Origin of the sequence: uncultured Brevundimonas sp., assembly GCF_937863155.1 — a bacterium.
GTDB lineage: Bacteria > Pseudomonadota > Alphaproteobacteria > Caulobacterales > Caulobacteraceae > Brevundimonas.
In genome coordinates, this window is sequence record NZ_CALMFB010000070.1 from 1 (window position 1) to 54,515 (window position 54,515).

Annotated in this window: 57 protein-coding genes, 1 tRNA gene and 1 pseudogene (1 of these 59 running past the window's edge); 22 read left to right on the forward strand and 37 right to left on the reverse strand. The window is 70.1% G+C overall.

Annotated features, from left to right (window positions below):
* The 13 genes and pseudogenes from Q0581_RS11945 to Q0581_RS12005 form a co-directional block, all read right to left on the reverse strand.
* Positions 1-501, reverse strand: a pseudogene (locus tag Q0581_RS11945) (nicotinate-nucleotide diphosphorylase (carboxylating)); the annotation flags it as partial.
* Positions 498-2,000, reverse strand: a complete 1,503-nt coding sequence (locus tag Q0581_RS11950) for an L-aspartate oxidase (RefSeq protein ID WP_298700903.1) — start codon at positions 1,998-2,000, stop codon at positions 498-500. The gene Q0581_RS11950 and the pseudogene Q0581_RS11945, both read right to left, overlap by 4 nt.
* Positions 2,001-2,005: 5 nt before the next feature.
* Positions 2,006-2,890: a peptidase M50 gene (locus tag Q0581_RS11955; protein ID WP_298700573.1), complete on the reverse strand. Its 885-nt coding sequence runs from the start codon at positions 2,888-2,890 to the stop codon at positions 2,006-2,008.
* 109 nt (positions 2,891-2,999) lie between these two features.
* Positions 3,000-4,133: a quinolinate synthase NadA gene (nadA, locus tag Q0581_RS11960; RefSeq protein ID WP_298700904.1), complete on the reverse strand. Its 1,134-nt coding sequence runs from the start codon at positions 4,131-4,133 to the stop codon at positions 3,000-3,002.
* A 64-nt stretch (positions 4,134-4,197) separates the two neighbouring features.
* On the reverse strand, positions 4,198-4,980 hold the full coding sequence (locus tag Q0581_RS11965) for a hypothetical protein (RefSeq protein ID WP_298700575.1): 783 nt from the start codon (positions 4,978-4,980) through the stop codon (positions 4,198-4,200).
* Between the two features lie 22 nt (positions 4,981-5,002).
* Entirely contained in the window at positions 5,003-5,545 is a 543-nt protein-coding gene (locus Q0581_RS11970) for a methylated-DNA--[protein]-cysteine S-methyltransferase (RefSeq protein WP_298700577.1), read from the reverse strand.
* The gene (locus tag Q0581_RS11975) at positions 5,535-6,626 is read right to left on the reverse strand and encodes an Ada metal-binding domain-containing protein (protein ID WP_298700578.1); all 1,092 of its coding nucleotides are present in this window, start codon (positions 6,624-6,626) and stop codon (positions 5,535-5,537) included. The genes Q0581_RS11970 and Q0581_RS11975 overlap by 11 nt, the downstream gene beginning before the upstream one ends.
* A gap of 64 nt (positions 6,627-6,690) precedes the next feature.
* On the reverse strand, positions 6,691-7,977 hold the full coding sequence (locus tag Q0581_RS11980) for a dicarboxylate/amino acid:cation symporter (protein WP_298700580.1): 1,287 nt from the start codon (positions 7,975-7,977) through the stop codon (positions 6,691-6,693).
* A gap of 75 nt (positions 7,978-8,052) precedes the next feature.
* Positions 8,053-8,727 carry a hypothetical protein gene (locus Q0581_RS11985; protein WP_298700582.1) on the reverse strand — a complete coding sequence of 225 codons (675 nt, stop codon included), beginning with the start codon at positions 8,725-8,727 and terminating at the stop codon, positions 8,053-8,055.
* Between the two features lie 4 nt (positions 8,728-8,731).
* Positions 8,732-8,941 carry a helix-turn-helix transcriptional regulator gene (locus Q0581_RS11990; RefSeq protein ID WP_298700584.1) on the reverse strand — a complete coding sequence of 70 codons (210 nt, stop codon included), beginning with the start codon at positions 8,939-8,941 and terminating at the stop codon, positions 8,732-8,734.
* Entirely contained in the window at positions 8,934-9,614 is a 681-nt protein-coding gene (locus tag Q0581_RS11995; protein ID WP_298700586.1) for a hypothetical protein, read from the reverse strand. The genes Q0581_RS11990 and Q0581_RS11995 overlap by 8 nt, the downstream gene beginning before the upstream one ends.
* Before the next feature lie 84 nt (positions 9,615-9,698).
* Positions 9,699-10,823, reverse strand: coding sequence for a hypothetical protein (locus Q0581_RS12000; protein ID WP_298700588.1), 1,125 nt, complete (start codon positions 10,821-10,823; stop codon positions 9,699-9,701).
* The gene (locus Q0581_RS12005; protein WP_298700905.1) at positions 10,820-11,119 is read right to left on the reverse strand and encodes a helix-turn-helix transcriptional regulator; all 300 of its coding nucleotides are present in this window, start codon (positions 11,117-11,119) and stop codon (positions 10,820-10,822) included. The genes Q0581_RS12000 and Q0581_RS12005 overlap by 4 nt, the downstream gene beginning before the upstream one ends.
* A gap of 168 nt (positions 11,120-11,287) precedes the next feature.
* Here Q0581_RS12005 and Q0581_RS12010 point away from each other — a divergent pair, with 168 nt between their 5' ends.
* Positions 11,288-12,172, forward strand: coding sequence for a hypothetical protein (locus tag Q0581_RS12010; protein WP_298700589.1), 885 nt, complete (start codon positions 11,288-11,290; stop codon positions 12,170-12,172).
* A gap of 58 nt (positions 12,173-12,230) precedes the next feature.
* Positions 12,231-14,546, forward strand: a complete 2,316-nt coding sequence (gene uvrB, locus Q0581_RS12015) for an excinuclease ABC subunit UvrB (protein ID WP_298700591.1) — start codon at positions 12,231-12,233, stop codon at positions 14,544-14,546.
* Between the two features lie 31 nt (positions 14,547-14,577).
* Here uvrB and Q0581_RS12020 read toward each other — a convergent pair.
* A tRNA-Arg gene (locus tag Q0581_RS12020) sits at positions 14,578-14,654 on the reverse strand.
* A 154-nt stretch (positions 14,655-14,808) separates the two neighbouring features.
* Between Q0581_RS12020 and Q0581_RS12025 the strand changes: the two genes are divergently transcribed.
* Together Q0581_RS12025 and Q0581_RS12030 are read left to right on the forward strand one after the other, a co-directional pair.
* The gene (locus tag Q0581_RS12025) at positions 14,809-16,092 is read left to right on the forward strand and encodes a hypothetical protein (RefSeq protein WP_298700593.1); all 1,284 of its coding nucleotides are present in this window, start codon (positions 14,809-14,811) and stop codon (positions 16,090-16,092) included.
* Positions 16,089-17,315, forward strand: coding sequence for a CoA transferase (locus Q0581_RS12030; protein WP_298700595.1), 1,227 nt, complete (start codon positions 16,089-16,091; stop codon positions 17,313-17,315). The genes Q0581_RS12025 and Q0581_RS12030 overlap by 4 nt, the downstream gene beginning before the upstream one ends.
* Here the strand turns inward: Q0581_RS12030 and Q0581_RS12035 are convergent.
* Entirely contained in the window at positions 17,312-17,695 is a 384-nt protein-coding gene (locus Q0581_RS12035; protein ID WP_298700596.1) for a hypothetical protein, read from the reverse strand. The genes Q0581_RS12030 and Q0581_RS12035 overlap by 4 nt on opposite strands.
* Positions 17,696-17,808: 113 nt before the next feature.
* Between Q0581_RS12035 and Q0581_RS12040 the strand changes: the two genes are divergently transcribed.
* The 4 genes from Q0581_RS12040 to pgsA are packed head-to-tail and all read left to right on the forward strand — an operon-like array spanning position 17,809 to position 19,798.
* The gene (locus Q0581_RS12040; protein ID WP_298700597.1) at positions 17,809-18,429 is read left to right on the forward strand and encodes a carbonic anhydrase; all 621 of its coding nucleotides are present in this window, start codon (positions 17,809-17,811) and stop codon (positions 18,427-18,429) included.
* Between the two features lie 36 nt (positions 18,430-18,465).
* Complete coding sequence (locus Q0581_RS12045) at positions 18,466-18,711, forward strand: type II toxin-antitoxin system prevent-host-death family antitoxin (protein ID WP_298700599.1); 246 nt, start codon at positions 18,466-18,468, stop codon at positions 18,709-18,711.
* Positions 18,708-19,172: a PIN domain-containing protein gene (locus Q0581_RS12050; protein WP_298700600.1), complete on the forward strand. Its 465-nt coding sequence runs from the start codon at positions 18,708-18,710 to the stop codon at positions 19,170-19,172. The genes Q0581_RS12045 and Q0581_RS12050 overlap by 4 nt, the downstream gene beginning before the upstream one ends.
* Positions 19,169-19,798, forward strand: a complete 630-nt coding sequence (pgsA, locus tag Q0581_RS12055; protein ID WP_298700602.1) for a CDP-diacylglycerol--glycerol-3-phosphate 3-phosphatidyltransferase — start codon at positions 19,169-19,171, stop codon at positions 19,796-19,798. The genes Q0581_RS12050 and pgsA overlap by 4 nt, the downstream gene beginning before the upstream one ends.
* A 31-nt stretch (positions 19,799-19,829) precedes the next feature.
* Here pgsA and Q0581_RS12060 read toward each other — a convergent pair whose 3' ends face one another.
* Positions 19,830-21,905, reverse strand: coding sequence for a S46 family peptidase (locus tag Q0581_RS12060; RefSeq protein WP_298700604.1), 2,076 nt, complete (start codon positions 21,903-21,905; stop codon positions 19,830-19,832).
* Between the two features lie 87 nt (positions 21,906-21,992).
* Positions 21,993-24,065 (reverse strand): S46 family peptidase, encoded by a 2,073-nt coding sequence (locus Q0581_RS12065; protein ID WP_298700606.1) that lies wholly within the window; start codon positions 24,063-24,065, stop codon positions 21,993-21,995.
* A 190-nt stretch (positions 24,066-24,255) separates the two neighbouring features.
* On the opposite strand from Q0581_RS12065, the gene Q0581_RS12070 reads away from it, so the two are divergent.
* From Q0581_RS12070 to Q0581_RS12080, 3 genes are read left to right on the forward strand one after another with little or no spacing between them, the layout of a single operon-like run.
* On the forward strand, positions 24,256-25,428 hold the full coding sequence (locus tag Q0581_RS12070; protein ID WP_298700607.1) for an ABC transporter permease: 1,173 nt from the start codon (positions 24,256-24,258) through the stop codon (positions 25,426-25,428).
* A complete protein-coding gene (locus Q0581_RS12075) occupies positions 25,425-26,177 on the forward strand; it encodes an ABC transporter ATP-binding protein (protein WP_298700609.1) in 753 nt (250 codons plus the stop codon). The genes Q0581_RS12070 and Q0581_RS12075 overlap by 4 nt, the downstream gene beginning before the upstream one ends.
* 20 nt (positions 26,178-26,197) lie before the next feature.
* Positions 26,198-27,214 carry an HlyD family efflux transporter periplasmic adaptor subunit gene (locus tag Q0581_RS12080; RefSeq protein WP_298700610.1) on the forward strand — a complete coding sequence of 339 codons (1,017 nt, stop codon included), beginning with the start codon at positions 26,198-26,200 and terminating at the stop codon, positions 27,212-27,214.
* Positions 27,215-27,226: 12 nt separating this feature from the next.
* Here the strand turns inward: Q0581_RS12080 and Q0581_RS12085 are convergent, their stop codons facing one another.
* Complete coding sequence (locus Q0581_RS12085) at positions 27,227-28,114, reverse strand: LysR substrate-binding domain-containing protein (protein ID WP_298700611.1); 888 nt, start codon at positions 28,112-28,114, stop codon at positions 27,227-27,229.
* A 54-nt stretch (positions 28,115-28,168) separates the two neighbouring features.
* Between Q0581_RS12085 and Q0581_RS12090 the strand changes: the two genes are divergently transcribed.
* Entirely contained in the window at positions 28,169-29,320 is a 1,152-nt protein-coding gene (locus Q0581_RS12090; protein ID WP_298700612.1) for an MFS transporter, read from the forward strand.
* Here Q0581_RS12090 and Q0581_RS12095 read toward each other — a convergent pair.
* Complete coding sequence (locus tag Q0581_RS12095; RefSeq protein WP_298700613.1) at positions 29,317-30,114, reverse strand: enoyl-CoA hydratase-related protein; 798 nt, start codon at positions 30,112-30,114, stop codon at positions 29,317-29,319. The two genes, Q0581_RS12090 and Q0581_RS12095, sit on opposite strands and share 4 nt — an antisense overlap.
* Before the next feature lie 174 nt (positions 30,115-30,288).
* Positions 30,289-30,438 carry a hypothetical protein gene (locus tag Q0581_RS12100; RefSeq protein WP_298700614.1) on the reverse strand — a complete coding sequence of 50 codons (150 nt, stop codon included), beginning with the start codon at positions 30,436-30,438 and terminating at the stop codon, positions 30,289-30,291.
* A gap of 158 nt (positions 30,439-30,596) precedes the next feature.
* Here Q0581_RS12100 and Q0581_RS12105 point away from each other — a divergent pair, with 158 nt between their 5' ends.
* On the forward strand, positions 30,597-30,806 hold the full coding sequence (locus Q0581_RS12105) for a DUF1289 domain-containing protein (RefSeq protein WP_298700906.1): 210 nt from the start codon (positions 30,597-30,599) through the stop codon (positions 30,804-30,806).
* A 96-nt stretch (positions 30,807-30,902) separates the two neighbouring features.
* Positions 30,903-31,424 (forward strand): TIGR02281 family clan AA aspartic protease, encoded by a 522-nt coding sequence (locus Q0581_RS12110; RefSeq protein ID WP_298700617.1) that lies wholly within the window; start codon positions 30,903-30,905, stop codon positions 31,422-31,424.
* Between the two features lies 1 nt (position 31,425).
* Here the strand turns inward: Q0581_RS12110 and Q0581_RS12115 are convergent, their stop codons facing one another.
* The 6 genes from Q0581_RS12115 to Q0581_RS12140 form a co-directional block, all read right to left on the reverse strand.
* Complete coding sequence (locus Q0581_RS12115) at positions 31,426-32,256, reverse strand: sulfite exporter TauE/SafE family protein (RefSeq protein WP_298700618.1); 831 nt, start codon at positions 32,254-32,256, stop codon at positions 31,426-31,428.
* 54 nt (positions 32,257-32,310) lie between these two features.
* Positions 32,311-32,670, reverse strand: a complete 360-nt coding sequence (locus Q0581_RS12120) for a hypothetical protein (protein ID WP_298700619.1) — start codon at positions 32,668-32,670, stop codon at positions 32,311-32,313.
* Positions 32,667-33,971 carry a homogentisate 1,2-dioxygenase gene (gene hmgA, locus Q0581_RS12125; RefSeq protein ID WP_298700620.1) on the reverse strand — a complete coding sequence of 435 codons (1,305 nt, stop codon included), beginning with the start codon at positions 33,969-33,971 and terminating at the stop codon, positions 32,667-32,669. The genes Q0581_RS12120 and hmgA overlap by 4 nt, the downstream gene beginning before the upstream one ends.
* Positions 33,972-34,066: 95 nt before the next feature.
* The gene (locus Q0581_RS12130) at positions 34,067-35,185 is read right to left on the reverse strand and encodes an acyl-CoA dehydrogenase family protein (protein WP_298700622.1); all 1,119 of its coding nucleotides are present in this window, start codon (positions 35,183-35,185) and stop codon (positions 34,067-34,069) included.
* A gap of 4 nt (positions 35,186-35,189) precedes the next feature.
* Positions 35,190-36,371 (reverse strand): acyl-CoA dehydrogenase family protein, encoded by a 1,182-nt coding sequence (locus Q0581_RS12135; protein ID WP_298700623.1) that lies wholly within the window; start codon positions 36,369-36,371, stop codon positions 35,190-35,192.
* A 51-nt stretch (positions 36,372-36,422) separates the two neighbouring features.
* The gene (locus Q0581_RS12140; protein WP_298700625.1) at positions 36,423-36,677 is read right to left on the reverse strand and encodes an Lrp/AsnC ligand binding domain-containing protein; all 255 of its coding nucleotides are present in this window, start codon (positions 36,675-36,677) and stop codon (positions 36,423-36,425) included.
* Positions 36,678-36,726: 49 nt separating this feature from the next.
* On the opposite strand from Q0581_RS12140, the gene Q0581_RS12145 reads away from it, so the two are divergent.
* Together Q0581_RS12145 and Q0581_RS12150 are read left to right on the forward strand one after the other, a co-directional pair.
* The gene (locus Q0581_RS12145) at positions 36,727-37,530 is read left to right on the forward strand and encodes an alpha/beta hydrolase (RefSeq protein WP_298700627.1); all 804 of its coding nucleotides are present in this window, start codon (positions 36,727-36,729) and stop codon (positions 37,528-37,530) included.
* Between the two features lie 74 nt (positions 37,531-37,604).
* A complete protein-coding gene (locus tag Q0581_RS12150; protein ID WP_298700629.1) occupies positions 37,605-38,276 on the forward strand; it encodes a bifunctional 4-hydroxy-2-oxoglutarate aldolase/2-dehydro-3-deoxy-phosphogluconate aldolase in 672 nt (223 codons plus the stop codon).
* Positions 38,277-38,318: 42 nt separating this feature from the next.
* On the opposite strand, the gene Q0581_RS12155 is transcribed toward Q0581_RS12150, so the two are convergent.
* The 7 genes from Q0581_RS12155 to Q0581_RS12185 form a co-directional block, all read right to left on the reverse strand.
* Complete coding sequence (locus tag Q0581_RS12155) at positions 38,319-41,159, reverse strand: pitrilysin family protein (RefSeq protein ID WP_298700631.1); 2,841 nt, start codon at positions 41,157-41,159, stop codon at positions 38,319-38,321.
* Positions 41,160-41,246: 87 nt separating this feature from the next.
* Positions 41,247-41,771, reverse strand: coding sequence for a periplasmic heavy metal sensor (locus tag Q0581_RS12160; protein WP_298700633.1), 525 nt, complete (start codon positions 41,769-41,771; stop codon positions 41,247-41,249).
* Positions 41,768-42,181: a hypothetical protein gene (locus Q0581_RS12165; protein WP_298700635.1), complete on the reverse strand. Its 414-nt coding sequence runs from the start codon at positions 42,179-42,181 to the stop codon at positions 41,768-41,770. The genes Q0581_RS12160 and Q0581_RS12165 overlap by 4 nt, the downstream gene beginning before the upstream one ends.
* On the reverse strand, positions 42,178-42,744 hold the full coding sequence (locus Q0581_RS12170; protein WP_298700637.1) for an RNA polymerase sigma factor: 567 nt from the start codon (positions 42,742-42,744) through the stop codon (positions 42,178-42,180). Before Q0581_RS12170 ends, Q0581_RS12165 begins: the two co-directional genes overlap by 4 nt.
* Before the next feature lie 65 nt (positions 42,745-42,809).
* A complete protein-coding gene (locus Q0581_RS12175; RefSeq protein ID WP_298700638.1) occupies positions 42,810-43,340 on the reverse strand; it encodes an EF-hand domain-containing protein in 531 nt (176 codons plus the stop codon).
* 67 nt (positions 43,341-43,407) lie between these two features.
* Positions 43,408-46,293 (reverse strand): bifunctional [glutamine synthetase] adenylyltransferase/[glutamine synthetase]-adenylyl-L-tyrosine phosphorylase, encoded by a 2,886-nt coding sequence (locus Q0581_RS12180; RefSeq protein WP_298700639.1) that lies wholly within the window; start codon positions 46,291-46,293, stop codon positions 43,408-43,410.
* A complete protein-coding gene (locus Q0581_RS12185) occupies positions 46,290-47,717 on the reverse strand; it encodes a HAMP domain-containing sensor histidine kinase (RefSeq protein WP_298700640.1) in 1,428 nt (475 codons plus the stop codon). The genes Q0581_RS12180 and Q0581_RS12185 overlap by 4 nt, the downstream gene beginning before the upstream one ends.
* A 246-nt stretch (positions 47,718-47,963) precedes the next feature.
* On the opposite strand from Q0581_RS12185, the gene fdxA reads away from it, so the two are divergent.
* Positions 47,964-48,305 carry a ferredoxin FdxA gene (gene fdxA, locus Q0581_RS12190; protein ID WP_298700641.1) on the forward strand — a complete coding sequence of 114 codons (342 nt, stop codon included), beginning with the start codon at positions 47,964-47,966 and terminating at the stop codon, positions 48,303-48,305.
* A 308-nt stretch (positions 48,306-48,613) separates the two neighbouring features.
* A complete protein-coding gene (locus Q0581_RS12195) occupies positions 48,614-49,144 on the forward strand; it encodes a CarD family transcriptional regulator (protein ID WP_298700642.1) in 531 nt (176 codons plus the stop codon).
* Between the two features lie 56 nt (positions 49,145-49,200).
* Here Q0581_RS12195 and Q0581_RS12200 read toward each other — a convergent pair whose 3' ends face one another.
* Entirely contained in the window at positions 49,201-49,584 is a 384-nt protein-coding gene (locus Q0581_RS12200; protein ID WP_298700644.1) for a cytochrome c, read from the reverse strand.
* 124 nt (positions 49,585-49,708) lie between these two features.
* Here Q0581_RS12200 and Q0581_RS12205 point away from each other — a divergent pair, with 124 nt between their 5' ends.
* Positions 49,709-50,077 (forward strand): hypothetical protein, encoded by a 369-nt coding sequence (locus tag Q0581_RS12205; protein ID WP_298700646.1) that lies wholly within the window; start codon positions 49,709-49,711, stop codon positions 50,075-50,077.
* 9 nt (positions 50,078-50,086) lie between these two features.
* Here Q0581_RS12205 and Q0581_RS12210 read toward each other — a convergent pair whose 3' ends face one another.
* Positions 50,087-50,545, reverse strand: a complete 459-nt coding sequence (locus tag Q0581_RS12210; RefSeq protein WP_298700648.1) for a DUF3617 family protein — start codon at positions 50,543-50,545, stop codon at positions 50,087-50,089.
* 216 nt (positions 50,546-50,761) lie between these two features.
* On the opposite strand from Q0581_RS12210, the gene rpmB reads away from it, so the two are divergent.
* The 3 genes from rpmB to Q0581_RS12225 all read left to right on the forward strand — a co-directional run bounded on the left by rpmB (position 50,762) and on the right by Q0581_RS12225 (position 53,289).
* Positions 50,762-51,058 (forward strand): 50S ribosomal protein L28, encoded by a 297-nt coding sequence (rpmB, locus tag Q0581_RS12215; protein ID WP_298700649.1) that lies wholly within the window; start codon positions 50,762-50,764, stop codon positions 51,056-51,058.
* A 79-nt stretch (positions 51,059-51,137) separates the two neighbouring features.
* Entirely contained in the window at positions 51,138-51,473 is a 336-nt protein-coding gene (locus Q0581_RS12220; protein ID WP_298700650.1) for an MmcQ/YjbR family DNA-binding protein, read from the forward strand.
* 79 nt (positions 51,474-51,552) lie between these two features.
* Complete coding sequence (locus Q0581_RS12225) at positions 51,553-53,289, forward strand: M1 family metallopeptidase (protein WP_298700652.1); 1,737 nt, start codon at positions 51,553-51,555, stop codon at positions 53,287-53,289.
* On the opposite strand, the gene Q0581_RS12230 is transcribed toward Q0581_RS12225, so the two are convergent.
* On the reverse strand, positions 53,286-53,861 hold the full coding sequence (locus tag Q0581_RS12230) for an HNH endonuclease (RefSeq protein ID WP_298700654.1): 576 nt from the start codon (positions 53,859-53,861) through the stop codon (positions 53,286-53,288). The two genes, Q0581_RS12225 and Q0581_RS12230, sit on opposite strands and share 4 nt — an antisense overlap.
* Positions 53,862-53,963: 102 nt before the next feature.
* Positions 53,964-54,515 carry the 3' portion of a TRIC cation channel family protein gene (locus tag Q0581_RS12235; protein WP_298700656.1) on the reverse strand. 96 nt of this gene lie beyond the right edge of the window, so the window shows 552 of its 648 coding nt (coding positions 97-648); its start codon lies off the right edge, out of view; its stop codon occupies positions 53,964-53,966.

Genomic DNA, 54,515 nt, shown 5'->3' on the forward strand with positions numbered 1-54,515 from the left:
GTTGTCCTTGATCAGGATGGCGTCATCCAGGCCGAAGCGGTGGTTCATCCCCCCGCCGCAGGCCACGGCGTGTTTCTCCAGCGCGCGCAGGCCCGGCGTGGTCTTGCGCGTGTCGGCGATGCGGGCCGACGTGCCCACGACGGCGTCGACATAGGCGCGCGTCAGGGTGGCGATCCCGCACATCCGCCCCAGGATGTTCAGCGCCGTCCGCTCGGCGGCCAGCAGGGCGCGGGCGTTCGCCTCGACCCGCACCAGGGCGGCTCCGGCCGCGAACGGCCGCCCGTCCAGGACCAGGGTCTCGACCTCGGCCTGGGGGTCCAGCATCCGCACCGCGATCCGCACCGCATCGATCCCGGCGGCGACGCCCGCCTTGCGCGCGGCGAAGACGCCGTTCATCCGCGCCTGTTCCGGCACGCAGGCCTGGGCCGTCAGGTCGCCCGCCCGGCCCAGATCCTCGGCCAGGGCCGCGCGCACCACCGGTTCGATCAACAGATCCATCATGCCGCCTTGTCCCTGGTGTTCAGCGTCAGGCGCGTATGCGCCGCCGTGTCATTCGTCTGAGGCCAGTCGGCGCGCCAGTGGCCGCCCCGGCTTTCGCGTCGCGCCAGCGCCGCCTCGGCCGCCAGTCGCGCGGTGGTCAGAACCGCCGCATCGGGATGCTGGGCCTGCAGCCTGTCGATCAGGGCGATCAGGATCGTCAGCCCCGCCGCATCGCGCACCGGTCCGGCATGGGCCGTCATGGCTGCGCGCAGCTGCATCATCTCCGCCTGGGGCAGGTCCGTGGCGATCCGGCCCGCCGCGCCCTCGTCGGCGCTCGGCGCCTGATCCGCCGCCGCCCGCCCGGCCCGTCGTCCGAAGGCGGCGGCTTCCAGCAGGCTGTTGGACGCCAGGCGATTGGCGCCGTGCACCCCCGTCGCCGCGCATTCGCCGATGGCGAAAAGACCATCTAGCGAGGTGCGTCCGTCCGCGTCGGCGGCGATCCCGCCCATGTGATAGTGCGCCGCCTCGGCCACCGGCATGGGGCTGATGCGCGGGTCCAGCCCCGCGCCCATACAGGCGGCGAACACCGCCGGGAAATGCTCGGGGAAAGCGGCGCCCACCGCCGTCGTCGCATCCAGAAAGGCGCCGCGCCCGGCCATCCGCGCCGCATGCACCACCCGCGCCACCACGTCGCGCGCCGCCAGATCGGCGTCGGCGTCCGGTCCCAGCAGGAACCGCCCCTGGCCGTCGATCAGCCGCGCCCCCTCGCCTCTCAGGGCCTCGGTCGCCAGCGGCGCGGGGTCTAGGCCCAGGTCCAGGGCCGTGGGGTGAAACTGCACGAACTCGGGGTCCAGGATTTCGGCCCCGGCCCAGGCGGCGATGGCCAGCCCCTCGCCCCGCAGCGCCGCCGGATTGGTGGTCACGGCGTAAAGCCCGCCGATCCCCCCGGTGGCCAGGATCACCGCCGGCGCCGCCACCTGCACCAACCGGCCGCCCACGCGCTCCAGCACCGCGCCGGTCACGCGGCCCTTGGCGTCCTGCATCAGGCCGCGCAGGCGGGCGTCCTCCCAGATCTCGATGTTCGGCTCGGCCCGCGCCGCCGCGACCACGGCCGACAGGATGGCGCGCCCCGCCCCGTCGCCACCGACCCGCGCCACCCGCGCCCGCCCGTGCGCGGCCTCGCGGCTTAATGCGTAGCCGCCGTCTTCGGTGCGGTCGAACGGCGCGCCCAGGGCGGCCAGCCAGTCCACCGTAGCGGCCCCCGCGCCGGTCAGAGCCAGGGTCGGCGCCGTCTCCACCAGACCCGCGCCCGCCGCCGCCGTATCGGCCGCATGGTCCGCCGCGCTGTCGCCCGCGCCCAGGGCCGCCGCCACCCCGCCCTGCGCCCAGGCCGAGGCGCAGGCGTTCAACAGAGGCTCGGGGGTCACCACCCGCACCTTCGCCCCCGCGCGCGCCGCCTCCAGCGCGGCCGACAGGCCCGCCAGGCCGCCGCCGACGATCAGAGGGCCGTCATGGCGCATCCAGCTCACGCCGCCGGACCGGCGACGCCGCCGAAATCCATGCCGACAAAGCGCGCGCCCAACTCCAGCGCGCCCATCACCGTGCCGTCGCCCAGCGGGATCAGGGCGCCGACCGCCGCCGCCGCGCAGACCGCGCCGGTCGCCAGATACAGGCCCAGGCTCTGCATGGCCTGGCCGATGCTCAAGGGGCCTTCGTCGGGCCGCCAGGCGCCGCGCCGCAGATGGCCGATCACGGCGATGGCCAGAAAGGCCGCCAGGATGAACCGCCCCGTCGTCAGGCCCCACCAGACCACCAGAACCCCGACGGCGATCAGGGCCGCCTTCTCCAGCATCGGATGCACCCGCGCCAGCACCGGCCCCAGGGCCTTGGACCCGTCCAACGGCGGGGCGGGCACCAGGTTCAGCAGATTGATCATGGCGATGAAAAACGCCCCGAACAGCCAGGCCCCGCCGCCGGTGATGACCCAGGCCCCCACGAACGGGATCATGGCCAGCAGCCCGAACGCCGGCCCGGCCAGGGACACCAGCACCCCGTGCCATTCGCTGCGCGGCGCGCGCTGACCCTGGGCCATGCCGCCCAGGAAGGGGATGATGTGGATGTGCGCCGGCCCCATGCCCAGCCGGTTCATGGCCAGGACGTGCCCGTATTCATGCACGAACAGGCCGAACACCCCGGCCACCGCCGCGACCCAGGTGCCGGTGATCCACCACAGGAAACCGCCCAGAAGCAGGGTCGACACCACCGCCCACACCGGGTTCTGACCGCGATGGACGATCTCCGGTTCGCGCGCGGGCGCCGGGGCGGGGGCCGCCGCTTCGGGCAGGCGGTCCCAGGGTCCAGGGCGGCGAGACCCTGCTAGGGGGGCGGGGTTATCTTCACTACGGCTCATGGCTTCGACCTGGGCGGCGTGGGCCGCGCCAGCAAGGCCGCCAGGGCCAAAAGCCGCAGGGTCCGCGCATCCAGCGTCGCCACCGCCCGCGCCTGGGGGACATAGTGCATCAGATCAGCTCCACCGCCGGATGATGGCCCCGCGCCCGCACCAGGTCATACCGCGCCGGGATCGCCGGGGGCGGCAGATCGACCATCCGCTGCACCGCCCGGCGCGCGCGCTCGGCCACCGCTTCGTCCACCGTCACCTCGAACTGAAGATGCAGCAGGGCGTCGCGGATGTTCTCCAGGGTGATCCGCTTCATGTGCGGGCACAGGTTGCACGGGCCGACGAACTGCACCTCGGGCAGGTCGCCCTTGATGTTCGACGCCATCGAACATTCGGTTATCAGCACCACCCGCTGGGGCCGGTGCGTCTGAACATAGTCGGCCATGGCCGCCGTCGATCCGGCGAAGTCGGCCGCTTCCAGGATCTCTTCCGGGCATTCGGGATGGGCCAGGACTTCGGCGTCCGGCCAGGCGTCGCGCATGTCGGCGATGTCCTGGGCCGTGAACCGCTTGTGCACCTCGCAATGGCCCGCCCAGGCGATGATGCCGATCTCGGTCTGGGCCGCCACATTGCGCGCCAGATATTCGTCGGGGATCAGGATCACCCGGTCCACGCCCCATTCGGCCGCCGCCCATTCCACGATCTGAACGGCGTTGGCGCTGGTGCAGCAGATGTCGGTCTCGGCCTTCACATCGGCGGTGGTGTTGACATAGGTGATGACCGGCAGACCCGGATAGCGCTGCTTGATCAGCCGCACATCCGCCCCGGTGATCGAGGACGCCAGGCTGCATCCCGCCAGCGGATCGGGGATCAGCACGGTCCTTTCCGGGCTCAGGATCTTGGACGTCTCGGCCATGAAGTGGACGCCCGCCTGGACGATCACTCTGGCGTCCGACCGCGCCGCTTCCTTGGCCAGGCCCAGGCTGTCGCCGACATAGTCGCCGACCCCGTGGAAGATGTCGGGCGTCATATAGTTGTGCGCCAGGATGACCGCGTTGCGCTCGGCCTTCAGCCGGTTGATCTCGGCGATCAGCGGCGCCTTGGCGGTCCATTCCAGCGGCGTCACATGCTCGCGCACGCGCGGCCAGATATGATCCGTGGCCTGCGCAACCTCAGGGGCAACCTCAGCGCCGAAACCGAACTCTCCGTCCGCCATGCCGGACCTCCGCTCCACCCTTATGCTCATAATCAGCATAAGCAGGGACAATGTAGGCCGATCCGCGCGGGATGCAAGGGCGCGGGCCAATGGAATGGGCAGACTAGCGGTTAACCACCACGAGCCAACTGTTGCTGGCGATGGCGCGGAACACCCTGCCCTCAAGCGTGGCGGGGTCGATGCCCTGCGCGACGGTTATCCGGCTGCCCCTTGCCGCGCGCAGCAGGGATTTGACGTGAGAGTTTCTCGCGCTGGCGGGATGGTCGGCCCGGCAGTCGGCAAGCCGCGCGCCGCGAACAATGCAGCTCACTTCACGTTCGGGGTTCGCGGCCACCCGATAATATCGAACCGCCTCATCCGGCCCTGCCCGTTCGCGCATGTTCGGGGACAGATAGGCTTCATAGGCCTCGGGCAGAAGATCGCGGTCGTCTTCAAGCGCCCAGCCGCATGCGGTCAAGACCCGATCCAGATTGGCCGACTCCGCAGGAAGGTCAAAGTCGACGCTGATGGCTGCGGTCTCATGTCGGCTCGGCCTCAGGGAATAGGCGCCGCCGCCTCTGAGGAAGCGCGCGTCCCGGCCAGGCATTGCACTGCGATAGACCCCGGGCGCGATCGGCGTCCAGACCTGTTCCACACCTCTGCCGTCGGCCCGCGTCCCCGTGAGGTGAAGTTGGCCTTCCAACTGCGGCAGGTCGGTGATCACCAGACGTAACTGTTCGTCTTCGCACTGAAGCGCGATCATCTGACCGCCTTCATATCGCACCGCCGCGACCGACAGTTTCTGAGACGGGTCTTCCTGGAATTCCCAGTCATCGTCCTGCGCGAGGGCGACCGTTGGCGAGGCGAGAAGCACCAACGCGGCCAGCAAAGGAAAACGCTTGGTCATGTCGAGGCCTCCGGGTTCGACCCTATGAAGCCTTTCGGACCGCGCCCACGTCAACAGCCGTGGCGCCTTCGTGCGCCAGCAGCCACTGTTTCCGCTCCAGCCCTCCCGCATAGCCTGTCAGCGTCCCGTTCGCCCCGATCACGCGATGACAGGGGTTCAGCACCGCAACCGGATTCTGGCCGTTGGCCAGACCCGCCGCGCGCACGGCCCTGGGCCGCCCCACGGCCGCCGCCAGCTGGCCATAGCTTCGGGTCTCGCCCGGCGGAATGGCGCGCAGGGCCGCCCAGACCGCCTCCTGAAATTCGGTGCCGGCGGTCTTCACCGGCACGCCGTCGAAGGCCCGCGCGTCCCCCGCGAAATAGGCCGCCACCGCCGCCCGCGCCTTCGCATCGGCCGTCCCTTCGACCAGCCCCGCGCCCGGCGCGTGGCGGGCCAGCAGGCGCCGCATCCGGTCCTCGAAATCGGCGAAGTCCAGCGCCCGCACGGCGCCGTCCGCATCGGTCACCAGCAGCACCTGCCCTACCGGCGACGGCAGGCATTCCAGCGTCAGAGTTTCAGGCCGCATCCTTCGTCTCCTCGATCTCGATCCCGGCGGCCGCCAGATGCGCCGCCGCATAGGCCCGCCAGGGCCGCCACTGTTCCACCCGCCCCCGCATGGCCGCGTTCCAGCCTTCGGGCGCCCGGTCGCTGGGCGCATCCTCACCCGCGTCGATCCAGTCGCCCGCCAGCCTCAGCCCCGGCCGCGCCGCCACCAGGGGCGCCAGCAGCGGATCGGCCGACAGATCGCGCGCGATGGCGTCCGGGTCCGCCGACAGGTCGAACACCCGCCGCACCCGCGCCAGCACGCCGGGCAGGGCGCGCAGGTCGCTGGCCTGGACCGCGACGCTCAGCCGCCCCGCCGCGCCGCGCGCGACGCTCACCGACCCTTCCGCGCCATCCACCGCCCGGTCCAGCATCCGCGACCAGCGGCCGTCCGCCACCGCCTCGCCCCGCGCCGCCAGGGCCCGAAGCAAACCGTCCCAGTCATAGGGCGGCCGGTACGGCAGGCTCAGCCGCACATCCGGCCCCGCCGCCCGCTCGGCCCGGCGACGCAGCTCGCCCGGCGGCCGGCCGTACAGGGCCTGGAAGGTCTCGTTGAAGCGCCGCACGCTGCCGAACCCCGCCGCCAGGGCCACCTGGGCCATCGGCAGGTCCGTCTCCTGGATCAGGGCCTTGGCCAGCAGCACCCGCCGGGTCTGGGCCACGCTGACCGGGGCGGCGCCCAGATGCTGGCGGAACAGGCGGCGCAGATGCCGTTCGCCCACACCCAGCCGCGCGGCCAGATCCTCCGCCGATCCGGCGTCCAGCGCCCCGGCCTCAATCAGGGCCAAAGCCCGGCTGACGGTGTTCGACGTTCCGCGCCACGCCCCCATATCAGGGGCCGTCTCGGGGCGACAGCGCAGGCAGGCGCGGAACCCCGCCTCCTCGGCCGCCGCCGCCGTGGCCACGAACCGCATGTTCTCGCGCCGCGGCGTCCGCGCCGGGCACACCGGGCGGCAATAGATCCCCGTGGTCTTCACACAGCCGAAGAACCGCCCGTCGAACCGGGCGTCGCGCGTCACGACGGCGCGATAGCAGGCGTCCTGATCCAGTCCCGTCTCGTCCATGGGCGACAGATAGGCCCTGACGCCCGGCCCGTCTCGCGGTTTTCGGACACGAATGGTCGGCGGTTTAGATCTCGCCGCCGACATCCGCCTCGGCGTCACCGCCCTGGACGATGCGGGCCACGGCCAGGTCGGCGGTGACATTGCCCACGGTGCGGAAGATGTCGGGGATCACCTCGACCGCCAGCAGCAGCGGCAGCACCTCCAGCGGCACCCCCATGGCCACGCAGATGGGGGCGATGGAGACGAAGAAGGAGATCTGGCCCGGCAGGCCGACGCTGCCGATGCTGACCAATATGGCCGTCAGCATGCCCGCCACGATATGGGCGAACGACACCTCGACCCCGAACAGATGGGCGCAATAGATGACCACGGCCAGATTGGCCACCGGGCTGGTGATGCGGAACAGGGCCACCGCCAGCGGCAGCACCAGCCCCGCCGTCGACCGCGCCACGCCCAGGAAGTCCACCGCCCGCTCGACCATCACCGGCAGGCTGGCCAGGGACGACTGGGTGGAGAAGGCCACCACCTGGGCCGGGGCGGCCGCGCGGGCGAAGCGCGGCAGGCCGACCTTCCCGAACACCATGGCCACAGGATAGATCAGGACGATCAGCCCTACCTGCGCCAGCACCACCAGGGCGATATAGTGGGCCAGGGTTCCGGCCGCCCCCACCCCCGCCGACAGGCCGACGCCCAGCGCCAGGGCGAACACCCCCAACGGCGCCGCCAGCAGCACCCAGCGCACGATGATGATCATGGTCTCGGCCACGGCGCCGAAGAAACCGACCAGCGGCAGGCGTTGGCTTTCCGGCAGGCGGCTGGCCGCGAAGCCGAAGAAGACGGCGAACACCACCAGGCCTAGTATGGCGTCCTCGGCCGCCGCGCGGATGGGGTTGGCCGGGGCGATGGTCTTGACGAACTCGCTGAACGGCGCGCCGGGACGCAGGCCATCGGGCGTCGCAGGGGCCCCGGCGATCAGCCGCGCCCCGCCTTCGGGGTCGATGGGCCAGACTTGATGCAGGCCATAGTTGGCCAGCACAGCGTATATCGTCGCGCCGGTGATCAGTATGGCGAACCACAGGATCGCCTTGCCCGCCAGCCGCCCGGTGCGCGCGGCGTCCGCTATGGAGGCGATGCCGGTCACCAGCAGGGAAAAGACCAGCGGCACGATGGTCATCTTCAGCGCGTTCAGCCACAGGGCGCCCACGGCGGCTATGCCCCCCGCCGTCGTCTCTCCCCCCGGCAGGCCCCAACTCTGGGCCGCCGCCCCGGCCGCCAGCCCCACCGTCAGGGCGATCAGCACCGCGACGCTGAGCGGCGGCAGGAAACGGGGGCGCGGCAGGATCGAGCTCATCCCCGCAGGCTATGCGGACGTCTTTCGCCGCGCCACCGGTAAATCATGCCTCGCAAACGGCGGCCGCGCCGCCGTCTATTCGCCCGCGTCCGCCTGCCGATCCAGTCGCCCGAAGCGGAAGGCCGCCAGCGCGCCCGACACGCACAGGGCCGCCGGCATGGCCGTGATCGCCCAGTCGGCCCGCCACAGCCCCAGGATGCACAGGCCGGTCATCAGCACCAACAGCACCACAAAGGCCGGAATGACCGCCAGCGCCCGGTGATGCCGGGTCAGCTCATCCTCCAGCAGGGCGCGGCGGCGCAGCGAGGCGCCGTCCCACCCCATGACGAACAACGGCCCCATCCAGGCGTACAGCAGAGCCACCGCCATCATGGCCCAGTCGCCGAACTCAGCCTCGCCCGCCTGGATCGCCGTCATGGCCTTGATCGACAGAACGCCGAACACGATCATGGTGCCGGGAATGACGCCCAGCATTTCGGCCCGCGCCTTCTGGGCCCGTTCGCGGGCGCCGGTCGACCGTTCCAGGCGCCGCGCCGGGTCGCCCGGCCGGTTGGCCCAGGCGAATGCCGCCGCGATCGCCGCCGTCGCCCCGCCCGCGCCGATGATCCAGCCGTTCCAGTCCACCGGACTGATCACCCCGACCCCCGCGCTCATCGCCCCGACGCCCAGCCAGGTCAGGCCCAGCTTCATCCGGCTTTCGCGCGCCCGCTCGGCGCGTTCCAGCGCCCTGTGATCCATCGCCTCGGTCATGGTCCTAATCCTCCAGCCAGAACAGATCCTCGACCCGCACCCCCAGCGCCCGCGCCAGCCCCAGGGCCAGCGGGGTGGAGGGCGTGAATACCCCGTTCTCCACCGTGTTCACCGTCTTGCGCGACACGCCGACCCGCTCGGCCAGCTCGGCCTGGGTCAGGCCGGCTTCGGTCCGAACGGCCTTCAGCCGGCTGCCCATCCGCAGTTCAGCCATCCTGGGCGGCCTTGCGGTCCAGCCAGCCGAAGCGCAGCGTCGTCGCCGCCCCCGCCAGGCACAGCACCAGGGGCAGGGCCTGCACCCCCCATTCCAGCCGCCACAGGCCGACGACCAGCGCGCCCGACACCCCGGCCAGCAGCGTCACCAGCCCCAGCCCCACGGCCATGGCCCGATGGTGGCGGGTCAGCTCATCCTCCAACACCCGCCGCTGCCGCGCCGTCAGCCCCCCGCGCCCCATGACGATCAGCGGCCCCAGCCAGGCATAGGCGATCACCGCCCCGATCATCAGCCGGTCAATATTGTCGCCCTGCCCTGCCAAGAGATCCTGCGTGGCGACCAGGGACGCCCCGGCGAAGAACAGCATGAACAGCGGCGACAGAACCAGCATGATCGACCGGTTGCGATGCGCCCGCTCGACTACCGCCACCGAGGCGCCTAGCCGTTTGGCGTCCTCGCCCGGCCGGTTGGCCCAGGCCCAGATCGCCCCGGCCAGCGCCAGCTGCGCCCCGGCGGTCATCAGCCACATCGCCGCATCGGGATGCGACGCCGGCCCGTCGAACCGGACCAGAAGCCCGACCCCGATCAGCGAAACCCCCAGCCCCATGACGAACCGGCCCAGGCCGTTGCGCGTCTCGCGCCGCGCTTCGCGTTGTTCCAGCTGCTGATCCATGCCCTTCGCTCCATGTCACCTTGAGGTGACATATCACCTATGGGTTACACAGCTGTCAAGCGGGCTGTCGCACTTTCTGCGCGGTCACGCCCGCGCGGTGGCCAGACGCCGCAGGGCGCCCAGCACCCGACCCACGATTTCCAGGGCGTTGAAGATCAGGATCAGCACCAGGATGTGGCTCAGGCTGAAATGACCGCGGAACAGGTCTGTGGTGCGCTCGATCAGTTGCTCGGGGCTGTCGATCACCGCCACGGGGGCCAGGACCGAACGGGTCCAGACCCAGGCCAGGATCGCGGCGCTGGCGCCCGCCATCACCAGGTCACCCAGCGCCACCGGCACGGCCATATGCGGCGAGGCGGCCCGCGCCAGCTCCAGCCCGATGCGGACCAAGCCATAGGCGATCACCGGCCAGTACAGCGGCTGAACCAGTCCCTCCATGGCGCCGTCACGGCTGACGCCGGGCAACAGGGCCGCGGCCGAGGCCAGCAGGGTCTGGGGGTCCAGGCCGCCCAGCCGGAAGCCGCCGCCCCACCACAGCAGGAACACCGCCCAGATGGCCACGCACCACAGGGCCTCGGCCGCGCGGCTGCGGTTGCGGCGGGCGACCTTGCTCATCGCCGTTTTCGGCGCCGTCTCGTCCCCCATGGCCAGGTTCAGCCCGTCGCCGTTCAGCGACCAGTGCCGGAAAAGCTCCAGATCCCGAACCTTCCAGTCGGTCATGAAGCGCGGCCGGTTCGGCTGGCGTTCGATGACGAAGCCGGCGATGGCGGCCAGACCGATGATCATCAGGCCGCCGTCCAGCAGCCCCTCCCAGATGTCGGCGAAGGCGTCGACCGGACTGGCCTGGCCGACCGCCACGCTCAGCACCGCCCCGATCCCGACCACGACCACCAGCACCACCAGCGCCGCCTTGAGCGCGAACCACCAGTAGGGGAACAGCTCCGGCCCTATCAGATGGTCCGGCCCGCCGCGATAGCGCGCCGCCACCGTCAGCGGATGGCCGAATTCACGCAGCAGGCTTTCCGTCTCGGCCTCGGTCATGGCCCGGCCCAGTTCCGCCTCGCGCGCCTCGATGCGTTCCATCAGGGCGTCACGCAGTTCGGCCACGATGTCCTCGCGCTTTTCGCCCGGCAGTTGCGCGGCCACGGCCGCCAGATATTGCTCGATCAGGGTCATCGCCCCCTCCCCCTTGTTCGTGTTGGTGTTCACAGGATCCGCTCCAGCGAATCCGAAATCCGGCGCCATTCGGCATGCAGGCGGACCAGCACCGCCTCGCCCTCGGGCGACAGGCGATAGAAGCGTTTCCGGCGCTTCTCCTCCTCGCGCCATTCGCTGACCAGCAGCCCCTGGCCCTCCAGACGGCGCAGCAGCGGATAGAGGGTGCTTTCCTCCATCTCCAGCCCGTCCTGGGCCAGGGCGACCCGCAGCGAATAGCCGTATTGCTCGACCCGCAGCCGGGCCAGCACCGCCAGCACCAGCGAGCCGCGCCTCAGCTCCAGCCGCATCGCCTCATAAAGATCGGTCTCGTCCACGGCAGACCCTCACTTGCTGTCACATAGTGTGTGACGCACAGTGTATGTCGCATACTGTGTGAGGGAGTCAATCCGTTCGTTCGGTGAACCTCGGCCACGCCGATCCGTTCTGTGACCGAGATCAACAGGAGCCTTCCCTCGATGACCCGCCTTCGGACCGCCTCGCTTGTCGCCGCCGCCGCCTTCGCCGCTTCGCCCGCCTCGGCCCAGACGACACAGCAGCAGCCGACCCAGCAGCAGGAGGCGGTGCGCGCCATTCTGGGCGCCCTGTTCGGCGAGCGTGTGGGCGCCACGACCGGGCTGGACGCCCAATGGGCCGCCGGTCGCCTGCCGCTGGCCCAGCAACGCAGTCAGTTCGACAGCCGCATCGACGCCGAGGTCCGATCCGGCGCCCTGTCGCGCTCGACCGGCGACCGCGCCAAGGCCGACTATCGCGACCTGGTGGAGCTTGAGGCCCGTTATGGCGCCGACCGCCGCTTCACCCAGCAGGAGCGCAACGACCTGAACCAGCGCTATTCCGCCCTGACTCAGGTTCTGAACCAGGGCGGCTATGACGACGGCGCCACCGGCTGGACCTCCATCGCCGACGGCCGCGCCGCCTTCGACGCCCGCGTCGACGCCGCCGTGCGGGATCGCAGCATCAGCCGCACCGAGGGCACGCGGATCAAGTCCGACTACGCCGCCCTGATCAGGGTCGAGACCGACTATCGCCGCGACGGCGTGCTGAACCGTCAGGAGCGCGACGATCTGGAAAGCCGGCTGGACGCCCTGGATCAGCGCGTGGGCGACGTCGGCTATGGCGGCGGCCAGGTTTCGACCGATCCGCGCGCGCGCCTGGACGCCATCGCCCGCGCCCTGCCGGGCAGCGGACTGAACAGCGCGGCCCAGACCCAGCTGCGCACCGAGCACGAGGACCTGACCCGGCTTCAGGCCGCCTACGCCCGGTTGAACGTCACCGCCGACGATCGCGCCTATCTGGACCGCCGTCTGACCGATTTGGAGACCCGCGTCCGCATCCGCCGCTGATGCGGGAAGGCCCGGCTTCGCACTGGCGGGGCCGGGCGGGGGCGACTACATTCCGTTCATGGCCCGTTCTCCCTCGAAATCCGGCACGCCCAAGCCCGCGTCAGGCGTGGCCGAGGCGCCGGCGTCCTTCGTCCATGACATCGGCAAGATGCCCATGTTCGCCCCCGTTGCCGGCCCCCGCCTGACGCCGGAAGAAGCCCCTGGCGCCCCGGCCGACTGGGTGCCGCACCGCCCGTCGCGCCCCGACAAGCGGCGCCACATCCCCTTCCGTCTGGTCAGCGACTACACCCCTGCCGGCGACCAGCCCGCCGCCATCGCCGAACTGGTCGCCCAGGCCCAGGCCGGCGACCGGGATCAGGTGCTGTTGGGCGTCACCGGCTCGGGCAAGACCTTCACCATGGCCAAGGTGATCGAGGCGACCCAGCGCCCGGCCCTGATCCTGGCCCACAACAAGACCCTGGCCGCCCAGCTCTATTCCGAGTTCAAGGCCTTCTTCCCGGACAATGCGGTCGAGTATTTCGTCTCGTACTACGATTATTACCAACCGGAAGCTTATGTCCCAAGAACAGATACTTACATCGAAAAGGACAGTTCGATAAACGAGCAGATCGACCGCATGCGCCACTCGGCGACGCGGGCGATCCTGGAGCGGGACGACGTCATCGTGGTGGCCTCCGTCAGCTGCATCTACGGCATCGGCTCGGTCGAGACCTACACGGCCATGACCTTCGATCTGAAGGTCGGCGACACGATCGACGAGGCCAAGCTGCGGGCCGACCTGATCGCCCTGCAATACAAGCGCAACGACGCCGCCTTCGAGCGCGGCATGTTCCGCAAGCGCGGCGACACGATCGAGATCTTCCCCGTCCACCTGGAGGACCGCGCCTGGCGCGTCAGCCTGTTCGGCGACGAGGTCGAGGCGATCCAGGAGTTCGACCCCCTGACCGGCAAGACGACCAACGACCTGACCGAGGTCACCGTCTATGCCGCCAGCCACTATGTCACCCCGCGCCCGACGCTGAACCAGGCCATCGGCGGCATCAAGGCCGAGCTGAAGGAGACGCTGGACTGGATGGTCGAGAACGGCAAGCTGCTGGAGGCGCAACGCCTGGAGCAACGCACCCGCTTCGACCTGGAGATGATGCTGGCCACCGGCAGTTGCGCCGGCATCGAGAACTATTCCCGCTGGCTGACCGGCCGCGCGCCCGGCGAGCCGCCGCCCACCTTCTTCGAATACATCCCCGACGACGCCTTGCTGTTCGTGGACGAAAGCCACGTCACCATCGGCCAGATCGGCGCCATGTACCGGGGCGACTACCGCCGCAAATCGACCCTGGCGGAATACGGCTTCCGCCTGCCGTCCTGCATCGACAACCGCCCGCTGAAGTTCGACGAATGGGAGGCCATGCGGCCCCAGACCGTCCACGTCAGCGCCACACCCGGCGCCTGGGAGCTGGACCAGTCCGGCGGCGTCTTCGTGGAGCAGGTAATCCGCCCCACCGGCCTGATCGACCCGCCGGTCGAGGTGCGCCCCGTCTCGACCCCCACCCGTACCCAGGTCGACGACGTGATCGACGAGGTGAAGGCCGTCGCCCGCGCCGGCTATCGCAGCCTGGTCACCGTCCTGACCAAGAAGATGGCCGAGGACCTGACCGAATACATGCACGAGCAGGGGGTGCGGGTCCGCTACATGCACTCCGACGTCGATACGCTGGAGCGGATCGAGATCCTGCGTGACCTGCGCCTGGGGTCGTTCGACGTGCTGATCGGCATCAACCTGCTGCGCGAGGGGTTGGACATCCCCGAATGCGGCCTGGTCGCCATCCTGGACGCCGACAAGGAGGGCTTCCTGCGCTCGGAAACCAGTCTGATCCAGACCATAGGCCGCGCCGCCCGCAACGTGGACGGCCGCGCCATCCTCTACGCCGACCGCATCACCGGCAGCATGGAGCGGGCCATGGCCGAGACCGAGCGTCGTCGCGAAAAACAGGTCGCCTACAACCTCGCCCACGGCATCACGCCGGAATCGGTCAAGCGCGACATCAAGGAGATCCTGGCCAGCCCCTATGAGAGCCGCGCCCTGGACCAGCTGACCCGCCCCGGCGTCGCCGAGGCGGCCAAACCTTTCACCGGCTCCAACTTCCAGGCCGCGCTAAAAGACCTGGAAGGCCGCATGCGCGAGGCCGCCGCCAACCTGGAGTTCGAGGAAGCCGCCCGCCTGCGCGACGAGATCAAGCGCATGAAGCTGCTGGACCTCGAATTCGCCAACGAGGCCCTGACCGGCGCGGGGGAAGAGATCGACAAGGCCGCGCCCAAGCGGTGGCGGGCGGAGGCGAATGCGGAGAAGGCGGAGCGGTTCAGGAAGGGGCGGTAGATAAGCAAATCAGGACAAGACCGCGGAGAAATGGCGCACCCGACACGATTCGAACGTGTGACCTTTGCCTTCGGAGGGCAACGCTCTATCCAGCTGAGCTACGGGTGCGGTCGGCCCTGGCGGGCGAGGCATGGCCTCTACAGCATGGGCGGCGGCGTCTCAATCCCCCACCGTCTTCCTCCATCTCGGCCGGGCCGGACTTGGCGGGCAGGGCGGCGGGGCTTAAGCGTCATGCCGTCTGGAGCGATGTGAGGAGAGGCCGATGCGCGCCCTGGTTCTGAGTGTGGTGATGCTGCTGGCGGCCTGCGCCGCCACGCCCCGCGCGGCCGCCACGCCCGACGGGCTGGACGCCATCGCGCGCGACTATGTCGGGCTGATCCTGGAGATCGGCGAGCATGAAGACGGCTATGTCGACGCCTATTACGGCCCGCCGGAATGGGCCGCGGCGGCCAAGGCCAACCCCCGGTCGGTCGCCGATCTGGGCCAGGCGGCGCAGGCCCTGACCCAACGCCTTCAGGCCGTGCCCGAGGCGGGGCTGGACGCCGAAAGCCGACAGCGGCGGCAGTATCTGATGGCCCATGTGTCGGCCGCCGCCGCCCGCCTGCGCATGATCGGGGGCGAGCGGATGGGTTTCGCCGATGAGGCCGAGGCCCTGTTCGGGGTGCGGCCGGACCTGCCGCCGCTGAGCAGTTTCGATCCCGTGCTGGCGGAGCTGGACGCCCTGGTTCCTGGCCAGGGGCCGCTGAACGAGCGGGTGGCGGCCCTGCGCGCCCGTTATGTCATTCCCAAGGACCGGCTGGATGAGGTGATGCGCACCGCCATGGCCGAATGCCGCGCCCGCACGGCGCGCCGCATCCCCCTGCCCGCCCATGAGCGGTTCACCCTGGAGTTCGTCACCGACAAGCCGTGGTCGGGCTATAATTACTACAAGGGCGACGCCAACAGCCTGATCCAGATCAACACCGACCTGCCCATCTACATCGACCGGGCCGTCGATCTGGGGTGCCACGAGGGATACCCCGGCCACCACGTCTATAACGCCCTGTTGGAACAGACCTTCGTGCGCGAAAAGGGCTGGGTCGAGATGAGCGTCTATCCGCTGTTTTCGCCCATGAGCCTGATCGCCGAAGGCAGCGCCAACTATGGCATCGACCTGGCCTTCCCCGGCGCCGAGCGCGCTGAATACGAGGCGCGGGTGCTGTATCCGCTGGCGGGGCTGGACCCGGCGACGGCCCAGGACGGCCTGCGCCTTCTGGCCCTGACCGACCGGCTGAAGCGGGCCGAATACGTCATCGCCGACGACTTCCTGTCGGGCCGGGTGGATCGCGAAGAGACGCTGAACCGGCTGCAGACCTATGGCCTGTCGGACCGGGCGCGGGCGACCCAGCGGCTGAGCTTCATCGAGACCTATCGCAGCTATGTCATCAACTATGGCCTGGGGCGCGACATGGTGCGCGACTGGGTCGAGCGGCAGGGGCCGGATCACTGGGCGACCATGCAGCGTCTGCTGGCCAGCCAGACCCTGCCGGCGGATCTGGCGCCGTGAGCGGACCTGTCCTGAACCGGCCTCTGGCCGGGGTGCGGGTGCTGGACCTGTCGCGTGTGCTGGCAGGGCCATGGGCGACACAGGCCCTGGCCGACCTGGGCGCCGAGGTGATCAAGATCGAACGGCCCGGCGCCGGCGACGACACCCGCCTGTGGGGCCCGCCCTTCACCACCACGACGGATGGGGGGCGCGGCGACGCGGCCTATTTCATGGCCGCCAACCGGGGCAAGCGATCGGTGACGGTCGACATGGCCGCCCCCGAAGGCGCCGACATCATCCGCCGCCTGGCCGCCGACAGTCATGTGGTGGTCGAGAATTTCAAGGTCGGGGGCTTAAGCAAATACGGCCTGGACTACGCCGGACTGTCGGCGGTCAATCCGGCCCTGGTCTATTGCTCCATCACCGGCTTCGGCCAGGACGGGCCGGACGCGCACCGGGCCGGATACGATTACATGATCCAGGCCATGGGCGGCCTGATGTCGGTCACCGGACAGCCCGCTGGCGCGCCCGGCGACGAGCCGATGAAGGTGGGGGTGGCGGTGGCGGACCTGTTCACCGGCCTTTACGCATCGAACGCCATTCTGGCGGCCCTGATGCAGGCGCGGGCGACGGGCCGGGGCGCGCATCTGGACATCGCCCTGTTCGACGTTCAGGCGGCCATGCTGGCCAATCAGGCGACGAACTGGTTCGTCAGCGGCCAGGTTCCGACGCGGCTGGGCAACGCGCATCCGAACCTGTCGCCCTATCAGCCCTTCGCCTGTTCCGACGGAGCGGTGGTGATCGCGGTGGGCAACGACGGCCAGTTCCGCGCCCTGTGCGCCGCCCTGGGCCAGGCCGCGCTGGGAACCGACGCCCGGTTCGAGACCAATGCCCAGCGTGTGCGCAACCGCACCCTGATGACGCCCCTGCTGGCGGCCCTGACCCAACCGCTGACCATGGCCGAGCTGATGGCGATGCTGGAGGCGGCAGGCGTGCCGTGCGGGCCGGTCAACACCATTGATCAGGTGTTCGCCGAGCCCCAGGCCCTGCATCGCGGCCTGACGGTCGAGCAGACGCGGCCCGACCTGGACGCCCCCATCCGCACCGTCGCCTCGCCAATCCGCATGGATGGCGCGCCGTGCGTGCACCCTGCCGCCCCGCCGGCGCTGGGCCAGGACACCGAGACGGTTCTGGGCGCCCTGGGGCTGGACGTCGCGGCGCTTCGCGAACGCGGAATCGTCTAGGCGAACAGGCCCGCCCGCAGGCCCCACAGGGTCATCAGGGTGACGGCCGTATAGACGAAGAAGGCGTTGGTCGTCTGGCGCCGCAGCTTGATCAGCTCCGGCTCGACCGGGCGATGCCAGCGGTTGGCCCACAGAAGATAGACGGCCTGCATGGCCCAGCAGGCCAGGACGGCAGGGACCGCATAGGGATGCAGCGTCAGCAACCCCAGACCCGAGATCGGCACAAGGACGGCGATGATCGTCAGCATGACATCCGCCGCCTTTTCGGCTCGCGGCGTCTCCAGAAAGGCGCCGAAGATCCGCTCCAGCCGCCAGTTGATGATCGCCTGACGGATCAGGATCACGCCGCAGAAGACGTAGAAGGCCCCGATGCCGCGCATGATCCATTCCATGCGCCAAGCGTTACGGCCAATGCGCGCGCCGCGCCGCTGACGGAAACTGTCGATGCGATCCTCAGGTGCGCGTCATAAGGAAATCAGGCTAGACACCCGCCATGCCCCAAGGACCGAACGATCCCCTGCTGACCGGCTATCACCGCTTTCGCCAGGACCGCTGGCCCGAAGCGCGCGCCGAGTATGAGGCCCTGGCGGCCGGACAGAAGCCGCACACCCTGATCGTCGCCTGTTCAGACAGCCGCGCCGACCCCGCCCTGATCTTCGACGCCGCGCCGGGCCAGCTGTTCGTGGTGCGCAATGTCGCCAACCTGGTGCCGCCCTATCAGCCAGACGGTCATCTGCACGGGGTGTCGGCGGCGCTGGAGTTCGGGGTCAAGGTGCTGGAGGTCCAGCGGATCGTGGTCATGGGCCACGCCTATTGCGGCGGCGTCAACGCCATGCGCACGGGCGCCCCCGACAGTTGCCGCGACTTCGTCGGCCCCTGGGTCGAACAGGGCGCCGAGGTCGTGCGCCGGGCCTGCGAGACCTTCCCGGCCGACATCGAACGGGCATCGGAAGAGGCGGTGGTGCGGCTGTCGATCGAGAACCTGCGCACCTTCCCCTGGATCGCCGAGCGCGAGGCGGCTGGAAAACTGCGCCTGTCGGGCCTGCATTTCGGCATCGCCGACGGCGCCCTGACCGCCCTGACCGAGGCCGAGCGGTTCCAGCCGCTGGACTGATTTGCGAAAAGTAGTGAAATCCACTACATTGTGGAGATGGAACGCACCATCTCAGCGACCGACGCCAATCGTGAGTTCTCGCGCCTGATGGGCGAAATCGCGGGCGGCGAATCCTATGTCGTCACCTCGCGGGGCAAGCCCGTCATGCGGATGACGCCGGTTCAGCCGGTCGGCGAGACGGCCGCAGAACGGCGCCAGCGGATGCGCGCCCTGCTGGAGACCCTGGCGTCCTTGCCTGTGCGGAACGCCGGCCGCGTGAACCGCGACGACGGTTACGAGTGAGAATCGCACTGGACACCAACGTCCTGGCCTATGCGGCCGGCATCGATGACGCCCGCCGGCGCGACCGGGCGCTGGGAATGCTTGAGACCCTGTCCGGCGCGGCGCTGGTCCTGCCGCAACAGGTGGCGGGCGAGCTTTACAATGTCCTGCGCCGCAAGGGGGCGCATCCGGCGCCGGTCGCCGCCCAGGTCGTGCGGAGTTGGGCCACGGCGCTGGAGCTTGCGCCCAGCACGACCACGGATTTCGGTGACGCCCTGATGCTGGCGGAAACCAGCGGCTTGCAGATATGGGACGCCATGATCCTGGCCACGGCCGCTTCGGCGGGGTGTGCGCTGTTGTTGTCCGAAGACTTGCAGGACGGTTTCGTCTATCGCGGAACGACCGTCGCCAACCCCTTCGCCGAGACGCTGCATCCGCTGCTGGCGTCCGTGCTGGAAACCTCGAGCGGGAGCCCCCGATGACCCCCAATCCGCACGCCAATCCCCTGCCCAACATCCTGACCGGCCTGCGGCTGATCGCGGGGATCGTGATGTTCCTGATCCTGGCGGGCGCGGCGCCGCAGGGGATACCGCTGCTGTCGCAGTATCTGTCGCCGGACGATCAGTTCCGGCTGGGACGCAACGCCTTCATCATCTTCGTCATCGCCGCCTCGACCGACTGGGTCGATGGCTTCCTGGCGCGGCGGTGGGGGGCGACCACGCGCTGGGGCGCCATTCTGGACCCGATTGCGGACAAGGTGCTGATTACCGGCGCCATCCTGGGGGTGCTGGCCTGGGGCTCGGTGCCGCAGGCGGCCATTCCTTGCGGCCTGATCCTGTTCCGCGAATTCGCGGTCTCGGCCCTGCGCGAGACGGTGGCCGGGTCGGTCAAGCTGCCGGTCACCCTGCTGGCCAAATGGAAGACCACGCTGCAGATGGTGGCCCTGGGCGCGCTGCAACTGGTGCTTTTGTGGGACGGCTTCGGCTTCAGCCTGGACTGGCTGAACGCCTTTTCGACCTTCGCCTACGGCCTGGTGTGGGTGGCGGCCGTCATCACCGTCTGGACCGGGGTGCAGTATTTCCGCGAGGCCCGGCGCCAGATGGGCTGACGCCGGGAATGCAAGGGGATGAAGCGGGCGGTCAGTCGGCCCCCAGCTCCTGCACCAGTCGCTCCATGCCATAGACGTCGCGCAGGGCGGCCGTCACAGCCGCCGTGGTCACGATCACGCTGCGGTTGACGTCGCGGTCATAGCCATAGGCGTTGCGCTGGCTCATGACGGTGGAGTCGAAATTCGCCCCCAGGATCTCCATCCGCTCGGTGATGACGGGCGAACCGGACGAGCCGCCGATGGTGTCGGACGACACCGCCATGTTCAGCACCGTGTCGGGATCGATCCGGTCCTTGGCCGCCAGCAGGCGCGGCGCGGCCTGGAACGGCGGGGCGCCGGTGGCGCGGCTCCACAGGCCGGCGAAGGTGGTGAAGGCGCCGAACCTCTGGCCCGGCACGTCCGAACCTTCGATCAGGCCGTAGGAGACCCGCAGGGTGCCGGTGGCGTCGGGATAGACGGTGTCGCCATAGGCGGCGAAGCGGGCGGCGGCCAGGGTTTCGGACGCGCGGTCGGTCGGCCCCTGCACCCGCTCGTCCCACTGGGACCGGATCTCGCGCGTCGGCGGCTGGATGGCCAGGACATACTGGATCAGCGGATCGTCCGACGCCTGGATGGCCTCAAGCCCGCCTTCCCACAGAGCGCGGCGCACCGCCGGATCGGCCAGGCGCGTGCCGGCGACCAGGCGGGCCGACAGGGCTTCCGGCGATTCGGCGCCCAGCAGGGCCTCGACGCGCGGATCGTCGGCGGTCAGCAGTTCGCGCGTCTTGGACATCCACCATTCCAGCTGCAGCTGGTTCAGGGCCGGATAGCTGGGCCGGTTGGCGGTCAGGCCGGTCTCGACCGCGCGCAGACGGCTGTCGGCGAACTCGGACAGACGCTCTTCTGAGGGTTTGGCCCGTTCCTGGGCGCCGCGGACCAGGGTGCGCGCCCAGCCGAACAGGGCCGAGCCGCCGCCGGCCCGTGTCTCCAGCATGTGATAGGCGGGGAACAGTTCGCGATAGTCGTCCTGGACCGCCGACAGGTCGGCCCAGGGGTCGCCGATGCGCGCAGCCAGGGCCGGATCGGCGGCGACGCGGGCGCGGAAGTCGGCCTCGGCCCGTTCGCGCTGGCCGATGAAACCGGGATCGATCAGGGCCTTCATCCGGCCCATGCCGCGCTTGAAGGTGTTCTCGACCCCGCCCAACGGATCGAAGGCGATGAAGGCGTTCTCGTCGCTTTCCTCGGAGAAGCGGATCATGCGGCCGCGCAGTTCGGAGCTGATGATCTGGTCCAGCGGCAGGAAGACGTCGCGGATGCTGGCCAGCTGGTCCTGGGTCAACAGGCGCTGGGTGGCGCCGGGCGTGCCGACGACGAAGACGGGCGTGCCCTCGACCGGGCGGTCGGCCTTCCAGGTGAAGTGGTTGGGCGTCACCGCCGGGCGGCCGTCCTCATAGACGCGCACGAAGGCCGCATCGATGGAGAAGCGCGGGAAGCTGAAATTGTACGGATCGCCGCCGAAGGCCGCCGCCGCATTCTCGGGCGCGAAGGCCAGGCGCACGTCGGAATAGCGTTTGTAGGTATAGAGTTTGAACTGGCCGCCACGATACAGGGTCACCACCTGGCAGCGTTTGCCGCGATCGTCGCCGCAGGCCTCGCGCTCGATGCGGCCCGCCTCAGCGTCGCGGGCCTGGGTGAAGGCCAGGCCGGTCTGGCCCTGACCCGCGCCCTGCATCCGCGCCGTCACATCGTCGATGCCGGTCAGCACCTCGACCGAGGCGCCGGGGCATTGCAGCTCTTCCTCGCGGGTGCGGGGGGTGAAGCCGGTCTCGGTATAGTTGGTCGCCTGGGTCGACAGATTGGCGACGCAGCTTTCGACGCAGTGGTTGTTGGTCAGCACCAGCCCCTGGCCCGAGACGAAGCCGGCCGAACAACCGCCGAACTTGGCCGCGCTCAGCTGCACCCGATCCAGGAAGCCCTGGTTGATATTGGTCCCCAGCATCTGGTTGGCGCGGGCGATGGGGAAGTTGTCCAGCGTCCACATGCCTTCTTCGGCGCGGGCCTGGCCGGCGGCCATGGCCGCGGCCACGGTGGCCGAGACGGCAGCCAGGATCAGGGTGTTGTGACGCATGGGAACGCTCTCCGAACAGACGGCGGGGGTATGATCTTGCGGGCCGCAACCTGCCCCCGTCGCGCCCGGCGGGTCAACCGCTCGGGTTCAGCGCTGACCCAGTTCCTTCAGCAGATCTGTGCGGCCATAGACGCGGCGCAGGGCCTCGGTCATCACCGTGGTGGTCAGGCTGACGGTCCGGTTGCGGGCGCCGTCATAGGCGAAGGCGCCGGCGATGGCGTGACGATTGCCGTCGAAGGCCACCCCGACCAGCTGACCGCGCGAATCCACGACCGGAGAGCCGGAGTTGCCGCCGGTGATGTCATTGGTGCTGACGAAGACGAAGGGCGTGTCCGGCGACAGCGCCTCCCGGGCCTGGACCCAGCTGTCGGGCAGACGGAACGGATCGGCGCCGGTGGCCCGGTCATACAGGCCCGCGACATCGGTGAAGGCGGGCACGTCGCGCCGACGCTCGGTCCATCCCTGCACCCGCCCCCAGGACAGACGCAGGGTGAAGGTGGCGTCGGGATAGATGTCGTCGCCATGCACGGCGAAACGGGCGCGGGCGATGCGCTCCTGGGCCGGCACGGTCGGCGCCTCGACCGCCAGCTCCCATTGGGCGCGCGCCAGCTGGGCGGGCATGTCATTGGCCAGGACGAAGGCGATCATCGGATCGCCCGAGGCCGCCAGTTCCTCGGGCGTCATGGCCAGAAGCGCCGTGCGGGTTTCGGCGTCATACAGGCCTGTTCCCTGCACCAGTCTCTCGGCCAGCGCCTGGGGGCTTTCGTCGCCCAGCAGGGCCTGGACGTTCGGATCGTCGACGCTCAGGGCTTCGCGCGTCTTCAGCAGCCAATAGGTCAGATAGAGCCGGTCGATATCCGGCTGGAACGCGCGCGGGGCGCCCAGGCGGGCGGCCAGGCGGGCGCGGTCGCGGTCGCTGTAGCCGGGGCGGCGTTCGGCCTCGGGCTTGGCGCCCTCGGTCACCGACCGGACGATGGCGCGGGCATAGGCGTAAAGCGACGACCCGGCGCCGGCCCCCGCCTCCAGTTGGCGATAGGGGGCGTAAAGATCGCGGGCCGCCGCCTCGGCGCGGGCGATGACGGCCCAAGGGTCTTCGGCGTCCGGCCCGTCTTCGACGCCCGCCAGAGCGCCCGCCTGGCGCAGGGCGGCCTCTTCGTCGCGTCGGGTCGCGATCAGGGCGCCGTCCAGCAGGGCGTCCAGCTGGCCGCGATAGACCTTGTAGTTGTTTTCGACCCCCGCCAGCGGACCCGCGACGGCGGCGGCCTGGTCGGGATCGGCCTCGGCATACTGCAACAGGCGGCCCCGCGCCTCGGACAGATGGTTGGTCAGGGTCGGCAGCACCTGATCGCGCATCCGTTCCAGCTGGGCCGCCGTCAGCTGGCGCTGGGTCCAGGCGGGACTGCCGGCGACGAAGACCGGCTGGCCTTCGCGCGGGCCGCGCGGATTCCACGCCAGACGATCGGGCGTCACGGCCGGACGGCCGTCCTCGTACAGACGCAGGAAGGCGAAATCGAGCGCATAGCGGGGGAAGTTGAAATTGTCCGGGTCGCCCCCGAAACCCGACACCGACGGCTCGGGCGTGAACACCAGACGCACATCGCGATAGACGCGATACCGGTAAAGCACATAACGGCCGCCATGGTGGAAGCGCACCACTTGGCAGAAATGGCGTTCGTCGCCGGCGCACGCCTGTTCGATCATCGTCTGCTCGACCCGGCGCCGGGCGTTCAGCCGTTCGGCCCCGACCAGGTCGCGCCCGGCCGCCTGGATCGCCTCGGTGACATCGCGCGTCTCCACCAGGATGTCGGCCCTCTGACCAGGACAGACCGCCTCCTCTTCGCGCGTGGCCTCGGTGAAGCCGTCGGCGTGTTCGATTTCGCCGGCGTCGGCTAGGTTCTGAAGACAGTCCGCCACGCAGTGGGCGTTGGTCAGCACCAGCCCCTGGCCCGACACCACCGAACCCGAACAGCCGTTCAGACGCACCGCCGCCGCCCGCAGCCCGTCCAGCCACGCCTGATCCAGCGCCAGACCATAGTCGGCGTTGATCCGGCCCAAGGGCGCCTGTTCGAACGGCCACATCCCCTCTTCGGCGCGCGCGGCGACGCCCGGCAGCAGGATCGCCGCGGCAAGCAGCCGGCCTAATAAGGGTCGCAGGGTCATTCAGGCATCCAACGCCGGACCGCGGCCGGTCCGTCGCCGGACAGCTAGCGGCCCGGGCGCCGCGCCGTCCAGCCCGATACGCCCGTCCAAGGATTGCAAATCGGTAATCGACTTACCCCGATTTAACTTGGCCGAAAACGTCGTGGCGGTCAGATAACGCTCCATCTTCTCCGCCTGAGCGCCCCTGTCCATGTCCCTGGCCCTGTCCACCCTGCTGTTTGAATGGCGGCGCTATATGGCGGCCGTGATGGCGCTGGCCCTCTCGGGCCTGCTGGTGCTGGCCATGACCGGCGTCTTCATCGGCATCGGCAAGGGCTTCACCGCCACCATCGAACGCTCGGGCGCCGACGTCATGGTGATGCAGCCCGGCGCCAAGAGTCTGATGGGCGGGCCGTCGGGCGTGCCGCGGCGCTTCATCCCCCTGGTCTATAACCACCCCGAAGTGGTCGAGGTTCAGCCCCTAGACGGCGCCGGCGGCAGCTTCCAGTCGGTCAAGAACGTGGATCCGACCATGAGCCAGGCCGACCGCGCGCGTCAGGGCGCCCCGCGCCAGCAGTATGTGCAGTCGATGGTCATCGACACCACGCCCGGATCGGTCACCATCCCCACCGACTATTCGCCCGAACTGGTCGAGGCGCTGCGCCAGCCCTATACGGTCGCGGTCGACGAGACGGCCCTGCCCAAACTGGGCGTCAAGCTGGGCGACCGGGCGCTGTACAACGGCCAGACCGTGACCGTGGTCGGCGTGACCCGCGGCTATCCCAACATGATGCAGTCGACCGTCATCATGTCGCGCGACACCCTGCGCATGCTGGGTCAGGCCGACACCGGCCCGCGCGTCGGCCCGCTGATGGTCAAGTTGAAGGATCCCGCCCGCGCCGAGATCGTGGCGGCCCAGCTGAACGCCATGGGCAACGGCCAATGGAAGGCCTGGACCCGCCAGGGCCTGGCCGACGCCAACGCCAGCGCCATGTTCGAAGAAGGCATCCTGGTCATCATCATCGGCGGCTGCGTGGTTCTGGGCACCATCATCGGCGTGGCCATCACCTGGCAGACGCTGCGCGGCGCCATCATGGCCAACATCAAGGAGTTCGCGTCCCTGCGGGCCCTCGGCGTCGGCATGGGATCGCTGAACCGCATCGTGCTGGAGCTGAGCTTCTGGGTCGGGGTGGTCGGCGTGGGCGCGGCCATCCTGCTGACCTGGCTGGTGTCGCTGCTGGCCATGGCCAATGCGGTCATCATCGCCCTGCCCCTCAGCCTGCTGATCGTGGTGGGCGGCGGCCTGATCGTCATCGCCATGATGTCGGGCCTGCTGTCGATGGGCGTCCTGAAAAACAGCCAACCTGCGGACCTGCTGCGATGAGCCATACCAAATCGCACGGAAAGCACGGCGACTTCGCCATCGAGGCCAAGGGCCTGGTCAAGCGGTTCAAGTCGGGCAAGAGCTTCGTCGAGGTTCTGAAGGGCGTGGATTTCGACGCCCGCCACGGCGACCTGACCATGGTCATGGGACCGTCCGGCTCGGGCAAGTCCACGCTAATCGCGGCCCTGTCGGGCCTGCTGCGGCCCGAGGAAGGCCGGGTCGACATCCTGGACGTCGACAATCTGTGGAAGCTGTCGAATGGCCGCATCGACCGGTTCCGGCTGGAGCACTGCGGCTTCATCTTCCAGGGCTTCAACCTGTTCCCCGCCCTGACCGCGCTGCAACAGGTCGAGACGGTGCTGAAATTCCAGGGCCTGAGCCCCGACAAGGCCCGTAAGCGCGCCGCCCTGGCGCTGGAGGAAGTCGGTCTGGGCCATCGCCTGCACCAGCGGCCGGCGGCCCTGTCGGGCGGCGAGAAACAGCGCGTGGCCATCGCCCGCGCCCTGGCCAAGGACCCCCAGATCCTGTTCGCCGACGAACCGACGTCGGCCCTGGACGGCGAGAACGGCCAGGTGGTCATCCGCCTGCTGCGCCGGGCCGCCACCGAACACGGCGCCGCCGTCATCTGCGTGACCCACGACCCGCGCCTGGAGGCCTGGGCCGACCGGGTGATCCATATCGAGGACGGCGTCATCACCGACGACCAGCGCCGCACCCCCAACCCCGACGCCGCCTTCGCGGCCCACTGATACGCCCTTAGGATTCCGCCATGCCCGCCTTTCTGAAGAACAAATGGACCTGGATCGGCCTGGGGCTGATCATCGTCCTGCTGGTCGGCTTCCAGGTCGTCCAGGGCCAGAACGCCGCCAAGAAAAAAGAGGCCGAAAAGGCCGCCGCCGCCAAGGTCGAAAGCCCCTATGCGGCCGTGGCCAACGGCAAGACCGACGTCGAGGGCGGCATCATCCAGATCGCGGCCAGACGCGGCGGCGTGGTGCGCGAAGTGCTGGTGCAGGAAGGCGACCGCGTCGTCGCCGGCCAGATCCTGGCCCGCCAGGAAGACGATGAGCCGCGCCTGGCCCTGCAACGCGCCAGCGCCGAGGTGGCCCAGGCCGAAAGCCAGCTGTCGGCCATCCGCGTCGACATCAACACCGCCCAGCGCGAGCTGGAGCGCCTGCAACGGCTGGTGGATTCCAACTTCGTCGCCGCCCAGCGCATCGACCAGGCCCGCGACGCCGTGGCCACGGCCCAGGCCCGGCTGGCGTCCCAGCAGGCCAGCGTCCAGACCGCCCGCGCCCGCCAGAACGAGGCGGCCTACAATCTGGAGCTGACGGTCATCCGCGCGCCCATGAGCGGCCGGATCGTGCGCCGCTACGCCAACCCCGGCGCCGGCGCCTCGACCCTGAACGTCTCGACCATGTTCGACCTGGAGCCGGACGCCCCGCGCATCGTCCGCGCCGAGATCGTGGAAAGCGACATCCCCAACATCAACGTCGGCCAGGCGGTCGAGATCCAGCCCGAAGGCGACCCCAGCAAGGTCTATGTCGGCGCCGTCCTGCGCCGCGCGGCGGTGTTCGGCGCCCGCAAGCTGGCTTCTGACGACCCCAGCCAGCGCTCTGACGAGCGGGTGGTCGAGGTGGTGGTTTCCGCCGGCGACGCGCCGCTGCTGATCGGTCAGCGGGTGCTGGTGAAATTCATGAAGCCGGGCAAGGCGGCGGGCGCCCCGCGCACCACCAGCCCCGGCGTCGGCCCCGACCGCGCCATGCAGACCCCGCCGACGCGCAACTAGAGCGAAATCGGTCTAGGTCTGTAACGGAACGCGGGCGGCGGTCGCCGCCGCCTGCGCCTTCAGCCAGAGACCCACCGTCCGCACCGGATGCGCCGGTTGGTCGCTCATGCTCACCGCCGCCAGACCGCCACCGTCGGCGACGAAGCCGAACGGCGCGGCCAGTTCGCCCTTCTCCACGGCGTCCGACACCAGGATCCACGGCAGGACGGCGACGCCCAGACCTGTCACGGCCGCGTCCAGCACATAGTGCAGATGCGACAGGGTTCGCTCCCCTCGCCCCGGGACGCTGCGGCCGGATAGGGCCTCCCAGTCGCGCCATCCCCGCAGGTGGCTGGACGTCGAAAGACGCGGCAGTTCGTCCATTCTGTCTTGCTGGTCGGGACGGACGACCAGGCCGATATGGTTGGGGGCCAGTTGCTGGACGCCCGCTTGATCCATCTGCGGCCTGTCCAGGAAGCGCACCACCAGATCGGCCTCGCGCTGACGCATGGCCGTCACCGGCAGGTCCCGCAGATGCAGGGTCAGGTCCGAGTGGCGCCGTTCAAAATCCCCCAGGCGTGGGATCAGCCATTTGACCGCCAGGCTGGCGTGCACCGCCACGGTCGCCTCTGGATCGACGCGCACCGATCGCACCGCGCCGGCCAGGGTGTCCAGACCGGCCGTCAGCCCCTCCAGAAGACGCCGCCCCTCCGGCGTAAGCGTCAGGGCGTGACGCGGCCCATCGAACAGGCGCACGCCCAGCGCGACCGACAACGCCTGGACCTGCCGGCTGACCGCGCTCGGCGTCACCCCCAGTTCGACCGATGCCCGCGTGGCCGACCCCAACCGCCCCATCGCTTCGAAGGCGCGCAGGCCGTTCAGAGACGGCAGCCGCCGTCCGATTGTGAGTTTTTCGCACATGGCCCCTCGGATATGTTGCTTTGAATCCGGCGGCAATGCGCGGAAGAGCCGGAGATGAAAGACCGCCTGTTCATTCCGGTGCTGGGGCTGGGCCAGATGGTCGCCTTCGCCTCCAGCTACTATCTGCTGGGAGTGACCGCCGACCCGATGGCGCGATCGGCGGCGGTCGCCCCCGCCGTCCTCTATACCGCCCTGTCCGCCGCCTTCCTGATTTCCGCCGTTCTGACACCCTTTGCGGGCGCGGCGATCGAGCGGCATGGGGGGCGGTCCGTTCTGGCCTTCGCCCACCTGTCCTTCGCCCTGGCCTTGGCGATCCTGGCGGCGGCGACCGGGGTGGCCATGCTGTGGCTGGGCATCGCCCTTCTGGGCGTCTGCATGGGAACGGGGCTTTACGGCACGGCCTTCGCCCTCGTGGTGGAACAGAAGGGCCGCGAGGCGCGGCGCGGCATCACCGCCGTTTCCCTGATCGGCGCTTTGGGCGGGGGCCTGGGCTGGCCCGCCAGCCGCGCGCTGATCGAGGCGGGGGACTGGCGACTGGCCTGCCTGTTCTGGGCCGGGGCGCATCTGGCGGTCTGCCTGCCGCTGACGCTGACGGTGCTGCCGCGAAGGCCGGCGACCGGGCCCCGCCCAGCCGAGACGCCGCCGGCCGCGCCCGTGGCGTGGGACCGAGCCATGGTCCAGATCGCCGCCATCTTCGCCCTGGCCTGGATGGTCTCGACCGCCATGGGGGCGCATCTGCCGCGCGTGCTGAACCTGTTGGGGCTGGCGGCGGGACCGGCCGCCTGGGCGGCGGGACTGATGGCGGCGTGCGCCATCGGCGCGCGGCTGGTCGATCTGGTGTTCCTGCATCGCAGCCATCCGGTCCTGACCTTGCGGCTGGCCAGTCTTCTGCATCCGCTGGGCGCCGTGGCGGCCCTTTTGGGCGGGGCCAGGCTGGCGCCTCTGCTGGCGGCGGGACAGGGGGCGGGCAACGGCCTGTTGTCGGTGGCCTCGGGCGTTCTGCCGCTGCATGTGTTCGGCCCCGACCGCTACGCCGTCCGACAGGCGCTGTTGCTGACCCCGGCCCGATATCTCCAGGCGGCGGCGCCGGCGGCCTATGCGCTGGTGCTGGATATGTCTGTGCAGACGGCGCTGGCCGTCTCGTCGCTGATGTGCCTGGCCATGCTGGGTCTGACGATGGGACTGCGGCCCCGGGCGCCGACCTAACCCCCGAACCGCGGCGCGCGTTTCTCCAGGGCGGCGGCGACGCCTTCGGCGTGGTCGGCGCTGAGATGGGCGCGGGCCTGGAGGGCGGCGGTGGCGTCCAGCACCTGGTCCATCGGCGCCTCGCGGCCCAGGCGCAGCAGGCTCTTGGTCATACGCAGGGCCTGGGCCGGCTGGACCGCGATCTGATCGGCCAGCGACAGGGCCTCGTCCATCAGCGTCTCGTGCGGAACCACGCGGCTGACCATGCCCCAGTCGGCGGCGGTGGCGGCGTCCACCGTGCGCGCGGTGAACAGCATTTCGGCGGCGCGGGCGTAGCCGGCGTATCGCGGCGTGATCCAGCCGCCGCCGTCGCCCGGAACCAGGCCCAGCTTCAGGAACGGCAAGCCGAAGACCGCGCGGTCCGAGGCGATGCGGATGTCGGCCAGGCCCGCGATATCGCACCCCAGCCCCATGGCCGGGCCGTTGACGGCCGCGATCAGCGGAACCTCCAGCCCGTACAGCGCCCGCACGATGCCGTGGACCACGGCCTTGTAGTTCTCGCGGATCTGATCCTCGGTCCCGGCGAACAGGCCGGTCTTGTCGCGCATGGCCTTCAGGTCGCCACCGGCCGAAAAGGCCCGCCCCGCCCCGGTCATCACCACGCAGCGCACATCCATGTCGGCGTTCACCGCCTCGGCGGCGGCGACGAAATCCGCCTCGTCGCCCAGGTCCGGCAGGGCGTTCAATCGCTCGGCCCGATCCAGGGTCCAGATTTCGACGCCCCCGCGCCGCTCGCGCCGGATCAGTCGGCCCATACCCATGCTCCCGAAATGCAAAACCCCGGCCTTTTCGGGGCCGGGGCGTTGAGGATCAAGATGCAGGCGGGACTTTGTCACCCCTAACGCTTGCGCCGCGGGCGCGCGCTGCTTGAGGGGACGATAGGGTATGGCCCCTGACGCTCGCCTTACGGGCGCGCGCGGTGGGGGCCTTCAGCGCCGCTTCTTGATGTCGATGGGGACGAAGTTGGACGGATGGCTGACCACCCGGCTGTTGTTCGTCTGTTTCGTGTTCACCAGCATCCCGCCCCACAGGGCGAAGGACATCATGGCGTGCTGGAGGTTGCGCTCCTTGTTGTTCATTCTTGGCGTCTCCTTTCGCAATCGAATGAAAAGAGACACGTCGTGCTGTTCGGGGGTTTCACCCTCATAGTCGTTTCGCGTCATGGTGAACGTACCGCACCCGGCTGCGGATTGCAAGTTTTTTGTTCCGGTATCGGATCGTTTTTCGCAAGGTCGTCATCTTGAGTTCTTCCTCTCCGCCACGCGCCATCGCCACTCCGTGCGTCCAGGTGTGCGTCGTGGACGGCGCATCGGGCCTGTGTCTGGGCTGCTGGCGCACCCTGCAGGAGATCGGAACCTGGAGCCGGATGACCGACGCCGAACGCGCCGCCGTCATGGCCGAACTGCCCGGCCGGGCCGAGCGCGCGGACCCCGCCGGGCGCAGTTGAGGTTTCGTCAACCACGTCGTTTCACCGCATCCCAACGGCCGGGCGCTAAGGATCGGGGCCTGGGCGCAAAAGGCGCCCGCGTGAAGCGTGGGTTGAATGATCCGTCTCGCCGCCTCTTCCGTCGCCGTGGTCGGCTTGGCGCTGGCCGCCTCTCTGAGCGCGGCCTTCTGGCTGAACCGCCTGGCCGGGCCGGGCGAAGCCCAGGCGGCGGTGGTCGTGGCCGCCCCTGTTGATCCTGCGCCCGCGCGCGGATCGGCCGCCCAGGTGGTCAAGGCCGCGGACGGCCATTTCTGGACCGAAGCCGACATCGACGGCCGCGCCGTGCGGGTGATGATCGACACCGGCGCCACGGTGGTGGCCCTGACGCTGGACGACGCCGCGCGCCTGGGCCTGCGCCCGAACGAGGCGGACTTCACCCAGACGGTGCGCACCGCCTCCGGCCCTGTTCCGGCCGCGCCGGTGCGTCTGGACCGGGTGTCGGTCGGCCGCGCCCAGGTTCAGGGGGTCGAGGCCCTGGTGCTAAAGGATGGCCTGCCGCATTCGCTTCTCGGCATGAGCTATCTGGGCCGGCTGTCGGCCTTCGAGGCGACACCCACGGGCCTGACGCTGCGACCCTGAGCTACAGCGCCTTCACCACCACCGACAGGGCGGTCAGGATCATATAGGCGGCGAAGATCCGCTTCAGCACCCGCCGGTCCAGCCGGTGCGCCAGCCGCGCGCCCCACGGCGCCGCCAGCGTCGTGACCACCCCCAGGATCGCCGCCGCCGGCAGATTGACGTAGCCCAGCGACAGCGGCGGCCGCCCCGCCGCATCCCAGCCGAACACGACGAACCCCAGGGTCGCCGCCGAACCGATGGCGATGCCAAAGCCCGATCCGGTGGCCACCGCCTGATGGATGGGCCGCCCGCACAGGGTCATCATGGCCCCGCCGAAACTGCCGCCGCCGATGCCCATCATGGCCGACAGGGCGCCGATGGTTCCGCCGACGATGCGCCGCGCCCAGCCGGTGGGCAGGCCGCGCCACAGGGTCTTGCCCTCGGGCGTCAGGCCGATCTGAAGCCCGATCCCGGCCAGGCAGACCCCATAGACGACGGCTAAACCCTGCATCGAGGCCACGCCGGCGATGGCGGCCCCGACCAGGGCGCCGGAGCCGACCCAGGGCGTCCAGGCGCGCAGCACCGCCTCGTCCACCGCCCCATGGCGCCGGTGCGCCGCCAGCGACCGCCACGAGGTTCCGACGATGGTCAGAAGCGAACTGCCGACCGCGACATGTAGATTGGCCGGTCCGCCGACGCCCAGCATCTCGAACGCGTAAAACAGCACCGGCACGATCACCGTGCCGCCGCCGACCCCGAACAGGCCCGCGATCACACCGGCGAACAGCCCCGCCCCGATCATGGCGGCGGCCAGCATCAGCAGGTCGGACAAAGGCAGGTCGGCGATCCCCATGCGCCTCCCCTCGCAACTGCGGCGCGCGGGGGCAAGCCCGCGATGAGCCTCAGCCTAGTCGATGCACAGGGTCGCCTGGGCCCGGCCGTTGGCGATGGTGGTGAAACAGCCGAAACGCACGTTCTCGATCTGACAACGGCCCACGACGGCATCGCCTTCGCGCGCGGTCGCCTCGCCCTCGACGCGGCAGTCGCCCTGACACTGGGCGCCGTCGGTGCAGCGCTTGCCGGCGTCGGCGTAACGCAGGACGCAGCGCACGCTCTGCATCCGCCCTACAGGCCGCATCTGGCCACCCCGCGCCGTGCATTCGGCGGCGGTCAGGGTCTGGGTCGCGCCGGGCGTCTCGTCCGTGACCGGCGCGGGCGCGCAGGACGCCAGCGCCAAGGCGCCGACCAGAGCCAGGGTGCGGATCACGGCTGGACCTGCCCCTTGTCGAAACCGGTCCAGACGTCGTCATAGTCCAGCTGCATCGTCGGCGACCCTTCCGCCCAGGCGGTGGTGCGGATGGGCATGCGGGTCTCGAACATGAAGGCCAGGGTCTTGTCGATCTTGACCGGCTTCAGCTCCGCCTTGATGGCGTTGTCATAGCTGGTCTGGTCCGGGCCGTGGCCGCTCATGCGGTTGTGCAGCGACGCGCCGCCGGGGGCGAAGCCGCCCCCTTCCTTGGCGTCGTATTCGCCGAACACCAGGCCCATGAACTCGCTCATGACGTTGCGGTGGAACCACGGCGGACGGAAGGTGTTCTCGGCCACCATCCAGCGCGGCGGGAAGATGACGAAGTCGATATTGGCCGTGCCCGGAGTGTCCGACGGGCTGGTCAGGACGGTGAAGATCGACGGGTCCGGGTGGTCATAGCTGACGGTGCCGATGGTGTTGAACCGGGCGGTGTCATAGCGATAGGGGACCAGATTGCCGTGCCAGGCCACGACGTCCAGCGGGCTGTGGTCAAACGTGGTCGCCCACAGCTTGCCGCCGTATTTCTGGACGCATTCGGTCGGGCGATCCACATCCTCGAAGGCGGCGACCGGGGTTTCGAAATCGCGCGGATTGGCCAGGCCGTTCGAGCCGATCGGCCCCAGGTCGGGCAGGCGGAAGGGCGCGCCGTAGTTTTCGCATACATAGCCGCGAATCGGCCCGTCCAGCTCGACCCGGAAGCGCACCCCGCGCGGAATGACGACGATGTGGCCTGGCGCCGCCTCGATCAGGCCGAACTCGGTGACGAAGCGATGCGCCCCCTGCTGCGGCACGATCAGCAGTTCGCCGTCGGCGCAATAGAAGACCCGGTCGGTCATCGACCGGTTGGCGGCGTACATGTGGATGCCCGATCCGCCCCCCGCGTCCGGGTCGCCGTTGCCGCCATAGGTGACCAGCCCCTCGACCCAGTCGGTCGGCTCGCCCGGCAGGGGCAGCGGATCCCAGCGCATGCGGTTGGGGTTGGGCGGCGTCTCGTCGAACGGGCCGGAGCGGACCCCCCGTTGATCGAACGGGCGATAGGGACCGTGCTGGGCCGAGGGGCGCAGGCGGTAAAGCCAGCTGCGGCGGTTCTCGCTGCGCGGGGCGGTGAAGGCGGTGCCCGACAGCTGCTCCGCATACAGGCCCATCGGCGCCCGCTGGGGCGAATTGCGCCCTTCGGGCAGGGCGCCCGGCGCCGCCTCGGTGGCGAAATGATTGCCGAAACCGGTCAGGTAGCGCGGCGCATTGGTTCGCGTCGTCATGTGCGTTTCTCCCGTTGCGGGAGGTTTAGCGACCGCGCGCGCCAGCGTCACCCTGTCGGACGCAGGATTGAGCAAGGTCAAACCGCGCAGTTCCCTCAGAAACCCTGCGCCCGCGCCAGCCGCTCGGTGTGGAAGCCCGCATCGCCCAGGGTCTCGTTCAGAACGCGGACCCGCTTCATGAAAAGGCCGATGTCGAACTCGTCGGTCATGCCGACGCCGCCGTGCATCTGGACCCCTTCCTGCACCGCCAGTTCGGCCGTGCGCCCGGCCTTGGCCTTGGCGACCGAGGCGGCCATGGGCGCGTCGTCGCGGCCTGCATCCACGGCCTGAAGCGCGGCCAGCGCAGCGGCGCGGGCGATCTCGATCTCGCTGAACAGATGGGCGGCGCGGTGCTGCAAGGCCTGGAATTCGCCGATCAATTTGCCGAACTGCTGGCGGGTGCGCAGATAGTCCAGGGTGATCCTGAACGCCTGATCTCCGGCGCCGACCAGACTTGAGGCGGCGCAGGCGCGGCCCAGCGTCAGCACGCCTTCCAGAACGGCGTCGCCCCCGCCCACCGGTCCCACAACGGCATCGGCGTCGACCGCGACGTCGGCCAGCATCACCCGCGCGGCGTTGTGGGCGTCGACCATGACCGTGCGCTCGACCATCACCCCCGCCGCCTTCGGATCGACCAGAAACAGGGTGGTCCCCTCATCCGTCCGCGCCGCCACGATCAGGGCGTCGGCCACATGGCCGTCCAGCACCATGGCCTTGGCCCCCTTCAGGGTGAAGCCGTTGCCGGCACGTTCGGCGGTCGTGGCGATGCGGTCGGGCCGATGCTTGGCGCCCTCATCCAGCGCCAGGGACACGATGGCCTGACCCGCCGCCATGCGCGGCAGCCATTCCGCCCGCTGGTCTTCCGATCCCGCCGCCAGCGTCCGCGCCGCCAGCACCGCCGTGCCGAAGAAGGGCGAGGGCGTCAGGGCGCGCCCCAGGCTTTCGGCGATCACCCCCGCCTCGACGGCGCCCAGGCCCATGCCGCCGTGCGCCTCGGGGATCAGGACGCCGGCGAAGCCCATGTCGCCGAACGCCCGCCACAGGTCGCGCGACACGCCCTCAGGATCGCGGTCGTCGCGCAGTTGGCGCAGGTGGGCGATGGGCGCCTGTTCGTTCAAAAAGCCGTCGGCGGCCTGCTGAAGCATCGTCTGTTCTTCGGTCAGGATCAGGGGCATCGGCTCAGGCTCCCGGCAGTTGCAGCAGATGCTTGGCGATGATGTTCAGCTGAACCTCGCTGGTCCCGCCTTCGATGGAATTGGCCTTGGTGCGCAGCCAGTCGCGGGCCATGACGCCGTCGCGCGACCGTTCGCCCTCCCACTCCAGCGCCTCGTGCCCGCCGGCCGCCATCAGCAGTTCATGGCGGCGCTTGTTCAGCTCGGACCCATAGTATTTCAGCATGGAGGCGATGGCCGGATGGGCCTGACTGGCCTTCACCTGATCGCCCACCCGCTCCATGGCCAGACGGAAGGCGGCGGCGTCGATCTCCAGCTCGGCGATACGGGCGCGCAGCATGGGGTCGTCCAGCCGGCCCGTCTCGTCCAGGCCGATATGGTCGGCCGCGACCTGGCCCACCGGCCGGCCGGCCCCGACCTCGCCCATGGCGCCGATCATGGTGCGTTCGTGGGCCAGCAAGTGTTTGGCCACGTCCCAGCCGCGGTTCAGGGCGCCCACAAGGTTCGCTTTTTCCACCCGCACATCGTCGAAGAAGGTCTCGCAGAAGGGCGACTTGCCGGAAATCAGGGTGATTGGCCGGGTCGTCACCCCCGGCGTGGCCATGTCGAACAGGACAAAGCTGATGCCCAGATGCTTGGGCGCCTGGGGGTCGGTGCGGACCAGGCAGAAGATCCAGTCGGCCTTGTCGGCGTAGGAGGTCCAGATCTTCTGGCCATTGACGATCCAGTGGTCGCCGCGATCTTCGGCCCGGGTCTGGATGGAGGCCAGGTCCGATCCCGCGCCGGGTTCGGAATAGCCCTGGCACCAGCGGATTTCGCCGCGCACGATTTCGGGCAGGAAACGCTGCTTCTGTTCCTCGGTCCCGAACTGCAGCAGGGCCGGGCCCAGCATCCAGACGCCGAAACTGTTCAACGCCGGCTGGGCCTGGATGCGGCGCAGCTCGGACGCCAGCACCTTGGCCTGTTCGCGGCTCAGGCCCCCGCCGCCGTATTCGGTCGGCCATTCCGGCGCCGTCCAGCCGCGCGCGGCCATCCGGTCCAGCCACAGCCTGTGCGCGGGCGTCTTGAAGACGGCGTTGCGCCCGCCCCAGATGGCGGCGCCCTCATCGGCCGGGCCGCGGCATTCGGGCGGACAGTTGGCCTCCAGCCAGGCGCGGGTTTCGGTGCGGAAATCGTCCAGTTCGCTCATGCCCCGCACCCTAGCAGCGATTCCGCCTGACGCAGCGTCAGGGACGAACCCTCAGCGGCTGGGCGTGAAGGGCGAGAAGGTGATGACGGTGAAGGTGTCGCGGATGTGCGGCCGGGTCTGGACCGATTTCGTCACGAAGGTTCCGATGTCCATGTCCTTAGGCAGGCTGAATTTGGCCAGCAGGTCATACTGGCCCGAGGTCGAATAGCATTCGGACACATGCTCGACATTGTCGACGATGTCGGCCGCCACATCGTTGGCGTGGCCCAGCTCGCATTTGATGAAGACGAAGATGGCGGTCATCATGGCAAGGGTCTCCGGCGCGGCGTCCGGGCCTCTAGTAGCGGATGGATGCGTGACGGGTAAGGTCGATCTGGAGGCCCAGTACAACAACCGCGCCCGCGTGCCCGACCACCCGGCGGTCATGGCCCTCTGGCGCGAACGGGCCGAGGCGGCGCGGACGGCCCATCCCATGATCCGGATCGCCTATGGCGACGGCGAACGCGAAACTCTGGACCTGTTCGAAGCCGCCCCTGACGCGCCGGTCGCGGTCTTCATCCACGGCGGCTACTGGCAGGCGCTGGATAAGGATTGGTTCGGCGGAATCGCCCCCGCCCTTGCGGCCCACGGGATCAGCGTCGCCATTCCCAGCTATGACCTGGCGCCCGCCGTGCGTGTCGGCGCCATCGTCGGCCAGATGCGCCGGGCGGTCGAGGCGATCCGGGCGCGGACGGGGCGCCGCCCGCTGGTGTTCGGCCACTCGGCGGGCGGCCATATGGCGGCGGCCATGCTGAGCGAGGGCCGGGCCTGCGCCGCCGTCGCCCTTTCCGGTGTGTTCGACCTGGAGCCGCTGATCGGAACCTCGCTGAACGACGCGCTGAAACTGGACGAACGGGAAGCGCGCGCCCTGAACATTCTGCGATGGCCCGCGCCGAACGGGGCCACGCCCGGCGGCACGGTTCTGGACTGTATCGTCGGCGGGGACGAGAGCGAGGAATTCCTGCGTCAGAGCCGCGTCATGGCCGACACCTGGGGCGCGCAAGGGGTGCAGACCCGGTTCGAGGCCTTGCCCGGCCTGAACCATTTCACCGTGCTTGATCCCCTGTTCGACGCCGACAACGCGATGGTGGGGCGGATCGCCGAGCTGGCGCGCGGCTGACACCGGGATTGATCGCGGTTCACTTGACGTGAACCCGGTCCCGTCAGACTGAGGATCAGCATCCGGAGCCGCCCATGCCCCACGACCGCCTGACCGTCCTGACCGCGCTGGAGACGCAAGGCGTCGCGCCCGTCTTCTATCACGCGGACCCCGAGGTCTGTCTGAACGTCATCCGCGCCTGCGCGCGCGGCGGGGCTCCGGTGGTGGAGTTCACCAATCGCGGCGACTTCGCCTGCGACCTGTTCGGCGAGATCGCGCGCGAGCTTCAGAAGACCGATCCCGAGGTGATCCTGGGCATCGGCTCGGTAGTCGATGCGGGCACGGCGGCCCTGTTCCTGAACCGGGGCGCGCGCTTCGTGGTCAGCCCCTGTCTGGTGGAGGATGTGGCGCGGGTCTGCAACCGGCGGATGACCGCCTATTTCCCCGGCTGCGGCTCGGTGACCGAGATCGGCCGGGCGCACGAACTGGGCTGCGAGATTGTGAAACTGTTCCCCGGCGCCAGTGTCGGCGGGCCGGACTTCGTCAAGGCGGTCTTGGGGCCGATGCCCTGGACCAAGATCATGCCGACCGGCGGCGTCGACCCGGACGCGGCCAGCATCGCCAAATGGTTCGGCAGCGGCATCACCGCCGCCGGCATGGGGTCGAAACTGATCACCGATGCGGCGGTCAGGGCCGGCGACTGGGCCGCGATCGAGGCCCAGGTGAAGACGACGGTTCAGGCCGTGAAAGCCTTCCGCGCGAAATAGGCCGGCGACGGGAGCGACGAACCGCCCCCGCCCCCGAAGGCCCTATCGGGCGCCCAGGCCGGCGTCGCCCAGGTCCAGCTCGGCCGCCGGGATCACCTGCACCTGCGGATGTTTGGCGCGGATGGCGTCGATGAACTGCGACGCATCGCCGACCACCACCACATAGGCGCGTTCCGACCCCAGATAGTCGATCACGGCCTGGCGCAGGCTGTCGGCGTCGGTCGCGGCGATGCGGTCGGGATAGGCCTGGATGTCCGACAGGGGCAGGCCCTGCTGGACCGCGCCGGCCAGGACGCCGCCCAGGCCGTTGGTCGTCTCCAGCGCCCGCAGATAGCCGCCGTTGACGAAGGTCTCGCGCTCGCCCACCCGCGCCTCGGCCACAGCCTCGGTCTTCAGACGGTCGAACTGGGCCAGAACCAGATCCACCACCTCGGCGGCGCTTTCGTTCTTGGTCTGGGTCGCGGCCTGAAGCAGGGCGTTGTCCGCCCGCTGGCCCAGGCCCGAACTGGCGCCATAGCTGAGACCGCGCATGCTGCGGATCTCGTGGAACAGGAAGCCGCCCTGGCCGCCGCCGATCACGGCGTTGGCCACCGCCAGCGGATACCAGGCCGCATCGGTGCGGCGCGGCGCGCGGAAGCCGGCGGCCACGGCGGCCTGGCCGGCGCCCGGCATGTCGACCACCACGATGCGCGGCGCCTGGGCCTGACCGGCGCGGCCTTCGACGGTCGGGCGCGGCGTCTGGGGCCGGGCCCAGCCGCCCAGGGTCGCCTCGGCGAAGGCGAAGGCCGCCTCGGCGTCCATGCCGCCGGTGACGATCAGGGTGGCGGCGTCCGGGCGCCACCACTGGTCGTGATAGGCCCGGATCTCGTCGCGGGTCACGGCGGCGACCGAGGCCTGGGTGCCATTGGCCGGCGCGCCATAGGGGGCGGCCCCGAAGGCCAGGCGGTTCAGCACGGCGCCGGCGACGAAGCCCGGCTCGCGCATCGCCACTCGCAGACCGTTGGCGGCCTGGGCGCGGGCGCGCTCCAGCTCGGCGGCGTCGAAGTCGGGCCGCTGGACCATGTCGGCCAGCAACGCGCCCATGGCCGGGGCCGAGGCGATCGGCGCCGAGGCGAACAGGGTGGTGGCGTCCGGCCCGGCCCCGCCGCCGACCTGGGCGCCCAGGGCCTCCAGCCGCGCGGCGATCTGGGGCGCGCTCTGGCCGCCGGCGCCGCGTCGCGCCAGGGTGGCGGTGAAATCGGCCAGGCCCGGCCGCTGGGCCGGATCGGCCGCCGCCCCGCCGTCCAGCACCAGCTGGGCGCTCATGATCGGCAGGTCGGTCGACTGGGCCACAATGACCCGCAGGCCGTTGGGCAGGGTGCGCTCCTGGATGCGCGGCGCCGCCACGGCGCGCGCCTCGCCCAGGGCCGGCGGGGCCATGCGCTGATCCTCGGGCAGCAGTTCGTTGGCCGGAAGAATGGCCGGCGGCACGCTGAGATAGGTCGGGACCGGCGCCGGGTTGCGCCAGCCTTCGTCGGGCGCGCCCTCGGGCTTCTGGCTCTCGTCCAGATATTCGACCGTGACCCGCACCTGGTCGTTCAGGAAGCGACGGGCCACCCGCTGGACATCGGCGGCGGTGACGGACTGGATGGCGGCGATGCGTTCGTCCGGCGCCTTGGGGTTGTTCTCGGACACGATGGCCTGGCCCAGCATGAAGGCGCGGCCGTCGGCGGTTTCGCGCTGGCGCAGATCCTGGGCCAAGAGTTCGGTCTTGGCCTCCGCCAGTTCCGCCTCGGTCACGGCCGTGTCGCGCACCCGCGCCAGTTCGGCGTCCAGCGCCGCCTGCACCTCGGCCGGGGCCTTGCCCTGGGCGGCGACGGCGTTGACGGTGATCGAGCCGTCCTCCTCCATGCCGTTGACGCCGAAGCCGGCGCTGGTCGCCAGCTGGCTGCGATAGACCAGGGCCTGATACAGGCGCGAGCTCTGGCCCCGGCTCATGATGGCCGACAGCACGTCCAGGGCGGCGTTGTCCGGGTCAGAGGCGGCCACGCCGGGATACAGGGCCGCCACCGCCGGCAGCGGCACATTGGGGGCGTAGGACACGACATGGCGCGGCCCCGTGCGCGGTGCCTGAACCGGGCGCTGGAACACCGGCACCGGACGGTCGGGGTTGCGGATGGCGCCGAAATATTCGTCCACCAGCCGATCCAGCTGGGCCGGATCGAAATTGCCCGACACGATCAGGGTCGCCATCGCCGGGCGGTAATAGGCCTCGTGGAAGGCGCGGGCGTCGTCGATGACCGCCGAATCCAGCTCCTCGATCGAGCCGATCACGCTGCGGCGATAGATGGAGGTGTCGAAGCTGTTGTCGCCGATCACGAACCGCTGGAACCGGCCATAGGGCGGGGCCAGCACGCGCTGGCGCAGTTCTTCCTTCACGATCGAGCGTTCGGCCTGGAACACGGCCTCATCGACCACCGGGCGGGCCATGCGCTCGGCGTGGGCCCACAGCATCCGCTCCAGATACTGGGGCGGGACGGTCTCGTAATAGTTGGTGAAGTCCTGGCCGGTCGAGGCGTTGCGGCTGCCGCCCGCATTCTCGACCATGGTCGAGATGTGGCCATAAGGCAGATTGACCGTCTTGCGCGACAGGATGTGTTCGAACAGGTGGGCGAAGCCAGAGCGGCCCTCCGGGTCGTCCTTGCCGCCGACGTCGTACCACATCTGGATGGTGACGGTTCCGGCCGAGGGGTCGGGCATGGCGTAGACGTCCAGCCCGTTGGCCAGCTCGCGATGCGTATATTGCAGCGGCGGCGGCGTGATGGCCGGAGCGGTCTGGGCCAGGGCCGGGGCGGCGGTCGTCAGGGCCAGCAGCGAGGCGCCGATCAGGGCAAGGCGTTTCATGATGTCAGGTCCGCGTTCGGGGTGATTTCGGCGGCACCGTATCAAGACGCGGCGGCCGCGACAGTTAAGAGGCTGTAATGCGCCGGCTCATCCCGCCGGGGCGGGCTGAGGCGCGGGTTGGGACGCAGCCTGGGGCTTGGGCGGGTGCTGCGACTGCCCGCGCGAACTGCGGCGCGACAGGATGGGGGCCATCACCGCGCGATCCCGGGGCGACAGCGATCCCAGCATGACCAGGGCGTCGCCTTCCAGCCGGGCGCGGCCGCGCATCTCGGCCAGGCGCGACTGCTCCAGCAGGGTCTGGACCGCCACCGGATCGAAGGTCTCGGCCCCCGCCAGCGCCACGGCCTGTTTGCGGGCGGTGCGCGCGGCTTCGAAGTCGGGCTTGGCCGCGTGGGCCGAGGCGCGCATGGCCTGGCGCACGCGGTCGCGTTCGCCCTCGGGCAGTTGCTGGATCATGGCCATGAAGGAATGACCGCGACCGGGCCGGGCCTCGGCCTCGACCTGGCGCTCGACCTTGGCGCGGCTGGCGAACAGGGCGGCCCCGCCCGCCACGGCGAACAGGTTCAGCGCCACCGAAACGCCCAGCAGGATCTTCAGCGTGCGACCGGTCATCCCAGCACCTCGGCGTCGTCGATGGCGCCGAAGGCGGCCTGGGCGTAGACGGCCTCGGCCCGCGCATCGGCGGTCATGTGTCCGGTCAGGGCCAGGCCCGACAGGGCGCCCGCACAGGCCGCCGCCGCCCAGCCCGCCCCCGCGATCCACGCCAGCGGACGCGGCTGGCGCCACCGCCCGCGCCCGGCCTGGATGGCCGAGGCCAGCACCTGGTCATGCAGGGCCATGGACGGCTGAAGGCGCGGCGCGGCGTCCATCAGATCGTCCAGATCGCGTTCGGCCTGAAGCCGCGCGGCCAGGTCGGGGCGGTTGTCCAACAGGCGGCGCGCCGCCTCGCGCTCGCCCTCGGGCCAGCGGCGCCAGGACGCGCCATAGGCCGCGATCAGCTGCATCAGTCGTTGCTCAGTCATAGCCCGCTTCCTTCAGCCCCCGGCGCCAGGTCCGCAAGGGCCTGACGCAACGCCCGCCGTCCGCGCGACAGCAGGCTTTCCAGCGCCTCGACGCTGACCGACATCAGCCGCGCGGCCTCGATATTGGTCAGCTCCTGATAATGACACAGAACCAGCGCCTCGCGCTGGCGATCGGGCAAAACCGACAGGGCCGCCTGCACGCGCCGCCCGACATCCGCCGCCAGCATGCCGCGATCGGGCGCAGGCCCCTCGTCCGGCCGGTCGGGCGGAGCGTCGGTTGCAATCTCGCGCCGGCGCCGCAACCGGTCGTAGCAGAGGTTCAGTCCCACCCGGTGCAGCCAGGTGTCGAACTTGGCCTGGCCCGGCCGCCACGACGGCGCCTGACGCCAGGCGCGCAGCATCGCCTCCTGGGCCACATCCTCGGCCTCGGCGGCGTCGTTCAGCATGCGCTGGGCCAGGGCCAGCATGCGCGGCAGCTTGCGCGCCACCAGGGCCTGGACGGCGGCCGGGTCGCCGCGCCCGACCCGGCGCACCAGATCCTCGTCCGGGTCGTCCACCGCCAAGGAAGCGCGCCTCCGCACCGGTCGAAAGAGTCGACCCGCCCATGCCGGCCCGCCGGCGCATCACCCTACTGCGAAACGGGGGCCGCAGGCGACGCCTGACGGCGCTCCTGGCGCGACTGGCGACGTTCATCGGCGCTGACATAGCCGTCGCCGTCACGATCCATGCGGGCGAAGGCCTGGACCGCACGTTCGCGCGCCTGGGCCAGGTTCAGGTCGCCGCCGCGGCGCGGGCCCTGGCGTCGCATCATGCGGGCGCGGGGGGCGCGGTCGGGGCGGGCCTCGAACTCGGCGCGGCTGATGACCCCGTCCTTGTCGGCGTCCAGGCGGTCGAAGGCGGCGGTGCGCTGCTGGCCCCGGCGCGCCTGCATGGCCGCGCGGCGCTCGTCGGCCGAGACGACGCCGTCGCCATTGGCGTCCATCGCCGCCATCCGGTCGAAGCGGGCCAGGTATTCGGCCTGGCTGAGACGACCGTCGCGGTCCGCGTCGACACGCGCCATGCGGGCCGGGGCGTTCTGAGGGGTCGTCTGCTGAGCCGCGGCGACGCCGGCGGTCAGCAACAGGGCCGCGGTGCAGGCGGCGGTCACAATGGTCTTCATGGACAGGTTTCCCTTTGGTGTGGAAACGCCCCCCTGTGGGCTTGCCGAAGGATTGAACGCGGCCGGATCAGTTCTCCGTCGCGGACGACGGCAGGGCGCGGTCGAAGACGGCCAGAGCCTGGGCCCTTGCCTGAACCAGCCGGGCCTTCAGCGTCTCGAAATCGGGCGCGCCGGCGGCCTGGGCCAGACGGGCGCGGAAGCCCTCGGGTTCGCCCTCCGGGTCGATGTCGTCGTCGGATGCGCAGGCCAACAGCTGTCGCAGCGCCTGCTGCATCCGCCAGGCGGCGGCGGCCTCGGGCTCCCCGACCAGGGCCTTCAGCGTCGACACGGTCAGGGGGCCGCCCGTCGGCGCGCCCTGCAACTGGCGATACTGGGCCAGAAACTCGGCGTCCACCTGACCGCCGCGCGACAGCTTCAGATCCCAGAAGCCCCAGGGCGTCCGCTCGCGCGCCATCAGTTCGCGCATGCGCCGCACGTCGCCGGCGATGTCGGCGCCGGGGCGCGGGCGGCGCAGGGCCGCCTGGATCGTCGCCTCCACCTGTCGACCGAAGTCGGGGTCGGTGGTCCACACCAGCCGCGCCCGCGTCAGGGCCATGAACTCCCAGGTGTCGGCCTCGGCGGCGTAATAGTGGTCGAAGGCCGACAGGCGCACCGACACCGGCCCCTTGGACCCCGTGGGCCGCAGCCGCATGTCCACTTCGTACAGCCCGCCCTCGGCCGTATGCGCCGACAGGGCCGCGATCAGCCGCTGGGTGAAGCGGACGTAGAAGACTTCTGGCCCCCAGCCCTTGCCCGACGACATCGCCTCGGGCGGTGCATCGTAAAGGGTGATCAGGTCCAGGTCCGATCCGGCCGTCATCTCGCGCGATCCGGCCTTGCCCAGGGCGATCACGGCCACGGCCCCGCCCGACATCGCCCCGCCCTGGCGCTCGACGTCGCGCAGGGCCGAGGGGGCCAAGGCCCGGATCACGGCGTCGGCCAGGTCGGCGTAACCGCGCCCCGCCGCCTCTGGCCCCGCCAGGCCGGTGACCGTCTGCATGCCGATGCGGAACATCTGTTCGCGGTGGATGCGGCGCACCGCGTCCATGGCGCCCTCGAAGTCTCCGGCCGAGGCGGCGTCGGCGGCCAGTTCGGCGATCACGCCCGAATCCTGATCCAGGTCGCGGTTGAAGCGGGCGTCCAGCATGCCGTCCAGCGCCGCCGGACGCCGCCCCAGCATCCGCGCCAGACGCGGCGCAAAGGCCATGACCCGCACCACCAGATCGAACAGGTTCGGCTGGTTCAGGAACAGGGCCTGCACCTGCACCCCCGCCGACAGGCCCGAGAAGAAGACGGCGAAACGGCGGAAGGCGGCGTCGGCCGCCCCGGTGTCGGCCACGGCGGTCAGCAGCTTGGGCGCCAGCCGGGTGAACAGCTCGCGTCCCTGGGCCGTGCGGGTGGCGGGGATGCGGCCGTGGTGCCAGCTGCGGATCGTGTCGGCCACGGCGGCCGGTTCGGCGAAGCCCATGCGCGCCAGGGTCTGCAGCGTCTCGGGATCGTTCTCGACCCCGGTGAACACCAGACTGCCATAGGGAGAGGACAGGTCCTCCTCGTCCTGAAACAGTTCGCCATAGCGGGCGTTGACCGCCGCCAGCAGGGCCTCGACCCCCGCGTCGAACGCCGCCAGATCGCCCTCGCCCGCCAGGGCCGCCACCGCCGCGCGCCGCACCGGATCGACCGGCAGGGCGTGGGTCTGTTCGTCGTCCAGCATCTGGACCCGATGCTCCAGCGCGCGCAGGCGCTGATAGGCGGCGGTCAGTTCCGACGCCGCCTCGGACGTCACATGGCCCGCGACCATCAGGGCCGCCAGCGCCTGGAGCGTGCGGTTCGACCGCAACGACCGGTCGCGGCCGCCCAGGATCAGCTGTTGGGTCTGGGCGAAGAATTCGATCTCGCGGATGCCGCCGCGGCCCAGCTTCAGATTGGCGCCGGCCGCCTCCAGCCCCTCGCCGGTCTTGTGGACGTGGATCTGGCGCTTGATCGACTGGACATCCAGCACGGCCTTGTAGTCCAGGCTGCGGCGCCAGACGTAGGGGACCAGCGCCTTCAGAAAGGCCTCGGCCGCCGCCACGTCGCCCGCCACCGGCCGGGCCTTGATGAAGGCCGCGCGCTCCCAGTTCTGGCCGACGGATTCATAATAGGCCAGGGCCATGGGCGCCGCCACGACCGGCGGGGTCGAGGACGGATCGGGCCGCAGGCGCAGATCGACGCGGAAGACGTAACCCTCGGCCGTCCGTTCACTCAGCAGCCCCGCCCAGGCCTGGGCCAGGCGGTCCAGGAACCGCTGCGGCTCCACCCCCTCGGCCAGGGCTGGGGCCAGGCGGTCGGGATCGTAGAACAGCGACAGATCGATATCGCTGGAATAGTTCAGCTCATTGGCCCCGTGCTTGCCCATGGCCAGACCGAACAGGCCGGGGACCGGACCGGCCGGATCGTCGGGCGCCGAGATCAGCTTGCCCCGCGCCCTCTGGTCCGCCGCTACGGCCGCCAGGGCCGCCACCGTCGCCGCATCGGCGAAACGGCTGAGGGCGCCGGTCACCGCATCCAGATCCCAGACGCCGCCCAGATCGGCCAGGGCGGTCATCAGATGCAGTTCCGCCTTCATGCGCCGCAACGGCGCGCGAATGTCGTCGGGCAGGCCGTCCAGCGCCCGGACCCGCCCCAGCAGATCCTCCAGGCTGTCATCCGGGTCGGCCGCCAGCAGCGCCGCCAGCATCTCGGGCCAGCGCCGCGCCAGCCCGGCCAGATAGGGCGAGGCGGCGAACACCGGCGCCAGGGCGGGCCACGCCTGGTCCAGCAAGGGCGCCCAGTTGGCCTGGGTCGCCGCTTCGGCCAGCCGTTCTCGGGTCCGATCAGCCGCGCCGGGATCGACCACGGGGCCGCAGGGGATCAGGCGCTGGGCCAGCACGCTCACGCCGTCTCCGCCGCCAGGGCCGGCGGCAGCACCATGGCCACCCTGAGGCCCGGCCCATAGCCGTCATAGGCGCCCGGCCCTTCATCCAGCGTCAGCCGACCGGCGTGCGCCTCGACCACGGCGGTGACCAGCGACAGGCCCAGGCCCGACCCCGGTTCGGTGCGGCTGTTGTCCAGCCGCACGAACCGCTGGACCACCCGCTCGCGGTCCTCGGCCGGGACGCCCGGCCCGGTGTCGGTCAGGGAGAATTCGATCTCGCCCGACGAGCGCCGCCGCGCGCGCAGTTTCACCGCCCCGCCCTCGGGCGTGTATTTGATGGCGTTGTCGATCAGATTGGCCAGGGCCTGGGCCAGGAAGGGCCGGTTGGCCTCGATCATCAGGCCGCGCTCGATCTCGGCCGAAAACTCCATGCCCTTGTCCTCGGCCGCCGGTTCGTACAGCTCGGCCAGGTCGGCGGCCAGATCCGCCGCGTCAAACAGCACCGGATCGGGCGTGCGCCCCGCCGCCGACTGCAGCCGGGCGATGGCCAGAACGGTGTTGAAGGTCTTCAGCAGGGCGTCCGCCTCGTCCAGCGCCACCTGCAGGGCGTCGGCCCCGTCGATCCGGCCCGCCTCGGCGTCGATCAGGGCGACCTCCATCTTGGCCCGCATCCGGGTCAGGGGCGAACGCAGGTCGTGGGCGATGGCGTCGCCGGCATGGCGGATCGAGGCCATGGAGGCCTCCAGCCGATCCAGCATCTGGTTCAGCCCGGCGCCCAATTCGTCCAGTTCATCGCCGGACCGCCGCACCTCGGCGCGCGCCTTCAGGTCGCCGTTCTGCACGGCGTGCACAACCCGGTTCAGCCGCCCCATCGCACGTTCGACATTGCGGCTGACCAACAGGCCGCCGCCGGCGCCCAGAACCAGCACCATCAGCATGGCCGCCCACAGGGCCTGGGTCAGGCGGCCCAGATAGGCCTCGGTGTCGCCGATGTCCTGGCCGACGAACAGGATCTCGCCGCCCGACAGCTGCATCTCGACGCCCATGGCCTGGCGGCGGCGGACGCGGCCTTCCTGATCGGTGTCGGTCAGGCGGAAACTGCTCCACTGGGCCACGGTCCGGCCCTCGGTCGGCTCGATCGGCGATTCCGAGACATTGCCGGTGATCGCCTTACGCTGGGCGTCCATCAGCAGGTACAGATAGGGTCCGCCCCGGATCGAGCGTTCGACCAGCGCCTGGTTCAGGGCGTCGACGCCGCGCGCGCGGTATAGGGACGCCAGAACCCCCACCTCGCTGCGCACGTCCGCCTCGGCCCGCGCCCGCGCCTCGGCCGCCGAGGCGATATAGACCCAGGCCAGCACCGATCCCGCCGCCGTGACGAACAGCGCCAGGAACAGCAGCGTCAGGCGAAACGGCGTGCGTCGAAGCAGGGAAGGCAGCCGCACGGTCTTGGTTTCCTTGCTGACGGACGCGCCGGGCCGCGCACGGCCCATGATCTTCTGTTCGTTGTGCCGCCAACAGGGCGTCCGGCTCAAGCCCCCAGAATCAAGACGGTATCGAGACGGCGCCAAGGCTGTGACGACGTGGCGGCGCCGCTGGGCGCGCCGGGCGGTTGACACCGGCGGCCCGGCGGCTCATGTCCCGGCCTCTCCCGCCCCTCCTGATCCCGCCGTGATCCCGCCCGCCGCGCCATGACCTACATCGTCACCGACGCCTGTGTGCGCTGCAAATTCATGGACTGTGTCGAGGTGTGCCCGGTCGACTGCTTCTATGAGGGCGAGAATTTCCTGGTCATCGCGCCGGACGAATGCATCGACTGCGGCGTCTGCGAACCGGAATGCCCGGTCGACGCCATCGTGCCGGACACCGAGGACGAGCCGGACGGCAAATGGCTGCAGATCAACGCCGAATACGCCAAGGTCTGGCCCAACATCACGGTCAAGGGCACGCCGCCGGCCGACAAGGAACAGTTCGAGCGCGAGACGGGCAAGTACGAGAAGTATTTCAGCCCCAAGCCCGGCAAGGGGTCCTGAAGCCGACTTCGCCCGCCCTGCGGCAGCGTTTTCCCGCGTCGCAACGGCTGGCGCCGTGGACGTTTTGAATTTCTGCAGTTTTGTGATAGGTTCCTACCTATTGGGTCGGGCGGTCCGCGAAATTCTCGCGCCGCCCGCGTTTGCGACAGAACCTCGCCCACGCAGGCGGGGTCGGCCAGAGGTTCGGTGATCCGCTTCCACGCTTGAAGCCTTGACGACTTTCCCCCGGCGTCTTCGCCGGGCGAAGCCCGTTCTGCTTTGCGCGCGGCGTTATCCCCGTCCTTCCTGAGCCGGGAAAGGACTGAGACATGACGAGCAAGAGCGGTCTAGAATTCAAGGTTGGCGACGCGGTCGTCTATCCGGCGCATGGCGTCGGCAAGGTGGCGGCGATCGAGACCCAGGAAGTCGCCGGCATGTCGCTGGAGGTCTATGTCGTGACCTTCGACCACGAGAAGATGACCCTGCGCGTCCCGACCAAGAAGGCCAAGACCGCCGGTCTGCGCACCCTGGCCGGCGAGGACGTCGTGACCAAGGCCCTGACCACGCTGAAGGGCCGCGCCCGCATCAAGCGCACCATGTGGTCGCGCCGGGCCCAGGAATACGAGGCCAAGATCAACTCGGGCGACCTGATCTCGATCGCCGAGGTGGTGCGCGACCTGCACCGCGCCGAGACCCAGCCGGAACAGTCCTATTCGGAACGCCAGCTGTATGAATCGGCCCTGGACCGCATGGCCCGCGAAGTCGCCGCCGCCAACCGCATCGACAAGGACGCGGCGGTCGAACTGCTGGCCAAGTCGCTCAGCGCCAAGAAGCCGGTGGTCGCCGCCGAAGCGGCCTGATCGGTCTTCGAATCCCTTGCGATAAGCCCCCGGAGCGATCCGGGGCCTTTTTCGTTTCACCGCTCGGCGCGGCCGCCCGAAACGCTCTCCAGATAAGCGATGATGTCGGCGATCTGCTGCGCTTCCATCTCGAAGGCGGGCATGGCCGGATGGGCCGTGACCAGCCCCTCGGCGAAGGCTTCCTGAAGGTCCGACACCGGATAGAGGGCGCCCATCGTGCGGAACGCCGGAGCGGCGGGCATGGGGCTGGCGCCGTCGCGACCGATGGCGTGGCACCCGGCGCACAACTGTTCCGCCAGAACCCCGCCCGCGCCGGGCGATCCGGCCGCCTCGGCCGGCAGGGCCGCGAAGGCGGCCTGCGGGCCCGCCCCGGTCGTCGCCCCGGCCTGGGCCGCGCAGCCGCCCAGCAGAATCAGCCCGATCAGTCCCAACCGTCGCATCCGCCCCTCCCGTTCGGTTTCTTGTCGCGCCGATCCTGGCCTGCAGCCTTGCGCTGGATCAAGGCGTTCACGGCGCCACGGGAGCAGCCTGCGCTCATGTCAGCCCCTGAAAGCCGGAGCGATCATGACGACCTTCCACCACATCCGCCTGGAACTGGCCCGCGAACCCGGAAGCCCCAGCGGCGATCCCGATACGGGCTATGACATCGTCGCGCCCCTGAACGACGCAGGAAAACTGGATGGCGAGGCGCTGAAGGCCGAGCCGCAGCGCGGCCGCGTCCGGGCCTTCACCCAGGACCGGACCACCGCTGCCGGAAGACTGACCCGAGGGCCGGGCGGGCGCTGGTTGCTGGACTTCGAGCCAGGCGTGGCCGAAGACGCCACAGGCTTCCATTTCGGCGATGAACGCTTCGTGCCAGGGGAATACGTCAGCCTGACGCTGGCCGACGGTCGTCAGCACACCTATGTCGTGGCCCGCGTCCAGCCGGTCTGAGAGATCGCGTCAGAAATACTCGGCGTTGGCCGGGCACTGGGCCGCGACGCGCCGGGCGCTGATGCTGGCCGGGATATAGGGCGTGCCGCGCGACAGCTGGGCGCCGCCGCGGAAGCTGAAGCTCTCGGTCTGATACGGGCCGTTCAGCCGCACATTGACGCGCCGGCCCTTGCGGTCGGTGCAGGTTCCCTCGAACCGGGCATTGCCGCCGCCCACCTCGCGCACCGGATAGACGCACTGCCAGCGGCGGGTCGACAGGCCGCCGAAGAAGCGGTTGATCTCGCTGGGGCGGACGCATTTGGTCTCAGTGTCGCGCACGCCCATGACGCTGGTGGTGTATTCCCAATAGCCGGGCTGGGGCGTCTGGGCGGACTGGCTGCCGGCCACGCCGGGCGCGGCCAGAACACCGGCGCCCGCGATCAGCGGGGCGGCCAGGGCGACGGCGCGGGTCAGGGTCTTGATGCTCATGTCTGGCTCTCTCGATCCACAGGCTCTTGGGCTATAGTCATGGAAGGTGGCGGTTGAACGACGGCTGAACAAGCGTCGCAGCCTGACGTCGGCTTACTGAACGCCTTGACCCGCCCCCCGGCCTTCGACTATACGGCCCCCTCTCGCGCGGGGCCCGTCTTCCGCGCGCTTCTGTTTCATGCGCCCCTCGTGTGGTGCAAGCCCAAGGATCTGACGATGTCGCGTCGTTGCGAACTCACCGGTGTCGGCCCGATGGTCGGCCATTCGGTCAGCCACTCGAACATCAAGACCAAGCGCCGCTTCCTGCCGTCGCTGAAGTCGGTCAAGGTGACGTCGGACGCCCTGGGCCAGACCTTCTCGCTGCGCATCTCGAACGCCGCGCTGCGCACCCTGGACTTCAAGGGCGGCCTGGACGCCTATATCGTCAAGGCCCGCGACGAGCAGCTTTCGACCACGGCCCAGCGCATCAAGCGCCAGATCAAGGCCAAGCTGGCTGAACAAGCCGCCGCCTGATCGCGACGACAATCCGATTGAACGAGGCCGGCGGAAACGCCGGCCTTTTTCTTTGTCCGACGCCGGGCCAGGATGGCGCATGACCCGCGATCAGATGTTCGCCTGCGCGCTGGAACAGCCGGGCGCAGAGGATTCGACCCTGCACGGCGGGCGCTGTGTGCGGGTGCGCGGCCACTGGATCGTCAACGATTCGCGCGAACCGGACGCCCTGGCCCTGGCGCTGGACCACGCCACCGTGGCCTTTCTGATGGAGACCGAGCCGGCGGCCTATTTCCAGACGCCGCATTTCCACGGCTGGCCCGCCGTTCTGGTGCGTTATGGCGTCGCCGACCCCGGCCGGCTGCGCGAACAGATCGAAAAGGCCTGGGCCCGCCGCGCCACCAAAGCCCAGCGCCGCGCGCGCGGCATGGACTGAGCGGGCGTCGATCCCGCTTTTACGCGGCGCGCGGCGTCGATAGGGTGGCGGGGTCTTTTCCCGCAGCATGAGCCGCCCGATGATCCGTCGCCTGCTGATCTCCACCGCCTGTCTGGCCCTGACGGCCGGGGCGGCCCCGGCCCTGGCCCAATCGGCTGCGCCGCAAACCACGGCCTTCAGCCTGGACACCGGCCGGGCGCGCACGGCCGAGCAGTTGGCCCTGCGGTTCGACAAGGCGGACCTGAGTTTCCGCATCCATCCCGACACCAAGACCATCGACAGCGTGGCCGTGCTGGACTTCACCGCCACCGCCCCGGTGCGCGCCGTGGTGGTCGAACTGGATACGGCCCTGCCCGTCTCGGCCGTGTCGGTCGACGGCCAGGCGCTGAACCCCCGCCAGTGGTCGAATCCGGAAGGCCGCCTGACCATCCGCCTGCCCCGCACCCTGGCGACCGGACGCTCGGTTCAGGTGCGCATCGCCTATGACGGGTCGCCGCGCCAGGCGCCGCGCGCGCCGTGGGACGGCGGCTTCGTCTGGGCCACGACGCCGGACGGCAAGCCGTGGATCGCCACCGCCGTCCAGGGCGAGGGCTGCGACCTGTTCTGGCCCTGCATCGACCACCCCCAGGGCGAACCGGGCCGGGTGGATCTGCACATCACCGTGCCGTCCGACCTGTCGGCGCCGTCCAACGGCCGCTTCGTGGGCAAGGAAGACCATGGCGACGGCTGGACCACGTGGAACTGGACCACGCGCGATCCCGACACCTACGCCATCACCCTGGCGGTCGGACCCTATGTCGAGCTGACGGACGAATACGCCAGCCGGTTCGGGGACCGGTTCCCGATGCATTTCTGGCCCCTGGCCTCGTCGGACCCGGAGCGCACCCGCGCCCTGTTCGCCCAGTTCGCGCCCATGCTGGACTTCTACGAGGCCACGGTCGGCCCCTATCCGTTCCGCGACGAGAAGATGGGGGTGGTCGAGACGCCGCACCTGGGCATGGAGCACCAGACGATCAACGCCTATGGCAACGGCTACGCCCTGGACGGCAAGGGCTATGACTGGCTGCTGCAGCACGAGCTGGCGCACGAGTGGTTTGGCAACCAGCTGACCAACGCCGACTGGGACGACATGTGGCTGCACGAAGGGTTCGGCAGCTATATGCAGCCGCTCTACGCCCGCTGGCTGAATGGCGACCGGGCCATGGAGACCGAGCTTCAGGCCATGCGCCTGCGGCTGATCAACCGCTTCCCGGTGGTGTCGGGCCGGTCCCAGACCGCCGGCCAGGTCTATGAAGAAGCCACCGGGCCGGGGCTGGACCTGTATTACAAGGGCGCCCTGATCGCTCACAGCCTGCGGCTGCTGATCGGGGACGAGGCGTTCTGGAGCGCGGTGCGCACCAGCGTCTATGGCCGCCCCGACCCCCGGCCGGGCAATTTCACGCCCCGATACGGCACGACGCCCGAGTTCATCGCCAATGCCGAGGCCGCGTCGGGCCGCGACCTGGGCTGGTTCTTCGACGCCTATCTGTACACCGCCGGCCTGCCGGACCTGCAGATGACGCGCGACGGGGACCGGGTGACGCTGGAGTGGGTCACGCCCTCGGGCAAACCCTTCCCCATGCCGGTCGAGGTCGAGGTGGATGGACAGGTGCAAACCCTGGCCATGGAGGGCGGGCGCGGCGAGCTGACGGCGCCGGCCGGGGCGCACATCCTGCTGGACCCGCGCAACCGCGTGCTGCGCCGCCTGGCCCATATCGAGGAATTCCAGGAGCGCCAGCGCCAGGACGCCGCCGCCCGCCGGGCCGCCAGCCGTTAAGGCTCCAGCTCGATGTCCCAGTAGAGATAATCCAGCCAGCTCTGGTGCAGGTGGTTGGGCGGAAAGCGGCGGCCGGCCTGCTGAAGCTGCCAGGCGCTGGGTTGGTGCGGTTCGCGGCGGATGGGCATGCCGGCCTGAAGCGGGGTGCGGCCGCCCTTGCGCAGATTGCACGGTCCGCAGGCGGCGACGATATTGTCCCAGGTGGTGCGCCCGCCCCGGCTGCGCGGGATGACATGGTCGAAGGTCAGTTCCTTGACCTCGCCGCAATACTGGCAGGCGAAACCGTCGCGCAGGAAGACGTTGAAGCGGGTGAAGGCCGGCTGGCGGTCCTGTTCCACATAGCGGCGCAGGGCGATGACGCTGGGCAGCCGCATCTCTAGCGACGGCGAGCGCACCACCCGATCATAGCAGGACACCACGTCCACCCGATCCTGGAACACCGCCTTGACCGCTTCTTCCCAGGGCCAGACCGACAGCGGGTAATAGGACAGGGGCCGGAAATCGGCGTTCAGCACCAGGGCGGGAAAGCCCCCGTGCGGGCGGGCCAAAGGACCAGCATGGGCCTGCATCATTCAGGCCCTCCGTCGTTTGGAACGGATGATCAAGGCGACAGGACTGAAGACACGCTCCCCCTTGTCTGATGGGGAAAGCCTACGCCTGATTCGACGACGGGGCTATGACGCCCGGCCGGGAAACGCCGGCAGGCTCCAGCCCCAGACCAGGGCGCCGGCGCGCAGGGCGAAACCGGCGGCCGAGGCGGCGATGGCCGCGGGCCAGGGGTCCAGACCCAGCGCGCGCATGCCCACGAACAGGGTCGCGGCCAGCAGCGCCGCCGAGACGGTGATCTCGCGCCGCAACAGGATGGACGGCTGGCCCGCCAGCAGGTCGCGCACCACCCCGCCGAAACAGGCCGTCAGCGCCCCCATGACGATGCAGATCAGGGGCGCGACGCCCGCCGCCTCGGCCTTGGCGGCGCCCAGCACCCCATAGGCGCACAGCCCCAGCGCATCCAGCCACAGCAGCAGCCGGAACCGCCACGGCCGATAGCCCAGCAGCCAGATGGCGACGGCGGCGATCAGACAGGCGGCGATATAGCGCCAGTCCTGCACCCAGAAGACCGGAACCCCGATCAGCAGGTCACGCAGCGTGCCGCCCCCGACCCCGGTGATGGCGGCGAAGAAGGCGAAGGTGACCAGGTCGTGCCGCTCGCGTGCGGCGGCCAGGGC

Bases quoted from the DNA above. Each gene is read 5' to 3' on its own strand.
- Q0581_RS11950 (WP_298700903.1), bottom strand. From the start codon at position 2,000: ATGCGCCATGACGGCCCTCTGATCGTCGGCGGCGGCCTGGCGGGCCTG.
- Q0581_RS11955 (WP_298700573.1), bottom strand. From the start codon at position 2,890: ATGAGCCGTAGTGAAGATAACCCCGCCCCCCTAGCAGGGTCTCGCCGC.
- nadA (WP_298700904.1), bottom strand. From the start codon at position 4,133: ATGCTGATTATGAGCATAAGGGTGGAGCGGAGGTCCGGCATGGCGGAC.
- Q0581_RS11965 (WP_298700575.1), bottom strand. From the start codon at position 4,980: ATGACCAAGCGTTTTCCTTTGCTGGCCGCGTTGGTGCTTCTCGCCTCG.
- Q0581_RS11970 (WP_298700577.1), bottom strand. From the start codon at position 5,545: ATGCGGCCTGAAACTCTGACGCTGGAATGCCTGCCGTCGCCGGTAGGG.
- Q0581_RS11975 (WP_298700578.1), bottom strand. From the start codon at position 6,626: ATGGACGAGACGGGACTGGATCAGGACGCCTGCTATCGCGCCGTCGTG.
- Q0581_RS11980 (WP_298700580.1), bottom strand. From the start codon at position 7,977: ATGAGCTCGATCCTGCCGCGCCCCCGTTTCCTGCCGCCGCTCAGCGTC.
- Q0581_RS11985 (WP_298700582.1), bottom strand. From the start codon at position 8,727: ATGACCGAGGCGATGGATCACAGGGCGCTGGAACGCGCCGAGCGGGCG.
- Q0581_RS11990 (WP_298700584.1), bottom strand. From the start codon at position 8,941: ATGGCTGAACTGCGGATGGGCAGCCGGCTGAAGGCCGTTCGGACCGAA.
- Q0581_RS11995 (WP_298700586.1), bottom strand. From the start codon at position 9,614: ATGGATCAGCAGCTGGAACAACGCGAAGCGCGGCGCGAGACGCGCAAC.
- Q0581_RS12005 (WP_298700905.1), bottom strand. From the start codon at position 11,119: ATGCGGCTGGAGCTGAGGCGCGGCTCGCTGGTGCTGGCGGTGCTGGCC.
- Q0581_RS12010 (WP_298700589.1), top strand. From the start codon at position 11,288: ATGACCCGCCTTCGGACCGCCTCGCTTGTCGCCGCCGCCGCCTTCGCC.
- uvrB (WP_298700591.1), top strand. From the start codon at position 12,231: ATGGCCCGTTCTCCCTCGAAATCCGGCACGCCCAAGCCCGCGTCAGGC.
- Q0581_RS12025 (WP_298700593.1), top strand. From the start codon at position 14,809: ATGCGCGCCCTGGTTCTGAGTGTGGTGATGCTGCTGGCGGCCTGCGCC.
- Q0581_RS12035 (WP_298700596.1), bottom strand. From the start codon at position 17,695: ATGCGCGGCATCGGGGCCTTCTACGTCTTCTGCGGCGTGATCCTGATC.
- Q0581_RS12040 (WP_298700597.1), top strand. From the start codon at position 17,809: ATGCCCCAAGGACCGAACGATCCCCTGCTGACCGGCTATCACCGCTTT.
- Q0581_RS12045 (WP_298700599.1), top strand. From the start codon at position 18,466: ATGGAACGCACCATCTCAGCGACCGACGCCAATCGTGAGTTCTCGCGC.
- pgsA (WP_298700602.1), top strand. From the start codon at position 19,169: ATGACCCCCAATCCGCACGCCAATCCCCTGCCCAACATCCTGACCGGC.
- Q0581_RS12060 (WP_298700604.1), bottom strand. From the start codon at position 21,905: ATGCGTCACAACACCCTGATCCTGGCTGCCGTCTCGGCCACCGTGGCC.
- Q0581_RS12065 (WP_298700606.1), bottom strand. From the start codon at position 24,065: ATGACCCTGCGACCCTTATTAGGCCGGCTGCTTGCCGCGGCGATCCTG.
- Q0581_RS12070 (WP_298700607.1), top strand. From the start codon at position 24,256: ATGTCCCTGGCCCTGTCCACCCTGCTGTTTGAATGGCGGCGCTATATG.
- Q0581_RS12075 (WP_298700609.1), top strand. From the start codon at position 25,425: ATGAGCCATACCAAATCGCACGGAAAGCACGGCGACTTCGCCATCGAG.
- Q0581_RS12080 (WP_298700610.1), top strand. From the start codon at position 26,198: ATGCCCGCCTTTCTGAAGAACAAATGGACCTGGATCGGCCTGGGGCTG.
- Q0581_RS12085 (WP_298700611.1), bottom strand. From the start codon at position 28,114: ATGTGCGAAAAACTCACAATCGGACGGCGGCTGCCGTCTCTGAACGGC.
- Q0581_RS12090 (WP_298700612.1), top strand. From the start codon at position 28,169: ATGAAAGACCGCCTGTTCATTCCGGTGCTGGGGCTGGGCCAGATGGTC.
- Q0581_RS12095 (WP_298700613.1), bottom strand. From the start codon at position 30,114: ATGGGCCGACTGATCCGGCGCGAGCGGCGCGGGGGCGTCGAAATCTGG.
- Q0581_RS12100 (WP_298700614.1), bottom strand. From the start codon at position 30,438: ATGAACAACAAGGAGCGCAACCTCCAGCACGCCATGATGTCCTTCGCC.
- Q0581_RS12110 (WP_298700617.1), top strand. From the start codon at position 30,903: ATGATCCGTCTCGCCGCCTCTTCCGTCGCCGTGGTCGGCTTGGCGCTG.
- Q0581_RS12115 (WP_298700618.1), bottom strand. From the start codon at position 32,256: ATGGGGATCGCCGACCTGCCTTTGTCCGACCTGCTGATGCTGGCCGCC.
- hmgA (WP_298700620.1), bottom strand. From the start codon at position 33,971: ATGACGACGCGAACCAATGCGCCGCGCTACCTGACCGGTTTCGGCAAT.
- Q0581_RS12130 (WP_298700622.1), bottom strand. From the start codon at position 35,185: ATGCCCCTGATCCTGACCGAAGAACAGACGATGCTTCAGCAGGCCGCC.
- Q0581_RS12135 (WP_298700623.1), bottom strand. From the start codon at position 36,371: ATGAGCGAACTGGACGATTTCCGCACCGAAACCCGCGCCTGGCTGGAG.
- Q0581_RS12140 (WP_298700625.1), bottom strand. From the start codon at position 36,677: ATGATGACCGCCATCTTCGTCTTCATCAAATGCGAGCTGGGCCACGCC.
- Q0581_RS12150 (WP_298700629.1), top strand. From the start codon at position 37,605: ATGCCCCACGACCGCCTGACCGTCCTGACCGCGCTGGAGACGCAAGGC.
- Q0581_RS12155 (WP_298700631.1), bottom strand. From the start codon at position 41,159: ATGAAACGCCTTGCCCTGATCGGCGCCTCGCTGCTGGCCCTGACGACC.
- Q0581_RS12160 (WP_298700633.1), bottom strand. From the start codon at position 41,771: ATGACCGGTCGCACGCTGAAGATCCTGCTGGGCGTTTCGGTGGCGCTG.
- Q0581_RS12165 (WP_298700635.1), bottom strand. From the start codon at position 42,181: ATGACTGAGCAACGACTGATGCAGCTGATCGCGGCCTATGGCGCGTCC.
- Q0581_RS12175 (WP_298700638.1), bottom strand. From the start codon at position 43,340: ATGAAGACCATTGTGACCGCCGCCTGCACCGCGGCCCTGTTGCTGACC.
- fdxA (WP_298700641.1), top strand. From the start codon at position 47,964: ATGACCTACATCGTCACCGACGCCTGTGTGCGCTGCAAATTCATGGAC.
- Q0581_RS12195 (WP_298700642.1), top strand. From the start codon at position 48,614: ATGACGAGCAAGAGCGGTCTAGAATTCAAGGTTGGCGACGCGGTCGTC.
- Q0581_RS12200 (WP_298700644.1), bottom strand. From the start codon at position 49,584: ATGCGACGGTTGGGACTGATCGGGCTGATTCTGCTGGGCGGCTGCGCG.
- Q0581_RS12205 (WP_298700646.1), top strand. From the start codon at position 49,709: ATGACGACCTTCCACCACATCCGCCTGGAACTGGCCCGCGAACCCGGA.
- Q0581_RS12210 (WP_298700648.1), bottom strand. From the start codon at position 50,545: ATGAGCATCAAGACCCTGACCCGCGCCGTCGCCCTGGCCGCCCCGCTG.
- rpmB (WP_298700649.1), top strand. From the start codon at position 50,762: ATGTCGCGTCGTTGCGAACTCACCGGTGTCGGCCCGATGGTCGGCCAT.
- Q0581_RS12220 (WP_298700650.1), top strand. From the start codon at position 51,138: ATGACCCGCGATCAGATGTTCGCCTGCGCGCTGGAACAGCCGGGCGCA.
- Q0581_RS12225 (WP_298700652.1), top strand. From the start codon at position 51,553: ATGATCCGTCGCCTGCTGATCTCCACCGCCTGTCTGGCCCTGACGGCC.
- Q0581_RS12230 (WP_298700654.1), bottom strand. From the start codon at position 53,861: ATGATGCAGGCCCATGCTGGTCCTTTGGCCCGCCCGCACGGGGGCTTT.